Below are 57,324 nucleotides of genomic sequence, written 5' to 3'. Positions count from 1 at the left end.
TTACAACCTTGGCCGATCTTCGCAACATCGAGCTACGGCGAACTTCTAGGGGAGGGACTGAACAAAGTATTAATGTAAATCTATGGCAATTCTTGCAAGCAGGCACTTTCACTCAAGACTTAATTTTGCAAGATGGAGATACAATTTTTATCCCTACTGCTACCGATCTCAACCCGGCAGAAGTATCTCAATTAGCTGCATCTAGTTTTTCTCCCACTACTATTCAAGTTAGCGTAGTGGGAGAAGTTGTTAGACCTGGCAGAATAGAGGTGTCACCCGATACAACTTTGAATCAAGCTGTGCTGGTTGCTGGGGGATTTAACAGGAGTCGAGCTAAGAGGAATTCTGTGGAATTGATTCGCCTTAATCCAAACGGGACTGTTACTAAACGAACAGTGTCTATTAACTTCAATGAAGGAATTAACGAACAAACAAATCCTTTGTTGCGCGATAACGACATCATTGTTATAGGCCGTTCTGGACTTGCCAGAGTCACGGACACCTTAGACCTTCCATTAGGATCGGGATTGTCGTTGTTCAGAATTTTCGATTTTTTGCAAATTTTCAGATAATAAAGGAAGTAGAAGATTTTTTACGGTGTAAAATTACAGGTCAAAATATAAAGGTGCAAAATGGATACGAACCAATATTCCCAGTCGTCTTCGTCAAATCGTAATAGCAAGCATTTTCAATCATTGCCTCAAGTCTACGCAGGCCAGTCAGAATTAAGTGATGAAGATAAAGTTGTCAAAGAGTTAAATAGGCTTTTTGCAGCTGCACAGCGAAGAGCGATGTTAATTGTTGGAGTAACAATTGTAACGACTGTTGGAATAGGGTTTTTGCTCTGGAAGCGACCGCCAACTTATCAAGGAAAGTTTCATCTGTTAGTCGAACCCGTGACGATCGCTGAAAATAAATTGCTATCTGTAGTGACTAAAACTCTGGGGCAAACTAATTCAAGAACAGATTCGGGGTTAGATTACGAATCTCAGATACGGGTTTTGCAAAGTCCAAAAATAATGACGCCAATCGTAGAACAAATAAAAACCAAATATCCTGACGAGCTATCGAGCCAAATTGTGGGCGCATTAACTATCGAACGGATTATGAAAGAAGCGGAAGGTACTAGGATTTTAGAAATAAGTTACAAAGATAAAAATGCTGATAAAGTTCGGTTTATATTGGAACAAGTTGCTCAAGGCTATCTCAAGTACAGTCTGGAGGAGCGGCAAACAAATATTCGCAATGGCATAAATTTTATTGAGCAGCAGATTCCAGCGCTACAGCAACGAGTCGATACACTGCAAGGACAACTGCAAGATATGCGGAAGCAGTACAAATTGACAAATCCAGAAGTTGAGAGCAGGTCGTTATCTGAAGAGGCTCTGGATATTAAGACCAAGCGAGTAGAAATCCAAGAAAAGCTGGTTCAGAACAGAGTATTATACGCGACCTTACAAAAATTTTTCGATACAGGAAATCTCACTGCTGTTTTAAGTAATGAAGTTCAAACTTATGGAACTTTATTAAAACAAATCCATGAGTTAGAGAATCAAATCGCCCAAGCGTCAGCTCAATTTCAAGAAGACAGCGACAGTGTACAGGAACTTCGGGAGCAAGAAAATATTTTGCTGGCCCGATCGCGCAGAGAAGCTGTGAGTGTTCTGCAAAAGTTGAAGGGCAAAATCCAGGGACTAGAGGCGACACAGCTAATTATTAGCCAAGCTGAAAATCTTTTAGATCGACGAATTAACCAATATCCAGCAGCAGCTCGTCAGTACGCTGACCTGACGCGGGAGTTACAGGTTGCTACTGATTCTTTCACTCAGCTTGCATCCAAGCGAGACGCATTGAGAATAGATGCGGCTCAACAGGAAGTACCTTGGCAATTAATTACGCCTCCCCAACAACCTAAAAGAGAGCCCCTCAGTCGGAAAAATATAATTTTAATCGCGATTATGGGCTTAGCTTTGGGCATAGGGGCTGCTGTTTTAGTGGAAATTCTCAACAATGTCTTCTATACCCCCGATGATGTTGAAGAGGAAACTAAACTGCCTCTGCTAGCGGTGATTCCTTTCGCCAGGGAAGTGCGGAAATTGGCAAATAAACCTAAGCAACTGGCTGTTGTAGCAGCTGTAGCCAGTTTGACTCAACGTGCAAGCCGCTATCTTGCCATTGGTAATGGCGATCGCGAAGGGCGGTATATTGATTCTCCGATCGTAGAAGCATTCCGCTCTCTGTATACCAATATCCGCTTGCTGAGCCCTGATAAACCGATCCAATCTTTGGTGATAGGCTCCGCTACACCAGGAGATGGTAAATCTACAATTGCGGTATACCTGGCGCAGACAGCAGCTGCGATCGGTCAGCGGGTATTGTTGGTAGACGCCGATCTGCGCCGCCCCAAGATTCATCAAAAGTTGGGCTTACCGAACGTGCGGGGACTCAGCGAAGTTATTTCCACAGACATAGGATTGAATGAGGTGATTCAGCGATCGCCCGACCATGAAAATCTCTTCGTCCTCACCGCTGGTTCAATACCGCCAGACCCAATCAAGCAGCTTTCCTCTGAAAAGATGCGACATCTGATGGAGCAATTTCAAGCCTTTTTCGACATAGTTATTTATGACGCGCCGCCACTGGTGGGTCTGGCGGACGCCAACCTTTTAGCTGCCTATACAGATGGGCTTGTAATGGTTGTGGGACTGGAGAAGACCGATCGTTTCATGGCAATCAAGGCATTAGATGGATTAAATATTGCTGGCGCTGCTGTCTTGGGTGTGGTTGCTAATGGCGTTAAAGGTTACAAGACTAAAGTTTATAAGGCTTATCAGCGACATTAAGCATTCTAGAATACAAAGAAAGGAACAAAATAAAACAGCATGAAACGCGATATGGTCGAGCTTTTATCGGGCCGGGAGTTGGACAAAATGCGTCAAGCTGGGCGCTTGGCTGCCGAACTTCTCCTCCATCTGGAACCGATGATCGAACCGGGGGTAAGCACCCTGGAAATCAACGACGAGGCGGAACGCTGGACTAAGGCTCGTGGGGCCAAGAGCGCTCCGCTTGGCTATAAAGGATTTCCCAAATCTATCTGCACCAGCATCAACGAAGTGGTGTGCCACGGCATTCCTAATGCTAAGCAGATTCTTAAAGAGGGGGACATCATTAATATTGATGTGACGCCTCTTGTTGATGGTTATCACGGCGATACTTCTAAGACTTTTCTCGTCGGTACGCCTTCACCCAAGGCGAAAAAGCTGGTCGAGGTGACCTTAGAGTGCCTGATGCGGGGTATTGCAGAGGTCAAGCCGGGGGCACGGATCGGCGACATTGGTGCTGCTATTCAGGAATACGCTGAGTCGGAAGGCTTTTCAGTAGTGCGGAATTTTGCGGGACATGGTGTCCACCGCGTTTTTCACACTGCCCCTGAAGTCCTTCACTACGGTAAGCGAGGCACGGGGATGCGTCTAAAGCCGTGGATGGTTTTTACTATTGAACCGATGATTAATGAGGGCACATGGGAGGTGGAAATCCTGAAAGATGGGTGGACTGCTGTCACTAAGGATAGAAAGCTCTCTGCCCAGTTTGAGCATACTGTGGCTGTGACTGAGGCGGGGGTGGAGATCCTCACCCAACCCTGAGAAGATCTCAAAAGAGTTGCAGTAGTAGCAAGTCTGCAACTCTACGGGGAATGCGATCGCTTTATATGGGTGTATGTAATAGAAAATCCGGTTATGACAGACCCATACAGATTTACCAAATCCTCTTTGAGTAAAGGTTTCGGCGTTGATAGCAAGAGCTTTATTAAAGCATATTTGGTGTAAATTAATCTCAGCAACGTCACAAACTATCAATGTTTTTAATCAAAGATTAACTAAATGATAACCAATAATTGTAAATATTGATATTATGCATGATGTTATTGCAGTTAGTGCATAAAATGTCAATATTACGCCTTAAGATATATGACAAGTAATCTAAAATTAACAGAAGCTACATATATATAGTTAAAGGAAAAACTGAAATGAATACCGCAGTCCAAAAGTCCGTTAAGCCATCAGCTAGTGACAATAACGACAGTTTTAACTTTGACAGATGGGCTAGAGAAGTTAAACCCCAGCTGCTTGCAGCACTAAAAAAAAGAGCAGAAAAATCATCGAATTTTTGTACATAATTACTAAGCATATATACTTAGGGCACGAAAAATGACGTATACAGTTGGCTGTGTTGAAAGAGTTTTGAAAGCTGCTATTGATATAAGATGGTGGTAGGCAAAAACTTGACTTTAGCACTAACATAGCCTAATCGTTCTGTCAGCGTCGCTAGCAGCAACCAACATATTTCCCGATCGCGGCAATTAATCCCACGAATTTTCTTCGGTGGGATTAATTAGTTTTATTTTAGGTTATTTCTGGTTCTTACAGAGATGGGATGCTAATGTATTGTAAGATACCAAACTCCAATTATGAACCCAGAAAACCGAAACCTAATCTATAGCCCCCAACCCGTCAACGGGTTGGGGGGTGGGGTTCAAGCCTCCTTCAATCGTCGATAGCGTTTTCGTTTATCTTTGTCCAAGGGGGCAGCCATGAGCAAAACTCTATCGATTAGCCAAGGTGCAATCCGCTGACCCCACACGGCTAAATGACTTTGCCATCCGACTAAAATTTCCTGCGATTCGTTTTGCAACCCGTCGATCAGTGCCTTAGCCACTTTCTGGGGAGTTACAGGCACCACCCATCGAAACCACTGCAATTCTCGCACCATGTCAGTATCCGTTAAAGATGGCAGCAAAGCTATCACTTTGATATTGTGTTCAGCTAGTTCGCCGCGCAAAGCTTGGGTGAATCCCACTATGGCAAACTTGGTAGCTGAATAAGTCGCCATTGTCGGTGCGGCAATCTTACCCATCAAGCTAGAAACGTTAACAATTGTGCCTTCTCTTTGTGTTGCCATACGTCGCGCCACTAGACGAGTCATGGTGTACATTCCCATTAAATTAATGGTTATTTCTTGTTGTACATTTGGCAATGGAGACTTCAAGAAAGGCGATTGATGTGCAACTCCTGCACAATTAACAAGCAGATGAATTGGCCCGTAATCGCGCCAAGCTTGGGCGATCGCAATATTCACCTCTACCATTTGAGATAAATCTAACGCCAAAATCACGGTTTCTGTGCCATAAGCCTCGATTTCGGCAGCAACTTCCGCTAACCGCTGCCGATCGCGTGCTACCAATAACAAGCGTTTCGCTCCTTGTTGCGCTAATTCTACTGCGATCGCTCGTCCAATTCCACGCGAGGCTCCAGTAATTAGAGCCGTTTTTCCTTCTACGTTCATAAAAAACCTCCTAATTTGAGGTGTCACACCACTTTCAACCACCGAGTTTTAAAATTTTGCAGCAATATACTCGGCAGTTAATCAGACGAACTGTGACTCCTAATAGTTGCTTGAAATTTCAGACATTTCTCAGACATATTGCAGGGAAACAACACTTTGGTAGACGCATCTAAGAAATGTTTGCCGTGAGAATTTGGTAAAAAATTGATGGCACCGAGCCTACTGAAGGTAACGAAATCAAGTAGTCCTCAGCGCCGTCAAACCAGCAGCAAAGATATTTCTCAGTCGTCTTCCAGTCAGGTGAATGTAGAGCCGTCAGAGAGATATCTTTCTGGCAATTCTGGAATCAGAAAATCTGCCAAAAACCAACATTGATGCAGAGCATGGATGGCACGTCTCCTAGATACGAGCGTTTACCAGAAGCATAGCTATATGCACACCTTAACAACTAAATCAACGATCTGCAACATTCTTTAATAAACTTTGTGTAACATTTATTTACAAATATGAAAGCCGCTCTTCTTGACCCACAGCTATACTCACTTAGGATCTGGGGATAAGGCGGATAGCCTAACTTGTTTCACCCGCTACCTTTGAGCGGATGCAATTTTCCTAACTCGCTTAAAATAGTCTGGAAATTCGTTGATATTTTTAGGAACGCTACAAAGCTCATATACTCATAATCAGGTTAAATAAAAATATTCAAACGAAGGAAAAACAATGCAGCAAGATAAACGTCAGGCTTACTGGCGTGCGAACACAGCTTTAATCCGAAATCTCCTGATTGTCTGGGCGCTAGTTTCGATCGTCTTCAGCATCCTGCTAGTTGAACCATTAAACGCGATTCGTCTGGGTAGCGTTCCCCTGGGCTTTTGGATGGCCCAACAGGGTTCCATCTTCGTCTTCGTGGCGCTGATTTTCATCTACGCCGTGCAGATGGACAAGCTAGACCGCAAATACGATATCGATGAGTGAGAGGAATCATGTCTGTTGAAATTTGGACTATTTTATTTGTCAGTCTCTCTTTCATTGTGTATGCGTACATCGGTTGGCAGTCTCGCGTCAAAGGCAGTGCCGACTTTTTTGTAGCGGGAAGGGGGGTTCCCTCGATCGCCAACGGTGCTGCTACCGCCGCAGATTGGATGTCGGCAGCTTCGTTTATCTCAATGGCGGGGTTAATCTCGTTTCTGGGTTACGACGGATCGGTTTACCTGATGGGTTGGACTGGCGGCTACGTGCTGCTAGCGTTGCTGTTGGCACCGTATTTGCGGAAATTCGGCAAATACACCGTGCCTGACTTTGTAGGCGATCGCTATTATTCCAACATTGCTCGTTTGGTAGCAGTCGTCGCCGCCATTTTCGTCTCCATGACTTACGTCGCCGGACAGATGCGCGGTGTGGGAATTGTCTTCAGCCGCTTCCTACAAGTAGATGTCAACACTGGCGTGATTATCGGTATGGCGATCGTCGCCTTTTTCGCAGTCCTGGGAGGAATGAAAGGCATCACTTGGACGCAGGTAGCACAGTACGGTGTATTGATTGTTGCTTACTTGATTCCCGCGATCGCTATTTCAATCCTGCTCACCGGCAACCCAATCCCCCAGTTAGCCTTCACCTTCAGCGATATCATTCCTAAACTCAACCAAATTCAGGTCGATCTGGGTTTTCAGGAGTATACCAAACCCTTTGCCAACCAGTCGCAATTGGATGTTTTGTTTAGCACGATCGCACTCATGGTGGGAACTGCCGGACTGCCTCACATTATCGTGCGTTTTTATACTGTTCCTGACGTGCGTTCTGCAAGATACTCAGCTGGCTGGGCGTTGCTGTTCATCGCCATACTGTATACTACTGCGCCAGCCTTATCCAGTTTTGCCCGGTATAACCTGATCGACAGCTTACATAATAAAACGATCGAGGAGATCCAGCAACTTGACTGGGCGAAAAAGTGGGAAAAAACAAAGCTATTGACATTTGAAGATAAAAATGGCGATGGACGTATCCAGCTGACACCTGATAAGGCGAAGAGCGAAATTGTTATCGATCGCGATATCATCGTACTTTCGACACCAGAAGTAGCAAAACTCGCTCCTTGGGTAATCGCTTTGGTAGCTACGGGAGGACTGGCGGCGGCTTTGTCAACCGCATCGGGGTTGCTGTTGGTGATTTCCAGTTCGATCGCCCACGATATCTACTATCGCATTATCGATCCGGGAGCTTCAGAAACGAAACGGGTGATGGCGGGTCGGATTACGATCGGATTTGCGATCGCCATTGCAGGATACTTCGGCGTTAATCCCCCAGGTTTTGTAGCTCAAGTAGTCGCTTTTGCCTTTGGTTTAGCAGCAGCAAGCTTCTTTCCCATCATTATTCTGGGAATATTTGACAAACGCACAAACCGAGAAGGTGCGATCGCCGGAATGTTGGTAGGTCTAATTTTCACCATCTACTATATTGTAGGAGTCAAATTCTATGGGATGCAGCCCTGGTTTTTTGGCGTTTCCCCAGAGGGAATAGGCACTTTGGGTATGGCGATCAACTTCCTTGTCACTTTGGTTGTTTCTCGGCTAACTCCACCACCCCCACCGGAAATTCAGGAAATGGTCGAGATGCTACGCACGCCGGGAGAAAAAACACCGCCACAGACAATTCATTAATAACGCAACTTGCTAGTTAGAAAACTTTGAGAGCTAAAAACCCGGTTTATTGTGTTTGCCAGTCGCAGTTAATGATAAAATCACCCACACAGACCGGGATTTTACAATAACTAGCAACTTGCGTTATATCAGGTAAAAGTTCTAGGTTCGTTCCAACACTGAGAGGTAACATGAGTATGGGAAGACTACCTTGGTTTAAAGCTGTTTTCCAGTTACAAGGTTCAGTAGTTCCAGCAGTTTTACCACGCGTAATTGTGTGTGGAGTTTTTGGTTTGGTCATATCGATACTTCACTTGTCTGTATTTCATCTATATATGCCGACATTGGCTAGTGTCATTCCCAGTATCGTCTTAGGTTTATTATTGGTTTTTCGGACAAATACAGCTTACGAACGATTTTGGGACGGGCGCAAATTTTGGGGAAATATAGTCAATGCAGTGCGTAACTTAGCTCGTCAAATTTGGGTATCGGTTGAAGAACGAGAACCAAAGGATAAAAATGCCAAAATTTCAGTCCTGCGCTTACTGGTTGCTTTTGCAGTTGCTACAAAGCTGCATCTAAGGTCAGAGCCTATCAACAGCGATTTAGAAGGATTAATATCCCAGTCACGTTATCAAAAGCTCAAGAGTATGAACAATCCTCCTCTGGAAATAGCTTTCTGGATTGAAGATTACTTACAGGAGCAGTACGAACGAAACTGCGTTGATAGTTATCAACTGAATTCTCTGAAAGAGTTGCTAAATATTTTAGTAGATTGTTTAGGTGGCTGCGAACGGATTATCAAAACTCCAATTCCTCTAGCATATGCCATTCACCTCAAACAGCTATTATTACTTTATTGCTTTTCATTGCCATTTCAACTGGTAGATGATTTCGGTCTTTTTACTGGATTAATAGTATCTTTGGTAAGTTTCACTTTGTTAGGCGTTGAAGAAATTGCCCTGGAAATTGAAAATCCCTTTGGGCACGATCCCAACGACCTCCCCTTAGATGCAATTTGCGCCACTATGCAGCGCAATATTGAAGATTTAATCACCCTGGCTCCCAGTGTCAGAGATTGGAAGACGATCAAAATTGAGGATCTATCTGTCAAACCGGAAACATCAGAATTATGAACTCTAAATTAGCACGATGGACTGGACTACTCCCCTGAAATACCAACAAACTGACTTTGTTAAACGACTCAGCAAGCAAAAAGCTTTAGAGCCAAGTATGCTGAATTGTGAAATTAGAGGTTGCCACAGTGAAATGATGGTAATCTGGGGCGAACAGTTACAAAAAATTCTGGAAGTATGCCAGGAAGAAGCTGACCAACTCGTCGAAAATCTGCCACCTCAACCAGAGTTTAACCGCTTGATAGACTTTCAGGAACAATACCAGGATGAGGCATACGAATATCTAATCCGAGAGCAACAGGTTGAAGCGATTATGTCCGCTCGCCTGGAAAAACTGGTTAAAAAAGTTAAAATTGACTCGCATTCAAATATAGATCTGGATGATGAGGGAAACCTGCGTAATGAAAGTAAATTTACTTATACCCTGGCAGACTATCCCATAGTAAGCATTCAGGTTCACCTTTGTGACAACGAAAGTTTTAACAGCCTTAAAAAAGATAAAGTCCGGTGGTCAGTTAATCAGTCAGATCTGAATAATCATAAAGTTTTAATCTTTATGTGTTCTTTTGGGCTAGCTTTTTTTACCTCGCGGGGTACGAAAATCGAAACTATTTTGGCTGGGTTTTTGCCCACGGAACAGATTCAATTCAGCGGCCCTAAAACCTACCTAAAGCCAGGCGATTTGCTCTACGCAGGAGGTCTGCGCTGCTATTTAGAATCTTTAAATCCTGCCAATACCGCCCCAAAGGATCGGATCGTTATTCCCGAAACCATTCAAAATCTATCTTTGAATAATCCTCTCACTACAGTTGTTGGTGATTGGAGATGCTTTCATACCCTTACTGGTCATACAGCCCCAATTAATTCACTCGCCATCAACTTATCTGGGCAAATCCTCGCTAGTGGGAGTCGTGGGGAAATTCGGCTTTGGGATATGACGAGTGGTAAATCGATCGCAACTCTCTCAGAATATCCCTGGATTGACTCTTGGCAAGTCAATGAAGTGAACTCTCTCGCTTTTAGCGCGGATGGAACTCTGATTAGCGGCGGTGTGGACTCGACCATCAAGATTTGGCACATCGGTGCTAAAGACTTGATCGATATTTTGGATGACCATCAGGGTGCGGTGCGGTGCGTCGCTTTCAGTCCTAGCGGGCAAACCTTCGCCAGCGGTGGGGATGACCGGAAGATTCACTTGTGGAACCGCCTCAAGCGAGAGGCGTTTACCGCCCTTTCTTGGGGTGACAGCGTTCCCCATTCTCTGGCTTTTAGTCCCAACGGACAGCTACTAGCTAGTGGCAGTTACCGGAAAATCAAAGTGTGGCGTTTGGACGATGAGAATGTTTTGCCCTCTGGCAAGGCTAAATTGCTGTATACGATCGCAGCACATTCCCACATCGTTAGTGCTGTCGCTTTTAGTCCCATCATCCCCCCCACGCCCCTGAATCGGGAGGGCTTGGGGGGCGCAGGAGGCGTCTTAGTGAGTGCAAGTCGCGATCGCACCATTAAGCTATGGAACCTAGAAACCGGGGAAACAATTCGCACACTCAAAGGACATACTGGCCCTGTGTTTTCCGTCGCTATCAGTTCAAACGGTCAAACTCTAGCCAGCGCCAGTGAAGACAAAACTGTCAGACTTTGGCATTTGGAGACGGGAGAACTCCTCAGCACTTTTACTGGTCACGCCGAGCAAGTTAATGCCGTTGTTTTCAGCCCAGATGGACAGATTCTAGTAAGTGCCAGTCACGACAAAACTATCAAAATTTGGCAGCGCGGTTGAACTTGGTAAAAATTTTTCCACTTGATAAAATGGAATGTGGGAATACAAAGGAGAAAACAACTCCACGAGGAACGAATGGGAAATAAAGCCGAAAAAGATATCCGAGCCGCTGCTACTTCAAAAATATGGGGCATGGCTACAGGAATGCTAGCGATTTGTATTCCACTCTCAGCTATTACTAGAAGCGGTGCTATTTTGCCTTTAGCTGTAATCTCAGGAGCCACGATTGGCACTGTTGTTGTTTGGCGAGATTCCGAGCGTGGTAATAAAAGGAATGCAGAGTTAATAAATAACGCCAAAAAACTAGAGGAAAGAGTTGCTAATTTGGAGATAATTTGTAGTAACGAAGAATTAGATTTACGGAAGCGGCTTAAACAGCTTGAATCGAAAGGTTAGCTTAGAACAAGTTGACATATACCTGTCATAATGCCTATTGTCTTCTATCTTTATATCTGCAATGGCAAGTCAGGCCCAATTCATTTTGAAAGTGCTGATCTTCTCAGCTGCACTGTCAGTTTTAATCAAGTACGGTGGCCCGATCCTCAATATTACCCCAACCCCTAGCCTTGTGGTGGCGATCGTCTGTCTGCCGAGTGCGATCGTAGCTTTGGTACTCAGGGGAAGATCGTGGCAGCAGAAGCAGCAAAATTAAGCCTTGAGAGATTGTGGGAACAGTGCCGCTCATGTATGCTTGGTAAACCGAAATCAGCTAATCTAGCTGCATATAATTTTTTTTTTACCGAACGATCGGCATTTCCTCTCTAAATAGCCAGAACAACTGGGAGTCAGCACTGTGAATTTGGGTCAAACGCTCGGCCTATTAGTCTTAGCCATCTGTTTATATATTCTGTGGCAAATTCGGCAAGTCATCTTACTGGTGTTTGCCGCTGTTGTGTTAGCGACTGCCTTGAATCGACTGGCGCGGCGGCTGCAACAGTCAGGATTGAAGCGATTGTGGGCCGTACTGCTATCGATCGCCATCCTGCTAGCAGTTCTGTTTGGCTTTTTCTTGCTGATTGTGCCGCCGTTCGTCAATGAAGTTCAACAATTGATAGATTTGTTCCCCCAAGGGGTAAATCGCATCAATCAGTTGCTGAATCTCTTCAGAACTAACATCCCAAGCCAATTCAATCAGTATTTGCCCGATATTAACAACCTGATCCAACAGCTGCAACCCGTAGTCAATCAGCTTTTGGGTGGCTCAGTCGCTTTTTTCTCGAATACTCTGGGAGCTATCCTTAGCTTTTTACTGGTGCTGGTTTTGACACTGATGATGTTAGCCCAGCCCCAATCTTACCGCAAGACGTTTGTGCGGTTGTTTCCCTCCTTTTATCGGCGGCGGGTAGAAGGCATTTTAGATCAATGCGAAGTAGCGCTAGGTAGATGGATTATTGGCGCTCTGATTAGCATGAGCGTAGTTGCCTTTTTAAGCGTAATTGGCTTATCCGCTTTGGGGGTAAGGCTGGCGCTAGCCCAAGGGGTTTTGGCAGGATTATTAAACTTTATTCCCAATCTTGGCCCAACGTTGAGTGTGGTGTTACCGATGACGATCGCACTCTTGGATGCCCCCTGGAAATCTCTTGCCGTATTGATTCTTTACTTTATCATCCAGCAGTTTGAGAGTAGCCTCCTCACTCCCTACGTCATGGCTCAACAGGTGGCGCTGCTACCAGCGATCACGTTAATGTCCCAAGTTTTCTTCGCTACCTTCTTTGGCTTTTTAGGGCTGATTTTGGCTCTCCCCTTGACTGTAGTGGGCCAAGTATGGGTAAGAGAAGTGCTAATCGTAGATATTTTAGATCCGTGGCACAGCCGACGCGAAGCAGCCTTTGATGTAGCTGGCATTGATGAATCCCAAGAAGCAGCCGCAGCCGATCGAAAGGCTCCTATCTTGCCAGATGACGCTCCAAAAACTCAAGTACAATCCAGCGTTGAAGATGAAGATCCCAATTAGATTGCAATCCCTCTTTTTGCAGACAATTCACAACGCTATCCAAGATTTTTAATTTGGAATTTTTATGCGGACAATTGCCGAAATTAACGACAAAATCAGCCGTGAATCAGCGGTAGTCTGTACTGTCGAAGAATTAAAAGCACGAGTGGCACAAGTTGGCATCAGCCAAACCGCTAAAGAAGTCGATGTCATCACCACAGGCTGTTTTGAGCCGATGGAATCTTCGGGAGCAATAATTAACTTAGGACATACCGATCCGCCGATTAAAATTCGCTCCTGCTGGTTAGATGGAGTCTTAGCTTATTCTGGATTTGGGGCAGTAGATTTGTATTTGGGAGCGACTCAAAGCGTCGATTACCCCACCACCCTAGAAGCAGTCGATGATTCAGAATCCAAAGAACGGGGAGGCGGTCATGTAATTGAAGACTTAATTGCCGGAAAACCAGTGCAATTGCGAGCGACCGGACAGGCAACAGATTGCTATCCTCGTGCATCTTTTGAGACAACCATAACCCGCGATACAATCAACCAATTTTATCTCTACAATCCCCGCAATTTATATCAAAATTTTATCGTGGGAGTGAATGGAGGCGATCGGCCCTTATATACCCACCTCGGCCCTTTACAACCGCAACTTGCCAACGCCGTTTACTCCAACCCCGGTGCCATTTCTCCCCTCTTCAACGACCCTAACCTAGAACTAATCGGCATTGGCACTCGCATTTTCTTAGGCGGTGGCATCGGTTACGTAGCTTGGGAAGGCACCCAACACTTTCCATTACAAAAACGCCTGCCAAATCAGACACCAATAGGCCCCGCTGCCACCCTCGCCTTAATTGGAGATGCCAAACAGATGAACCGTCGTTGGGTACGCGGTTGTTACTTCAAAAATTACGGCCCTTCCTTAATGCTTGGTGTCGGTGTGCCGCTACCTGTTTTACATGAGGAAGTAGTAGAAAAATGTGCTGTAGCAGACAAAGATTTAGTAGCGCCAGTGGTGGATTTTTCCATTCCCCGGCGCGTGCGCCCCACCTTTGGTTTGGTAAGCTACGCTCAGCTAAAATCCGGTCGCATTACTATTGAAGGAAAACAAGTTAGAGTTGCCCCTCTTGCCAGTATATATCTGTCACGGCAAGTAGCCTTAGAGTTGAAACAGTGGATTGAAGAAGGGAAATTTACCCTTACCGAAAGAGTTGCCCCCATTCCAATGGATCGATCTTTTTTACCACAAGACCGATGGGGCGCGACTATTGCTTTAGAGTGAAAAGGGCTAGAAAAGTCAAAAGTTAAAAGTCAAAAGAAAAAAAGAGGCTAGGGGTAGAGGGCCGATCGCAAGTTTATGATAAGATCGGAATAATGATGGCGTAAAAATCATGGTTAATACTTCTAATCAACACCGATTACTAACCGCCGAAGAACTCCCCCACTCTGACGATACTCCTGTGGATAACGAGCTTCAAAACTTTATTCCCAATCTACTTTTAAACATCCTACTTGATATCTGGAGTGCCCGTCCTGATTGGTTCTTTGGTGTAGATATGGCGGTTTACCACGACCAGAAAAAACCAGCGATTGTCCCCGATGGATTCCTAGCAGTAGGAGTACCAAGATACACAGGTGATGGTGGTCGCCTCAGTTATTTGTTCTGGCAAGAAAACAATGTTGTACCGCTCCTAGTAATAGAAGTAGTTTCTCATAAATACAACGGTGAGTATGAGGATAAATTAGAAAGCTATCAACAGTTAGGCGTTCTCTACTACGTGGTTTACAATTTGTTCGCAGGTCGAAGAGGAAGGCATAAAAATAGGCAACCGCTCGAAGTCTATAAGTTAGTGAATAATAAATACGAGTTACTGACCGGAAATCCGGTCTGGATGCCCGAAATTGAATTAGGAATTGGGTGTGAATCCCACAACTATGCTGACTGGGAGAGAGAATGGGTATTCTGGTATGACGAGAATGGTCACAGGTTCTTGACTGAAAGAGAGAAAATTGCTACCGCCGAAGCAGCAATGCTGCAAATGTCGCAGGAAAAGGAACAGGAACGTCAAGCTAAAGAGCAAGAACGTCAAGCTAAAGAGCAGGAACGTCAAGCTAAAGAGCAAGAACGTCAAGCTAAAGAGCAGGAACGTCAAGCTAAAGAGCAGGAACGTCAAGCTAAAGAAAAACTGGCTGCATACCTTAGAGCGATCGGTATTAATCCTGACGATATCACTTAAACTCAAAAATTAGGGAAGGTTTCCCTAGAAGCGATCGCATCTTAAATCCCAAAGTAAAAAGACAAAACTCAAAAGGCAAAAGAAAGAAAATTATTTTTACTTTTGCCTTTTGATTTTTGTTTTTATTCCCCATTACTCGGTTGCGGGCGCTTAGTAGGTCGGGGAATTGGCTTCTCAGGCGGTTTACCCCCCGTAACTGCTGGACGGTTACCAGTGTGGGGGGGTTGCCACGGCTTTTTACCACCCGGTCGTCCGCCTCCTTTAAACGGCTTTCTCGGCTTTTTCGGGCTCAAGACTGCGATCTCTTTTGCCTCCTTAATCAGGAGATTGTTAGCCTGTCGCTGGATATGAAATTCCCAGAAGTAGCCCACAGCTTTTTTTTGTAAAACACCGTTAAGTGTCAGCTTGAAAAATTTAGGCTTTTCCTCGTCCTTGCGTGCTGCTTGCCTAATCTTGACGACGATCTTTTCCTCGTCTAGAGATTGATAAACTACTTCGCCGCGAATGGAAAAATAACCATCTTCAACAGCTAGACTTTGAGGTTCTATATCCTTGGGACTCGATGTCTCAGTTGGTTCAGTTGCCTCTTCATCGGTGGAAGACAAAGTTTTGTCAAGTTTTTCTGGCTCCCAAACGCCAACAATTTGGACGTGGAGGGCATCGTCGTTTAGTCGCGTCCGTGGATAGACAACCCACAGGTGTTCGCTTTCTAAATCCAGGTGATTTTTGACCAGACTCATAATGCGACCTAATAACACGGCATCGATCGCATGATCGTCGCTCGCCAGCAAGGCCCCCCGCGTGAATTGATCTGCACTGGGGAAGTATTTCCCCCGCACCAAGCCAATGGCCCGGTACTGCATCGGTTCGCTAGGTGGCGGAATGGGTTCTTGCCGTCGATCGCTATCCCTTGCGGGCGACTCTGCCACACCAGCAGTGTGGGCATCGCTACCCCCTGGTGTGGGGGCATTAGCCGCAGGGGCAGGGGCAGGAGAAGTAGCTGCAGGGGCAGGGGTAGGAGGGGTAGTTACAGCGGGCCTGGGCGGATTGGGCCGACGAATGACCGGCTCGCCGGTCTGAACTTGGTCAGAACCGCTAGAAGACTGGGGGAACTGATTCGGAGAGGGACTCATAAGAACTCCTTGCAGCGGAGACGCACTTTTTCTGGCTTCTCGTAAGAGATAGGTACAAACTAGACTTGGGCGAAAAATGCCCGGTTTGGAACTAAGACTATTTGCCAATAGCTTGTATCAGCCATAAGCCAAAACCTCTATCTTCTACTCTATTCGCTCTCGCGTTCCTTGGGAGTTCACAGGTTGCGAACATCGCCGACATAGACTGTCGTTACAGGTGTACTGCCGTTGGCGATCGCGGAGTGATGATTAAATCAGCCAGCCTATTGTACTGAATGCAATCGATTTAAGCTGCAATCCGCAAAGTTTCTGTAAATTTAGGCTCTAGAACATGGAAAATTGGGCAAAAAGGCATGGAGAATTGTCTTTTTTTCCTATTCCCTATTCCCCAGATGGTTGATAATACGATCAGAGTTCAAAAAATTAGTGTGTCTCAAAAGCGCGGTCGCTGGATAATTAATGGGCTGTTGATCCTGGCAGTCTTTGCCTTTGTGGGATTTTCGTTCCTTCCCATTTTGGGTGAAGTTTTTAAGGAAGACCAACCGTCTGTTAGCCAAACAGCGCCATCGGTTCAAGCTCAAGCCACGGCTATACAACAGGATCTGCAAGCTAGGGCTAAGGGTTACGAGTTGGTTTTGCAGCGGGAGCCAGATAATCAGACGGCTCTCAGGGGATTGCTGTCTGCTCGCCAACAGCTAGCTCAGCTGGGATTGGGTGACATCAAGGATACGATTCCACCCCTGGAAAAACTGGCGAAGCTCAATCCTGATGATTTTGCGGCGCAGTTGGATTTGGGAAGCGTTTATGCTCAGCAGCAGCGCTACGATGATGCGATCGCCGTTTTCGATCGGGCCATTAAAACCAACAAAGAAGACTATCGACTATTGCTAGCCAAGGGTATTGTGCTGCAAGAACAAGGCAAAACCGCAGAAGCCAAGTCTCTGTTTGCCTCAGCAGCAGACCTAGCTCCACCTGAGTTAAAAGAGCAAGTCAAGGCTCAAATTAAGCAGCTAGAAACTCGAACGCCAGCCCAAACGAGTCCCTCAACTAACTCTCCACCGACAAATAGCCCAGCTGCACCAGCTGCACCCGCGATCGAATCTGACCCCAATAAAAATTAGGAACGCTTGGCAATAGGGAATAAGGGTTGATAATGTCATTAGTTAGAGTTCAAAGCAGTCCTGTGTCCCAAAAGCGAGTTCGCAAATCGTCTGGCGAAGCCAAGCAGCGCTGGTTAATTAGTGCCGTGGTGCTACTGGTATTCATTGCCATTGGAGGATTTTTGCTTGGGAGGTCTTCGCTTTTTCCCTTCTTGAGTAAAACTTTCCAGCAAGAACAACCCTCTGGTGGAACAACAGCAGCACCTGCTGTTGAGTCAAACAAAGCAAAGCAAGCAGAACTGGAAACCCAGGCTAAGGGTTACGAACTGGTTTTGCAGCGCAAACCAGAGGATCGAACGGCACTGCAAGGACTGATCGATACGAGACTAGAATTGGTTAGGCTGGGAGTGGGCAGTCTCAAGGATACGATCGAACCCTTAGAAAAACTGGCTAAACTGAATCCAGAACAAACGGAATATGCCGTTCTCTTAGCCCAAACTAAGCAGCAAATGGGCGATCTTGAGGGTGCAGCCACAGTTTATCGCTCGATTTTGGAGTCTAAACCAGCCGACCTCAATGCTTTGGACGGACTCGTGAACTTGCTTTTAGATCAACAACGCCCGGAAGCGGCCATTGGATTATTGCAAGATACGCTGGATAATGCGTCTAAGCTCAATCAAATTAAACCGGGCACTATAGATGAAGTTTCTGTACGGTTGATGTCGGGACGAGTTTACGCCGAACAGCAACGCTACGACGAAGCGATCGCAGCCTACGATAAAGCTATCAAAGGCGACAAAGACGATTTTCGCCCAGTCTTAGCCAAGGCTATTGTGCTGCGACAACAAGGTAAAAATGACGAAGCTCAACCCCTGTTCTCTTCAGCTGCGTTATTAGCCCCAGCCAAGTATAAAGACCAAATCAATCAGATCGCATCTGCATCCCCAGCAGCCGAAGAGTCCCCCGATAGCAACCCAGACACCAACAGCGCCGAACCCGAAGAGTCACCTAATAGTAGCCCCGACGCCAATAACGGCGACCAGCAGAATTAGTTAAAAAGGCAAAAGTCAATAGATTTTGGATTTTGGATTTTGGATGAGAGGATTTCGACTTGTGATCTCATGTCCTTACGCATCGTTTATCTAAAAAATGCGTGTGATTATTCTTATCTGTGTTCATCTGTGTTCATCTGTCTTCATCTGTGGTTAAAATTTAACCCTCGATTCCAACAGACAATTTGACGATCTCACTCATGTACTAATGATGCAACCCGACACGATATGACTTGTGACTTGTGACTTTTGACCAATAAATTATTGGTTACAAGCCCAAAATTAATCCGTGGGTTCAATCTAAAATCTAAAATCTAATGACCTTCTACCCATGCTAATACTCCAAAGATCAGAAATAACAATCCTCCCAGCGCAGTCATGGTACGCTCAGAAATTCGTTTTGCTATCAAGCGTCCCCCAATAACTGCGATCGCAGCACAAATCCCATGACCTAAAATGGCACCTGCGGTCACTCCCGCCGGATTGTAGGATGCAGCTAAGGTGATGGTGGCAAATTGGGTCCGATCGCCCCACTCCGCCACAAACGTCATCATAAAAGCTTTTAGTACGATCCCAAAATTGCTTCTGTAACACGGCATTTTTAACTCAGCTTCCTTAACTGCCGCTAGCGCTTCTTCTGCTTCCTCGCATTCAGCCTTAGCTGACATTTTACTGGCGTCATACAATAACTTCAGCCCAAAGCCAACAAACAAAGCAATTTCGGCGTAAGAAACATACTGCTTGGGTAGAAGAGATGCCGCTTGTCCCACTAAAACAGACAATACCGTCATTGCTGCTAAAGCTGCGATCGCACCCACAAATACCAGCCTTCTGGAATGCCGCATCGCCAATATCGCGGCAATAAAAAAGGTTTTATCCCCTAATTCCGAAACTGTTATTAGTAATAAACCGGCTGTAAAAGCTGTCAGCATCCTCTCAAGCTCCTCTGGTATTTTCTCTTCCTGAGTGAGCTTGATGAGGGTAAAGACACTTCACCAAGCTTCACATCAGATGTGAAGTTAGTGAAAGTCTCGCTTGCAAGTTTTTTATACTTTTACCTAACCTTTAGGCAGAAGTTTTGATAAACTTGTCACCTGAACCAGGCTCATCGCCAGTATGTTGATTCAGATGGGCTAGCTAAATGGTTGGCTAGCAGCTACTCCCTTTCGTACAAGAGTAATTATACCTCTATCTTATGGGAGAAGACAAGGGGCTATTTTATCATTATTTATTCATTTTTTGGCTCTACTGGAGATTTAATCAGACAATTTACAGAGGTGTGAAGAAAGAGCGATCGCACTCCCAATCCTCTCCAAGCCAGTAAAATTCACCCTTTTCCCTTACTTCCGACTCCTGGGGACTGGGTGCGATCGGCTGACGGGGTTGTGAAAAAATGCTAAAAAGGTATGCAGTGATGCAGTGGATAGGCGGATAATTGCTTATCAGTCATAAATGCGATCTGGCTATGGCGAACAGTTTATCACTTCCAGAAGACTATAATGATTTTCTGCGGGAATTGAAAGAACGTATCCGCAATGCTCAAGTACGGGCAGCACTTTCTATTAACCACGAATTAGTATTACTTTATTGGCAAATTGGACAAGATATTTTAAATCGGCAACAGCAACAAGGATGGGGTGGTAAAGTTATAGAGCATTTGGCGACTGACTTGCGAAAAGCTTTTCCTGGAATGAAGGGTTTCTCATCTCGCAATCTCAAGTATATGAGGAGTTTTGCCGAAACTTACCCCGATTTTGAATTTGTGCAACAGGTTGTTGCACAAATTCCTTGGGGGCATAATGTCCGCATTTTGGATACTGTGAAAGATCCGGTTGAGCGCGAGTGGTATATTCGTCAAACTATCGAGCAAGGATGGAGTCGAAATGTATTAGTCCATCAAATCGAAAGTGGGCTATATCGGCGGCAAGGAAAAGCGGATACTAACTTCTCTCGTACTCTTCCAAACCCACAATCTGAAATCGCTCAACAGTTATTGAAAGACCCTTATAACTTTGATTTTATCAGTTTAGGAAAAGAAGCGCAAGAGCGAGAATTAGAGAAGGCTTTAATCGAACGCATCCGCGATTTTTTGCTGGAATTGGGGGTAGGATTTGCTTTTGTAGGCAGTCAGTATCATCTGGAGGTTGAAGGGGAAGATTTTTATATTGATTTATTGTTTTATCATTTACGTTTGCGTTGTTTTGTGGTAATTGATTTGAAGGTAGAAGCGTTTAAACCAGAGTTTTCGGGGAAAATGAGTTTCTATGTTTCTGCTGTAGATGATTTACTGAGACACCGGGATGATATGCCCACTATTGGGATGATTTTATGTAAGAATAAAAAGCAGAAAATTGTCGAATATGCTTTGCGGGATATGAATAAGCCGATCGGGGTTTCTACTTATCAATTGCGAGAGGCTTTACCGGAGCAGTTACAGGGCAGTTTGCCGACTATTGAGCAGTTAAAAGCTGAGTTAGAAGCAGTGGATGTAGAAATTGAGGAGGAGTTATGACGCAGACAATAGAACAGTTTAGTAAGTCGGGAAAGTTGGAGGAACAGATTAGAGATAATTTAAAAGAGTTTGGGGTAATTAATGTATAATTTAATATAATTCTATCTAAAGTTGAGGTAGCTACTCTTAAGCTGCTAAAAATTGTTCACTTTTGTGTGAAAAGGTTAAGCAAATGCAAACACTAATTAGACTCAAGGTTGAAAAGTTGATTGAAGATGGACAAGAATATTTTGTAGCTACCAGTGATGATTTAGAGGGTTTAGTTGCCGAAGGGAAAACAGTACAAGAAGCTATAGAAATTGCTGAGGATGTCGCTAAAGTTCTGTTAGATTTAAAAAAAAGAACTCCACCTACAACCAGGAACCTGATTTAATGCCATCTATCTCTTTTGATACTTATCTCAAATCGATTCAAAAAAATCTGCAAAAAGGCAGTGAGAGAAGTCATTATCCAGCCTTGAAAGATTTACTTGACGATCCAGTTAAAGGGATTGATGCAGTTATTGAAGAAAAAGGCAATAAGGCAGGGATTCCAGATTTTACGGTAAAGCGCCGCGAATTACTGGTAGGTTATGTCGAAGCCAAAGATGTTGGGCTAGATTTGGATCAAATTGAGAAAACGGAGCAGCTAAAACGCTATTTAGAGGCGTTCCCTAATCTGATATTAACTAATTATATAGAGTTTCGTTGGTATGTAAATGGAAAGCGCAGACAGAAAGAGATTTTAGCAGACCTGAATGGGGATAAACTTCAGGCAAAAAATACCGATAAGATTACCGCGCTGCTGGATCAGTTTCTCAACTATACAGGCGAAATTATCAGCAGTCCTGAAGACTTGGCTCGACAGATGGCGAGATTGACAAAGGCGATTTTGTTAGCAACAGAAACAGCCCTAGATTTGGAAGCAACTGAGGGTGAATTGCATCAACTGAAACAGGGATTTAGTGAGGTATTGCTACCGGATATTAGTGATTCTGATTTTGCTGATATGTATGCTCAGACTATATCTTATGGGTTGTTTACCGCGAGGGTTGGTCATGCCCAAAATCCGGCTGGAGAACAGTTTACTCGCCGCACGGCTGGCACTTATATTCCAGCAACAAATCCATTTTTGAAGCGTTTATTTAACACGATTGTCGAAACTGATGCAATCAGCCAGATTGATTGGGCGATCGATGATTTGGTGCAATTATTGTCTCAGGTAGACATGGGTAATATTCTCGAAAACTTTGGGCGGCGTACCCGTCAAGAAGACCCGGTTGTACATTTTTATGAGACGTTTTTGGCGGCGTACAATTCAGCATTGCGGAAGAGTCGGGGGGTTTATTACACGCCGGAACCTGTGGTATCATTTATTGTGCGATCGATCGACGCAATTCTCAAAGATCGCTTTGATTTACCCTTGGGATTGGCAGATAATTCTAAAGATCCGGTGACGCAAAAGCCGCGAGTCCAAATTCTCGATCCAGCAACAGGAACGGGGACGTTTCTCTATGAAGTTGTGAAGCAGATTTATCGCAATCTAGAAGAAATCGGCATGGCGAATCAGTGGGATAGTTATGTGCGAGAAAATTTGCTAAATAGGTTATTTGGTTTTGAGTTATTGATGGCTCCTTATGCGATCGCTCACCTTAAATTGGGTCTACAACTTCAAGAACTTGGCTATCAGTTTAAGGGTAAACAGCGGTTGGGAATTTACCTCACGAATACGCTAGATGAAGCGCTGAAAAAATCAGAGATTTTGTTTGGTCAGTATGTAGCACAGGAGGCAAACGAAGCCTCGACAATTAAACGCGATACCCCCGTCATGGTAGTATTAGGCAATCCGCCCTATTCCTATGAATCATCAAACAAAGGACAGTGGATAAGCTCTCTAGTGCGGGATTATTATCAAGTCAATGGTCAACCGCTCAATGAAAAAAATCCTAAAGGTTTGCAAGATGACTATGTAAAATTTATCCGCTTTGGACAGTGGCGAATCGACAGAACAGGCTCAGGCATTCTTGCATTTATTACCAATCATGGCTATCTGGATAATCCAACTTTTAGAGGTATGCGTCAGAGTCTTGAAAAGACTTTTGATGAAATTTATGTAATGGATTTACATGGAAATAGCAAGAAAAAAGAAGTTGCTCCCGATGGCTTACCAGATCAAAATGTGTTTGATATTCAGCAAGGTGTGGCAGTTGCTATAATGGTTAAATATCCCAAAGAGAAAGCAGTATGAAATGGCGTGTTATTCTTGAAACAGATCTAGAAACGGGTGATTGGACAGTTTGGTGTCCAGAGTTACCGGGTTGTGTTTCAGCAGGAGAAACGGAAGAAGAAGCTTTAGAAAATATTCGTGAGGCGATCGCACTCTATCTTGAACCCGATCCGATTGTATTAAAAGCAGGAACAATTTTACGGGATGTCTCAGTTAAATGACTCGTACCCGACGCATGAATGCAGATGAAGTTGAGCGTATTTTGGAGCGTTATCGGTTTAAGTTAGTTTCACAAAAAGGGAGTCATCGTAAGTGGCGAAATCTCGATCTTCAGATTCAAACGATTGTTCCGTATCACAAGGGGCGCGATCTGCCGATGTGAACGCTACGTAATATAATGATAAGTGCCGACATTCCATAAACTGAATGGAAAACTGAATAAAGTATCCCAAGGATAAGTCAATAATGGTTAAATATCCCAAGGAAAAAGCAGTATGAGAAAATTAACGCGAATCACGATTAGTTCAGAGGTGATGGGCGGTAAACCCTGTATCCGAGGGATGCGAGTCACCGTAGGTATGATTCTAGGATTAATGGCTACCGGACGTTCTCAAGAAGAGATTTTACGAGCCTATCCTTACCTGGAATCCGAAGATTTAAAAGAATGTTTAGCTTATGCTGCATGGCGTGTTGAAGAAGTAGAAGTTTCTTTAAGTACAACATGAAAATTTTGATTGATATGAACCTTTCACCAGATTGGGTAAATGTGTTTTCAAGATATGATATTGAAGCTGCTCATTGGTCATCTGTTGGCGATCCGCTTGCAAGCGATCGCACTATTATGGAGTGGGCAAACGCTAATGGATACATCGTTTTCACTCACGATTTAGACTTTGGAGCGTTACTTGCAGCAACTCAGGCAAATGGCCCAAGCGTCATTCAAGTTCGCACCCAAGATGTGTTACCAGAGCGTTTAGAAACTATTGCGGTCAATGCCATCACTCAGTTTCGCTCATCTTTAGAATCAGGTGCTTTAATAACTGTTGATGAAACTCGATCGAGAGTTCGTATTCTTCCTTTTTTATGACAGATGCCATTCAGGAGCAGATTAAACACAAGATGACAGAAATTATCTTTTTGGTAGAAAATGATTCGGAAGGTGGTTATACTGCCAGAGCGATCGGTGAATCTATTTTTACTCAGGCTGACAGTATTGAAGAGTTACGAGAATTGACACGAGATGCCGTTCATTGTCATTATCCCGATCCACAAAATCGTCCTAAATTGATTCGTCTACACATTGTTTATGATGAGGTTATCGCTTCATGAAGTTGCCCAGAGACTTGTCAGGCGAAGCGTTAGTTAAAGCGTTGATAACATTGGGGTACATCGTAGATCATCAAACGGGAAGTCATATTCGTCTAACCACGCAGAAAAACGGTGAACATCACATTACCATCCCCAATCACAGCCCAATTAAAATCGGGACACTCAGTGCAATTCTGCGAGATATTGAGGATCACTTTGAATTAACTCGCGAGCAATTACTCACCGAATTATTTTTTTAGAATCTACTATGGCTAAAATCTATCACGCCGATCTTTGGGGTTCGCGGGAAGATAAATATCGCTATCTTCAAGAGCATGATGTCAATACGGTTGAATGGACAGAAATTTTTCCCAACTCGCCTTTTTATCTTTTCTTGCCACAGAATCAGGATTTACTACCTGAATATAATCATGGCTGGAAAATTACAGATATCATGCCTGTAAACTCGGTTGGAATTCTTACGGCAAGAGATAATTTGACAATCAAATGGTCATCTCAAGAACTTGAAGCTACTGTTAAAGATTTTGTTTCACTCCCAATCGGAGAAGCGCGAGAAAAATACGCTCTTGGTGAAGATGCAAGAGACTGGAAAGTTTCTCTTGCTCAGGAAGATTTACGTAAAAATGGTTTTCAACACTCTAATATAGAACCTATTCTTTATCGTCCGTTTGATAAACGCTATACATACTACACAGGACAAACAAGAGGTTTTATCTGTATGCCTCGATCTGAAGTAATGCGGCATCTGTTAAACAGAGACAATCTAGGATTCTATACTTGTCGTCAAACTATAAGTGAAGACTGGCAACATATCCTAGTTACTAATAGCATCACTGACGATTGTTATGTTTCTAACAAAAGTCGTGAACGAGGTTACTTATTTGCTCTTTACTTATATCCTGAAACAGATAAACCAAAAGAATTACAACAACCGAAACGCCCAAACTTTTCCCAAAATTTCCTCAAAACAATAGAAGATAAACTAGACTACACACCGCCCCCAGAAGCCATCTTTTACTACATCTACGCCATCTTCCACAGTCCCACCTATCGCCAACGCTACGCCGAATTTCTCAAAATAGATTTTCCTCGCGTACCTCTCACTAGCAACGATCGACTATTCAAAGACTTAGGCGAAAAAGGTCAGGAATTAGTAGATTTGCACCTGATGAAATCCAAAAAACTTAATCAGCTAATTACCAAAGTAGGCGGCGATGGCGATAATGCCGTTACCGAAGTCACCTATAAACTTACAGAACAGCGAGTTTATATCAATAAAACCAGTTATTTTGAAGGGATTGCACCCGATGTCTGGGAGTTCAAAATTGGCGGCTATCAGGTTTTAGATAAATGGCTAAAAGACCGCAAAAAAGCCAAACGTAGTTTATCATTTGATGATGTGCTGCACTATCAAAAGGTTGTTGTGGCACTTAAAGAAACCATGCAATTAATGGTAGAGATCGATCAAATCATTCCCGGTTTTCCAATTCAGTAGAGTATGGAGAGAAAAAGTAGAAATCCGAATAGTTAAATTAAATGGAAACAAGAATATTTCGGAGTTGCTATAATGGTAAAATATCCAAAAGAGGCAAAATTATGATGACTCACGAAACATCTACTCAATTGACAGTAAAAGAATTGTTGCTTAAGGAGATCGATCAAACCTCAGATGATGTTTTGGAGGATCTGCTAGATTTCGTGCTATTCATCAAAATGAGGCGTACACAAAAGAAATCTACGGCGGCATCAATCCTAAAAACGCTAGAAAGAATTGGGAAATGGGAAGGAGATGATTTAGAGGAATGTTTAGAGTTGGTGCATAGTTCCCGTAGTAGGATATATATCCCTGCTGATGATGAAAATCAAGATTCTGAAGAAGGTTGAATTGTGCCATGTACTTGTTAGATACCAATCACTGTAGTTTCGCAATTCAAAATCAACCAGATATCCTCTCTCGTTTAGCAGCAATTAGCCAATCTGAAATTACAACTTGTGTTATTGTGCAGGCTGAACTGATTTATATGGCAGAAAATTCCCAAAAACGAGAGAGCAATCTGAATCGAGTTAAGGAATTCTTAAAAGATATTCTCATCTACGAAATTGACTCAATAACTGCTGAAATTTATGGAAAGTTTCAAGCTGAACTTATGCAAAGGTTTGGGCCGAAGGAGAAAAGTAAACGCAGAAGAACTCGCATGATTGATATCGGTTTTAGTCAACATGATTTATGGATTGCATCAATTGCGATCCAACACAATCTTACCCTTGTTTCTGCCGATCGCGATTTTCAAAGAATCCAAGAAGTGCGATCGCTTTCTATTGAAACCTGGTATTCACCTAAAACCGAAGCTTAACAAATGGGTGAGTCAGGCCCAGAGAAACCCGGTTTCTTGAAGAAACCGGGTTTCTTGTCTATACTTCATGTAACGGAAACCCGCTATAAAGTAGCGATATCAACGAAAGCTTGGATAATCAATACTTCCGTTCTTTCGGCTCAAACATGGTAATTGCTACAGGCTTATACTGAAGGTCAATACCAGCGGTCGAGTAGTAAGCTAAGGTATGCTTGAGGAAATTTTCATCATCTCGTTCGGGATAATCTTCGCGGTAATGAGCGCCTCGACTTTCTTGTCGCTGGAGGGCGGATGTGAGAATTAGCTGACCGACAATCATCAAGCTACGCAGTTCGAGAGCTTCTATGATTTCAGTGTTCCAAAGTTTACCTTTGTCATCTAAGTAGATATCCTGATATTGCTGCTGTAGCTTTTGTAGCTGTGCCAATCCTTCCCTCATCAGCGATTCGGTGCGAAAAACGCCGCAGTACTGGGTCATACAATCTTGAAAAGATTGCCGCAGTTGGCCGATGCGGATTGTCCCTTTCTGGTCTATTAGCGATCGCACCTGTTTCTCAACCTCCGTAATATAACGTTGCTCATCTATCTCCGGGAACTTGCGATTTTGAACATATTGTGCTATTGCAGCGCCAGTTCTTCTGCCATAAACCACACATTCCAGCAGAGAATTGCTACCCAGCCGATTTGCGCCGTGAACGGAGACACAAGCAGCTTCCCCAGCGGCAAAGAAGCCTTCAATCAAACCATCTGGGCCGCTTCGCACTTGACCGTCTGTGTTGACGGGGATGCCACCCATTGAATAGTGAACCGTCGGTCGCACAGGCATCGGGTTGTCTACAGCGTCAATACCCAGCAGGCGGTGACATTCTTCCCAAGCAAAGGGAACGCGGCTCATAATTTTTTCGCGACCCATGTGGCGCAAGTCCAGGTAGACGAAGGGGCCACCAGCAGTGCGATCGGGATGAAGGCCGCGTCCGGCTTTAATTTCGCGATCGATCGACCTGGAAGTAATATCGCGGGGTGCCAATTCCATTCTGCTGGGCGCGTAGTTAGCCATAAAGCGATCGCCCTCGCTATTAATTAGATAAGCACCCTCACCCCGCACCGCCTCTGAAATCAGCACCCCCACCGGATACAAACCAGTCGGGTGAAACTGCACAAACTCCATATCCTCCAGCGGTACACCCGCAAGGGCCGACATTGCCAGACCGTCGCCAGTAGAGGCATAGTCATTTGAGGTAGTGTTGAAAGCGCGACCGTAACCACCAGTAGCAAACATCACCGCCTTAGCGCGAAGCACCTGAATTTCCCCATCCAAGATGCGATACATCACCACACCCTTTGCCTGGGCATCTTCTAAAATAAGTTCGATCGCATACCACTCATCGTAGATCTGGACACCGTAACGCCTGAGATTGTTAACCAGTTCGTGCAGAATAGCGTGACCAGTCTTATCAGCGGCGTAGCAAGTGCGGCGGTGCGAATGTCCGCCAAACGCACGCTGGGCAATCCGACCATCTGGCAACCGAGAGAACAAGACGCCCATGTGTTCCAGGTCAATCACCACATCAGCGGCTTCGCGAGTGAGAATTGCTACCGCATCCTGGTCTGCCAAATAGTCGGAACCCTTGACTGTATCAAAAGCATGGGCTTCCCAAGTGTCTTCTAAATCGACATTGTTCAGCGTTGCAGCCATCCCACCTTGGGCGGCGACGGAATGCGATCGAATCGGGTGAGTTTTAGCCACTACAGCTACACTCAGTTTTGGGTCGATGCGGGCAATCTCCACCGCAGCGCGACAACCAGCCAATCCACCGCCAACTATAATTACATCGTGTTCTAACATACTTGATTTGATATCCGTAATCCTAATCTATGGTGACTTAAACAAAAACTTCCCCAACAAAAAGCGGGGAAGTTCTTTTGACCAATGCAGCACGACACGGATATGCACGGATGCACTGATATACCACTTGACCAATGCCCAATACCCAATGCTCAATGCCCAATCACCGTTCAGCTGATTACTTGGGCAGTTTCCTGGGGGGGTAAATTTACTGGGCTTGTCCGAGTTGATTCCTCTAGGGTTAGGGGTGTAAACTCAATGTGATTCAGCAGCGTGGTCACGAAGGCAAACAGCAAGAAGGGCAGAGACAGCACCAAGATGAGTCCAACAGTCGCTAAAGCATAAATCTGGCGAGTGGTACTCCACAAGGCAAGTGCCGTGGCTAAGCTTAAGAAAATGACGATTAACCAAATGACGATTTGACCGTATATGTCGCCAAAGCTAAGAGTGCAGACCATACGATATCTCTGTAATTTATCCATGACGTTTTCCTCGCAACATTCCTATAAAGTTCTACGTTAAGGTTCCGCTCCCGTTTTGGCAGATTTCTCAATATTTTTTAAAAGGAACGCAATATAACTTTACGTAAAACAGTACGGGACTCTTTCATCCCGTACTGTAATAGGAAAATTAAAGCCTAGTTGTGACGACTTCCGTCTGGCATTGTCGCGCCTGTCAAAATTGCTTCCGGCCAGTAGGTTTCTGCTCCTTCTATATATGCTCCGCGCAAGCTAGCCCCGCTCAGATCGGCCCCTCGCAATGCTGCCACATTTAAGTTAGCTCCCCACAGATAAGCTCCCCGCAAACTTGCCTCACTCAGGTCAGCGTCGCTGAGGTCAGCCATATTCAGATTTGCCCCCGTCAAGTCTGCCTTATTCAGATCGGCGGATGACAGGTCTGCCTTACTCAAATTTGCCTCGCATAAGTCTGCTTTGGTGAGTGTTGCCCCACTCAGGTTGGCGGCATGAAGATTTGACCTTGCCAGTAGCGACACACGCAGCTGGGAATTACTCAGGTTGGCGGCTGAGAGGTTAGCTCCACTGAGGTTGGCTCCACTGAGTTTTGATTCGCTCAGGTTGACTCCATCCAAGTCTACGCTGTTGAGGTCTACCCCATTGAGGAAGGCTTTACTGAGTTTGATTCCATTGAGTAATGCTCCCCGCAGCTGGGCACCGCTCAATCTGGCTCCATTAAGGTTAGCCCAATTCAGATTGGCATTCGTTAGGTTAGCAGAACGTAAGTTAATCCCGCGCAAATCCGATCCACATAGATTAACAGCTTCTAAGTTGGCTAAGCGCAGGTTTACAGCCGTCATGATTGACCCACTCAGTTTGACTCCTTTTAGCACCGATTTAACTAGGCTCGCTCCTTGAAGGTTGGCTTTTGTCAAGTCTGCATCTGTTAAGATTGCTTCATTTACCTTAGCAAAACTTAGATCTGCTCGGTGCAAAAATGCGCCACTGAGATTGGCTCCGGTTAGGTGTGCGCGACTGAGGTTAGCTGCTGCTAAATATGCACCTGAAAAGTTAACTCCTACTAGGTGGGCTCTTTCCAGGTTAGCTCCGATTAAATTTGCTCCACTAAAATCTCTTTGTCCTGCGGCATAAAACTTGAGTAGTTCTTTAGCGTCCATATAATTTTCTTCCGATCGGCTGTATTTAGTACGTCTAATTATAGATTGCCCCAATATATACCCAAAAAATCATTAACTTTTTTGCTGTTTTATGCGCTATTTGTAACAGGATGAAAATTTATTAAATTTTCGTCGTTGGCGCTATATTATTTGCAACATCTATGGTGGGCGGTATGCTAACAACCAGTGATTATACGGAGTAGAGGTCAGCGGATTTTGGATGAAAAGATTTTGGATTGGCTCCACCGATGAGCTGACTGCTCCATAAATCAGTATTTTCCTATCTATTTCTCAGTAAAAATTCATTTTGTTGCGAGCAGAAACATTTAGATTGTTACTATAGATAATGCCCTTGGGTGTGTTATGGAACTCAAAGATTTTCTGGCTCTTATTCATCCGGCTTTAGCAGTCGTAGTAGTCTTCCCCTTAATTGGGATGGTGGTTAACTTTGCATGGCAGACGCGCCAGCGCAGATTGCAAACCGCTGGCAAAGACAAGAGCAAAATTCCGCCTAGTGTTGGCCCAGAACACGTTAAACTGGGTCGCTGGCTGACTGGCTCAGTCGTAGGGCTGACTTTGGTAGGACTGGCATATCCGATTTTTGAACATATTTTGAGCGATCGCATCTGGAGTAAAGCACCTTTGCAAGTCGCCTTCATCGCCCTGATGTTTTTGGATACGATCGCCTCCCTGGTATTGCTCAACATGGCCAAGAAGAAGCTGTGGCGCGGGGTTTTTGCTACTTTGACTGGCGCAGGTTTAGTCATTCTCGGTTGCCAAGATGGGGTTTTTAGGCGCACCCATGAATGGTATTGGTCTCATTACTACATCGGCATCACAGCCGCCCTGCTGATGATTTTCGCCTTAGCTATTCAGGAAGATATCTATAAAGATAAATCGAATCGCTGGCGAACTCTTCATATCATTTTGAACAGTTTTGCCGTCTTACTCTTTGTGGGACAGGGGTTAACGGGTACGAGGGATTTGCTGGATATCCCTGTAAGCTGGCAGAAACCCTATATTTACACCTGCGATTTTAATCACAAAACTTGTCCGACACCAGCAGAGCGCTAGGGCTAGGGGCTCGAAAAGTCAAAAGTCAAAAGTCAAAAGTCAAAAGTCAAAAGTCAAAAGTCAAAAGTCAAAAGTCAAAAGTCAAAAAATAATTAATTACCACTGACAACTGACAACTGACCACTGACAACTGACAACTGACCACTGACAACTGACCACTGACCACTGACAACTGACAACTGACAACTGACCACTGACAACTGACAACTGACCAATGACAACTGACCACTGACCACTGACCAATTTTCTTTTGACTTTTGACTTTTGACTTTTGACTTTTGACTTCCTTACTCATGTAGCGTACCATCTGGCATCGTCGCACCTTTGAGGATTGCCTCCTGCCAGTCTGCCCCTTCGATATATGCCCCGCGCAGGCTAGCTCCGCTCAAATCTGCACCCCGCAGCTGAGCCACATTCAGGTTGGCCCCCCACAGGTAAGCTCCCCGCAGACTCGCCTTAGTTAGGTCTGCTTCAGACAATCTTGCTACATTCAGCTTAGCCCCAGTCAAGTCTGCTTCGCTGAGATCGGCGTATGATAAATCTGCCTTACTTAGATTCGCCTCACATAAATCTGCCTTAGCGAGTGTTGCGCCAGTAAGGTTGGCTGCATGAAGATTCGATCGGGCCAGCAGCGACACCCGCAGCTGAGCGTTACTCAGGTTGGCGGCGGAAAGGTTGGCTCCACTCAGGTTGGCTCCACTCAGTTTTGACTCGCTCAAATTGACCCCATCTAGGTCTACACTATTGAGGTCTACCCCATTCAACAACGCCCTACTCAGGTTAACACCGTTAAGTAATGCTCCCCGCAGCAATGCACCGCTCAATCTGGCTTCACTCAGGTTTGCCCAATTTAGGTTGGCATTCACTAAGTTGGCCGATCGCAAATTAATCCCGCGCAAATCTGCCCCACACAGGTTGACGCCTTGCAAGTTCGCCAAACGCAGGTTTACGCCTGTGAGGATGGCTCCGCTGAGTCTTGTACCCACGAGCAACGACTTTACAAGGTATGCTCCTTTGAGATTGGCTTTTGTCAAATCTGCTTCTGTGAGGATGGCTTCGTTGATTTTGGCAAAACTTAGATCGGCCCGATGCAGGAAAGCCCGACCGAGATTTGCTCCCGTCAGGCAAGCTCGACTGAGGTTAGCCGTTGCTAGATATGCGCCTGAAAAGTTTGCCCCTACCAGGTTAGCTCTTTCCAGGTTAGCTCCGATTAAATTGGCTCCACTAAAATCTCTTTCTCCTGCTTCATAGCGTCTGAGTAGTTCATTGCCGTCCATAGGATTGGTTCCCGGTCTGCTGATTTAAGCCAGTTTAGTTATAGATTGCCTCAGTTAAATATTTTTTCCTAAAAAGGCAATAATTCTTTTATATAGCAACCGATGAGTCAGTTAGGACGTTTTTAATTCCTGAAACGTTGGCGGATTCTAGTCCCTAGTCCCTAGTCCCTAGTCCCTAGTCCCTAGCTATATCCTTGAAGATTTCGATTTTTGGATCGGAAACTCTGGCTGACTTAACTTAGGGGCCAAGCGGGGTGCGGAATTGGCAGTGCGATCGCTACCACCACTGGTTGAAGTAGCAGCGCAGGTAAAAACTACTGGTCAAGAGAAAAATGAAAACCAATTCGCGTTCAAATCAGGTATTTAGAATAACATTAATCCTCTGTGGGTTAAGTTTAATAGTTGTGCTTACAGAGATTTTCGGTTTCTGGAAAGAACAAAACCGAACAGAAGAAATAGCTAAAACAAATGCCAAGCAGGAAGTTGTGAGGGCAAGTAAGCAGCTAGAGGAAAAGCTTCGCAAACTGCAAGACACCGCCAATGCCATTGCCAGGGAGCTAACTGAAAGCAAATTAACGGATGAGCAGCTACCAGACAGGGCAAAAAAAGAATTGGAGCAAAACCCTGATTTTTTGGAAGTTGGCGCTGTCTATAAACCTTTTGCTTATAATCGCAATCGACGGCTGTACGGGCCGTACTACACCAGAAAGAGCGGCCAAATTGAACGGGTGCAACTTGAAAATTATTACGATTACACCCAGCCAGAGAACGATTGGTATTACAAGGTATTGGCGAAAGGAGCTTTTTGGTTGGAGCCAGAATTTGATCAAGCTTCCGAAACTATTGTAGCAGATTATTATGTTGCTTTCGATGGTATTGATCCCCAAACCAAACAAAAAACGCCAAGGGGTATAATCTTTGCCAATTTTTCTTTGGAAAAACTGAAAGATCTGATCGACTCGCTGGATGTGGGCAAATCAGGCTATGGATTTTTGATTTCCAAAAAAGGAGTATTGATCTCCCATCCAAAGCAGGAGTACGTCCTGGAGCGCAAAACCCTATTTGACCTAGCTAATGAGCAGAAAAACCAACAGTTTAGAATCATCGGCGAAAAGGCGATCCAGGGTAAGAGCGCTGTGATAGATTTGGTAGACAATATTACTGGTCAATCTGCTTGGGTCTTCGTCGAACCGATTCATCTAAATGGATGGTCGATGGCAGTAGTGATGATCAAGGACGATAGTGGTATTGACTTCCAAACCAAGCGGCGGCAATTAATCCGGATCGCATTAGAAACAATAGGGTTTTTATTTTTTCTGTCAATTATCGTCTTCGGTGCTTATAAAGGCAGAATCGGGAGTCTGTGGGCAATTTCCTCTACTGCTAGCGTCTTGAGCATTGCCGTAATAGGGTTTATATGGTATATCGCTTTTTCTGAGCAGACCTATAAAAATAACAGGAATTTGCTGCTCAGTAAGACAACGGTAGATAATTTATTAGAACCACAAGCTAAATTAGCAGAAAAACTCAAACAAAAGCCACCGCTTTATGTTACCACTGGCCTTTTTATTCAGTCTCTCAAATTTAACAGTGCCAACGATGTGTTTGTAACTGGCTACATCTGGCAGAAATTTAAGGATGGTGTCCATGATGGCTTGTCTCGTGGTTTTATCTTGCCAGAAGGGTCTGACGTAGAAATTAACGAGGCTTATCGTTATAAAGAAGATCAGACGGAAGTGATTGGTTGGTATTTTGAGGCTACCCTCCGGCAAAACTTTGATTTTTCTAATTATCCTTTTGACTATAATGATGTCTGGGTAAGGTTATGGCCTAAAGATTTCCAACGTAAGGATTTAAACAGAACTGTGATTCTAGTTCCCGACTTCAGGGCCTACGATGTGTTAAATCCTATTGTCAAACCGGGTTTGGAAGCGGATTTTGTTTCCGAGTCATGGGACATAGAGAGTAGTTTTTTTGAGTACAAATTGAACAATTACAATACAAATTTTGGAATCCCAGGGAGTTTTGTTAATAAAAATTATCCAGAACTGTATTTCACAATTATACTTAAGAGGGCTTTCTTGGGCATCTTGATTGCTAGAATTGTTCCCCTAAGTGTGGTATCTATTCTGCTATTTGCTATTATGCTGCTCAGTCGCAATCGCGGGATGGAAGTGGTGGGAGCTTGTGGTGGCTTTATCTTTATTGTCATTCTTGACCAGATATCGGTGAGAGGACAAATTGCCGCGAAGGGCATTATTTACATTGAGTATTTCTACTTTGCGATCTATCTCTTCATTTTACTGGTCGCAGTTAATGCCATACTGCTGAACTCTGACAGAAAAAACCGTTTCCTAGAGTATAAAGATAACCTGCTGCCGAAGTTGCTTTACTGGCCAACTATTCTGAATATATTGCTAATCGTAACTGCTTCTATATTTTATTGACGATCAGTTGCTAAATTAGTAGCAATAGTTCATTAGTAAAAGTCAGCGCTGCCGCTGTGCTTGCTAATAAGTATTACTAGGTAAGTAGGTCGGCAATCAAAAACCAAGGTATGCAATGAAACGTAAAATTTATGTATGTTATTGGGGCGTAGTTGCGATACCGTCCGGCATCGCAACTACGTCCCAATAATGATTTACAGCGGCTTGCGAATGGGTGAGGTACAGCTAAATTGTAGGGGCGGGTTTTGCCATAATTCTTGTCCGTTAGCCACAAATTATCTACCAAACCCGCCCCAAATGTCGCGTTATAAAGAAAATTATTTTAATGTACCTCACGCGACTGCAAGCCGCTGTATTTGCGCCGACAAAGGTATAATCTTTTACTTTATCCCTTTTTGCGGGCAGTAGCAGTATAAACTTGAAGGAGCGTTGTGAGGTAGCCTTGACTAAGCTGAAAAAAAGCGTTAAATATGAAAGGACTGCTTGAGGAGTCTCCTGGGATAGTCAGGAGCCCAGACAAAAAGTAAAAAAATTAAGAGTTGAAAACAAAAAAATGAAAACCAATGCGCGATCGGGCCTGGGATTTAAAATAACATTAATACTCTGCGGCTTAAGTTTAGTAGTCGTACTTACAGAGATTTCCACTTTCTGGAAAGAACAAAACAGAAGAGTAGAAGCATTTAAAAACAATGCTAAAAACGAAACTGTACGGGCTAGCAAAGAGGTGGAAGAAAGGCTTCGGAAACTTGAAGAATCAGCCACTTCGATTGCCAGGGATTTGACTGAAGGAAAAATAACAGATCAGCAGCTATTAGACAGGGCGAAACAGGAATTAGAGCAAAACCCTGATTTTTTGGAAGCAGGTGCTGCCTATACACCTTTCGCTTATAATCCCCGGCGGAAACTTTACGGGCCATACTATACAAGAAAAACAGGTAAACTTGAACGGGTACAAGTTGAAGATTATTACGACTACACCGAGAAGATACCAGACAATGAGTGGTATAACATCACTTTGGTGAAAGGAACTCATTGGAATGAGCCTTACTTTGACAAAGCTTCTGAAGATATCATCGCAGAAAATGATGCGGCTTTTTATCGGATCGATCCCCAAACTAAACAAAAAATGCCAGCTGGTGTAGTTTTTGTCAATACGTCTTTGGGAAAACTCAAAACTCTGATCGATTCGCTGGATGTCGGCAAATCAGGCTACGGATTTTTGCTTTCCAAAAAAGGCGTATTGCTCGTCCATCCCAAACAGCAATATGCTAGGAATCAAACCAGCATATTTGACATAGCAAAAGAGCGGAAAAACCCGCAGATGGAAGCCATAGGTAAGATGGCGATCGAGGGTAAGAGCGGCGTTGTAGATTTTGTAGACGATATCACTGGTGAATCTTGCTGGGTTTTCGTTCAACCCATTGCGCTGAATGGATGGTCTCTGGCAGTAGTTGTCATCAAGAACGATACTGCTGTAGACTCAGATACCAAGCGGCCTCAATTAATCCGCATCGCATTAGAAACCGTATTATTTTTACTTTTTCTGTTAATTATCGTTTGTCGCGGTCATCAACTCGGTATCAGGAATCTGTGGGGTATTTCTTGTGCATTTAGCTTTTTTTGCGTTACCGGAATAGGGTTTATATGGTATCTAGTTCTGTCTGAAAGCAACTATAATGATAACAGGAATGTGCTGCTTAGCAAGACAAACGTGGATAAATTTTTAAACCCCGAAATAAAAACAACGGAAAAATTAAAACAAAAGCCACCGCTGCAAATTCCTACGGGCGTTTTTATTCAAACTGTCAAATTTAACAGTTCTAGCGATGTGTTAGTAACTGGGTTTATATGGCAGAAATATTCCAATGGTGTCCATGATGGTTTAGAGCGTGGTTTTGTTCTGCCGGAAGGGTATGAATTAGATATTCAGGAGGTTTATCGCAATAAAGGAAAAAACTCAGAATTAATTGGTTGGTATTTTGAAGGAACCCTGCGTCAAAGCTTCGATTTTACTAAATATCCTTTTGACTATAACGATGTATTGTTACGGATATGGCCGAAAGAGTTCAACCGAAAAAATACAAACACATTGGTGTTCCTCACTCCCGATTTTAGCTCATACGAGGTGTTAAATCCTATTACAAAACCAGGTTTGATAGATAAATTCGTTTCGGAAACATGGATCGTTGAAAGTAGTTTTTTTGAGTACAAATTAACAAATTTCAATACAAATTTGGGAGTAGAAGAAACTGGATCTCTAAAAAATTATCCAGAATTGTATTTCACTATCATATATAAGAGAGGTTTTATTGGCATTTTGATCGCCAGGATTATTCCTCTAAGTGTGGTAGCCATACTGTTATTTATTACTATGCTGCTAAGTCGCCAGAGCGGCATGGAGGTGGTGGGGGCTTGTGCAGGCTTGATCTTTGTTCTCATCGTTGACCAGATAGGGCTAAGGGGACAAATTGCTGCTAATGGAATTATTTATTTGGAGTATTTCTACTTCGTGTTATATCTTTTAATTTTATTGGTGGCAGTGAATGCAATCCTGGTGAATAGGGACAGAAAGTTATCTTTGATCGAGTATAAAAATAATTTGCTTCCAAAGGTGCTTTACTGGCCGAGCCTTTTGACTATGTTGCTGATTATAACTGCTATTGTATTTTATTGATTAGTTGGTCAATGCTCATTAGTCATTTGTTTTGATAATAACTACTGATTCTTGACGAAAGACGAATTTAACTGACGGGGTGGGTAATAGGGCGGTCTGTGTCTCCAATTCCTCTAAAATATGAATTATGTCTTTTTTAGATGCCCAAGCTATTAACTCTATCGTGTTCCTGCAACGCCAAGCGGCGTCTCTGTTGCTGTACCGATCGGTTTTGAGCGGGCCACCGGGAGTTGCTTTCATCGATCTGCTGGAGGCTTTACGACGCTGGGATGCCGATGGATTGACTTACCTAGAAGCCTACGGACGCTGGTTCAAAGCTTTAGCTGCTACAAATCATAGCTGGCAGGACTACCTGATCGGTCAAATTCTCAGGGACGATAATCCGTTTACCCAGTCAGCGCAACGAGGCGAATTGGCGAGTTTGCCTCCGGCTTTGGTAGCTGCTGCTGGGCAGGATTTACAGGCTTTGCAAAGTATCTACGAGTGCAGTGGTGCTGAACTTAGCTGTTTGGTGCAAGAGGCAGCGGAACTGCTGCTGGCACCTGTGGCTTGGTATTGCGATCGCATTTCTGCCAGTTTTCTATCTGATGTAGAAGAAAAAGCGATCGCGTCTCTGCAAGATCTGGAAAATTGGGCAGATGCGCTGTCAGATTTAGTAGCTTACTACCGGGAATTTGGCACTGGTATATTTGCGGAATATCGAGCTTTGCGCTGGCAATCAGGACAGTTAGTGGGCATTCCCCATCCCGATTCTGTACGGCTGAATGAGTTAGTGGGCTATGAGTTTCAGCAAGATGCTTTGGTGAAAAATACTGAATTTTTACTAGCCGGTTATCCAGCCCTTCATGTGTTGCTTTATGGCAGTCGCGGTTCGGGAAAATCTTCTTTGGTGAAGGGTTTGTTAAATGAGTATGCTAATCGCCATCTGCGTTTGATTGAAGTTGCCAAATCTGACCTAAAAGATTTATCGATAATTGTAGAACAGTTGCGGGATGTTCCCCAGAAGTTTATCATTTTTGTGGACGACCTCTCATTTGAGGAAGATGATGATGCTTTTAAAGCTCTTAAAGTTGTGCTTGAAGGGAATGTAACTGCGCGACCAAAAAATGTGGTGGTTTATGCTACTACCAATCGGCGTCATTTGATTCGAGAGTTTTTTAAAGATAGACCGACTCCCAAGGATGGTGATGAAGTTCATGCGTGGGATACGGTTCAGGAAAAGCTTTCGTTTAGCGATCGCTTTGGTCTGACTTTAACTTTTGAACCAGCCGATCAGAAAACTTATTTAACAATTGTCGGGCATTTGGCAGCGCAAGCGGGAATTAATATCGATGGGAAAGATTTGGAATTTCGTGCATTGCAGTGGGCAACTCGCCATAATGGGCGATCGGGAAGAACGGCAAGACAATTTGTTGACTATTTGCAGGCTGATTTGGCAATTTATGGTGAATAGTTTGTATAATATAAAGTTGGTAGTTCAATGAACTTCGACGCATAACGTCTTATGCTGCCACAGCGTCCCTCGATTTCCCAAATAGAACCGCCCCTTCCTGCGAAGCGGACGCTGCCGACGATGTACGATCTACCAAGTGAAAATCGGGAGGAATCCGGTTTGGCTGACGAGTTTCATGGCTTGCAGTCCCAGTTGCTGGGTCGCACGCTGCGTTTGACAGATTACCGGCCCGCATCTTTGTCGGCAGCGATTTGCGGTGTTGGTGCCATTTTAGATAAAATTAATTTTTTTGGACAATATTGCCCCTATACAGTAATGTGCTAGTAATACTTAGGACAGTATTCCAGAAAGAGGAAAATACAATGGGCTTGTTCGATAAAATAGCTGGTGGTCGCAAGCAAACCCAAACAACGCTGGGGCCAGCGGAAGCATTTGCTGCGATCGCACTGATTGCCGTAGCCGCAGACGGTTACATGACTGATTCCGAAGCGCAAGCTATTAGCACTACTTTATCGCGGATGCAGCTGTTCAGGAGCTATCCCGCCGACGTGATGCGAAAAATGATCGATCGACTCCTGGGCATTCTCCAACGAGAAGGTATTGAGGTGCTGTTTAATGCCGCAATAACTACACTTCCAGACGAACTCAAAGAGACTTCTTTTGCTGTAGCAACTGATATCGTTTTGGCAGATGGCGAAGTCACCGAAGAGGAAGAAAAACTTTTGAACGATCTCTATCGCGCTTTAGAGATATCAGAAGCAAACGCTGTCAAGATTATAGATGTCATGTTGATAAAAAACAAAGGATAGAAGTTTATTTAGAAGATTCCTGTTCGCCGCATAAATTTGTGCGATCGAAACTACAAAATAGCCTTGGTATAAGCACCAGGGTTATTTTGTATGTGAATGCAGCAAATTGCAAATTTTTTTTATCTTTCTTCCTCCTGGTTTTAAAAAGAGGGTGATAGAAGCGGATTTAGTATTATACCTACTCAGCCTTAAAATTAGCAATTTGTTGAGCAAACCAAAGCGCAGCACTAATATTAGTTCCTTCACTCAGACGTTCCAAAGTTTCCTCTAGCAAAGTGATGGATAAACCTGCAAGCGCGACAGATTCACTACATTGTTGATATTTGCCATTTTCCTGTAACCGAAATATGATTACCTGTCTACCTCGAATATTAATCACCCAGTATTCTGGTATTCTCAAATCGGCATAAAGTTTTTTCTTTTCATCCAAATCAGTCACCAGAGTTGTATCGGAAATTTCGCCAACCAAATCGGGAACTCGCCACCTATCCAAATCAATCCGACGCCGTTCCCCTGATTGCCACTGTGGAACTCCTTCGCCGATGTACAATACTAAATCTGGTGCGGCAGCTTGTATCTTTACTTTCTCAAGCAAACAACGTCCGAAAGAAGCCGCCGTTTGTTCTCTAAAGAGACTAAACCAAAAGCCAAACAGCAAGGTAAACAAGTCACTAACGGTAGCGTGATTAATTCCTTCTGAACCCATATCAATTAAAAGACGATCCTGATAAAAAAACAGTCTGACTCTCTCTGCGGTTTCGGCGTCACGATAGGCTAAGTAATCTTCCCAGGTAGCGGGTTTCCACTGAGAAAAAGCTGTTGTGAGGACGCTTTGGATACCTGTAGTAGTTGAGGTAGTCATAGCAATGAAGCTGATTAAGGTTGTATAACAATTATATCAGCAATTTAGCGGGCGATTTCAGAGCCCGCCCGATTCATCCGTCGGGTCAATCCAAAATCCATTGACATATGCCTTTCTCTTACACTCGTACAATTCACTTTCAAGATACCGATGCAGCAGGCGTCGTCTACTTCGCTAACGTTTTAGCAATGTGTCATGAAGCATACGAAGAATCCCTGGTTAAATCTGGCATTACTCTTAAGTCATTTTTCAGTAGTTCAGCGGTTGCCATTCCCATAGTTCATGCCAGCGTAGATTTTCTTAGCCCTATGTTTTGCGGCGACAAGATAATTATCTTTTTATTGCCTCAATATTTGACCAGCAATAAATTTGAAATTGCCTATAAAGTTTTTTCTACGAATCAGCAGTTACTTGCGAAAGCACTTACCAGGCACGTCTGCATCGATCCAATTAATAGAAGCCGAAAAGAATTGCCAAAAGATATTATTGATTGGTTGCACGATTGGAGTGATGCTGATGCCACAACATAGCAATTTGTTGGATTTGTTCGCGGTTAACTTTATCTTGAGTGTTGCGGGGTAATTTTTCAACAGAAACCCAATATTTAGGACGCTTGAATTTACTTAATTTATCATCTAATGCGGTTTTTAGCGTATCGATATTAACTTCGGGATTGCTGGGAACATAAACAGCAGTCACCGCTTGACCCCAATGTCGATCTGGTAAACCAATCACGCAAACATCGCTAACCAAGTTAGTCGATCGAATCGCTGCTTCTACCTCAGATGGGAAGACATTTTCGCCGCCAGTGATGATTTTATGGCTGCTACGACCGACAATGTTTAAATAACCGCGATCGTCAAAAAATCCCAAGTCATCTGGTTGAAAGATTATCTTTTTTATCTTATCATTTTCCAATGACAAAGGACGGCTGACAAATAAAGAATCGGGATAATAACCAAGCGCTAAAGAATCAGCTTCGATAGTAATAATGCCTGTTTCGTTCGCACCTAATATCTCCCCATCTGGAGTGCAAATCATTACTTTTGCATGGGGTAAAACCTGTCCGCAACTATTATTTCCATTGAGAAAATCTGACGGTTTAAGGGTGACAATCTGCGAGGCAGTTTCTGTCATACCGTAGGTGAGTGCTAAGGGAATACGGTGGTGTTTTGCCTGTTCGAGAAGTTCGTGCCAAGCTGGCGCACCTCCTAAGAGAACTGTCTGAAAGCGGGACAACCATGTTGGGTAATGATGCAACAGACGTTCGAGTTGGGTTGGCACTATAGATATCAAAAAATCTGCTGTTTCGATATGGCATTTTTGAACATTTTCTAGTGGTTTAAATGGTAGAATTGCCAGTTTTCCTCCAGTGATAAACGATCGCATAAATTGCATCAAACCGCTGACATGATACAGGGGTAAGACGCAAAAAGAATTTACTCGATCTAGATGGAAATATTGGGTAAATCCTTGCACTGATGCTGTCAATGTTGACCAGGTATGAATGGTAAAGCGAATCTGACCCGATGAACCGCCAGTGGGAATCATGATTCCATTTTGGATTTTGGATTTTGGATTTTGGATTGGGCAATTTCCTTCTTGTTTATTGCTGATTGCCTCTTGTCCCCAAATAATGTCTGGTTTAACTAAATCGAAGACTTGTTGCCATTCGGCTTTTACCCAATCGGGATTGCAGAGAAATACTGGACAATGGGCGGAAGTTGCAGCGATGAAACCAGCTAAAAATCGTACAGGATTGCGATCGGATATGATAATTTTTGGTGGTGTTTGACGGTGAGATAGTTGGATTAATTCTAAATATAATTGTTGGGCAAGTTGGGTAAATTGACGGCTGTCGTAACCAATTAACCAATCACTGGGCAGGCGAGACGCCCGCCCCACAAGATCGAGATCTAGAAGATTAACTAAGGGTTGTTCCATATAGCGGTTTTCACTTGCAGTACAGATTAGAAACCCGGTTTCTTCAAGAAACCGGGTTTCTTTCGTCATCTTCATTAAACCAGTGGTTGACGCCAAAACCAACGGCACGATTATGGCGGGAAAGTTCAGCTGCGAGGTTGAGTGCAGCTTGTCTGCCAATGGTTGTTTCAAAAACAGATGAAAAGACGGCATCGATGTCATGCTGCTGGCAAAATTGACGCAGAAGTTTGGGGGAACCTACTATGCAAGGTTTGATGACAAAAATACTCCGCCAACCCAGTTGGTAACAGGTTTGCAGTTGCTTAATAGTAGCAACCGATTCATCTAATGCCAGGGGAGTAGAATATCGCTTACTTAAATCTAGCATGGCATCAAATCGATCGATCGGTAGGGGTTGTTCTAGAAATTCTATGTTCGCTATATCGCAAACTCCCAGCCATTTATTTGCTTCTTGCCAGTTTAACCCAGCATTAGCATCCAATCGCAGTTTTGTCTCAGTTGGTAGTGCCTCAATTAGCCGATCGAAAATGTTCATTTCCTCTTGAATTGGTGCTACTCCGATTTTCCATTTAAAAGTATAAGTGCCTTGCTGCCAAAGCACTTGCCATCGATCTAAGGCAGCTTTCCCAGCAGGTAATAAACCACTGTAGGCGATTTGGGATTTTAGATTTGGGATTTGGGATTTTAAATGGTCATCTAATGCTTCCCAAGCAGATTCAAAACCAAATTGACAGCAGGGCAAATTATCTGGAATAGAGAAAATTGTCTCGCTTTTAATGGCATTTGGCAGTTGGCGACAAAAATCTAACGCTGACTCGATAGTTTCCGAACCAAACCAGGTGAGAGGGGCAATTTCACCCCAGCCAATATGCCCGGTTTCATCGGTGAGGCGGATGATAATACCTTCGCGGATCTCCCAAACGCCGTGACTGGTTTGCAAAGGCTGTCTAAACCGACGCTGGTAGGAACGAAATTCAAATTTGTAGTGAATCATGCGATCGATCAGATGCCTGTATGTCATTAATTAAGCCTATTAACTAATTACAAAATTCTTTCAGATGTCTAACCCATAAATTCATGTCCTCAAAATGAATATTATGACCGCAATTTTTAATTATTTTCATGTTTGCTACTTGAGAAACTTTAAGCATTTTCTCATTTATAATTTTAAATTTATCGTCATATTCACCTACTAGCAAAAGCAAGGGGATTTTATTATACTCAAGCTTATATTGTAAATAAGTATGAGAACCTGTTCCCATGTGGCGGAGAGATTTAGCTAATTCTAAAGGACTATTATCTAATCGGCTCTCTAACAATTTATCAAATTTAGGATGTTTTTTTAACTTATGGAAAATTGGTTGATTATACCAGTTTAATAAAAAAGCCTTAAAATCCCCTGTTTCCAGTTCTTTAGCTAATTGTGAATCCCTTTGGATGCGGGATATTTTTTCTCCAGCAGTCTTTAAACCTGGAGAGGTAGATTCCAAAACTACTTTAGCAAAGCGATCGGGAAAATGAAGAGTAAGATATAACGCCAATCTACCTCCCATAGAATAGCCAACTAAGAAGCATTTTTCTGTTATATTTAACCGATCTAGTAAAGCGATCGCAGCTTGGGCTGTGTTTAGCATTGTATAGCGATCCTCGCCACCGAACACTTTTGTTTTTCCATGTCCGGGAAGATCGATAGCCAGACAATAAAATTGGTCAGCCAGTAATGCTATTGCATTATTAAAGTCATTGCTGCTGCCCATAAACCCATGCAAAAAGAGAAGAGGTTGGTTGTCTCTACTACCTGTCAAAGAATAGTTAAATTGATAATCATCAAATTTTAGCATCTACATTTACTTTAGTAATAAAACAATTTGATATAGATTTATTAGACTTCTTACCAAAGTTATCGAAACCCCACCCCCTAACCCCCCTCCCCGCAACGGAGAGGGAGAAATTTTTTTCTGATTCCTTTTCTGTTAAGGGGGAGGGTTAGGGTGGGGTTTTTAGACACTAAGTATGAACCCTAATCCTAATAGCAATCCGCTGCAAAAATGCAGGGCTACGGCGATGAATTTACAATTGCTGACTTTTTCCGGTTGGTCGTGATATTGGCGAACGTGCTGGAATAATTTGAGGGCAAAGGGTAAACTAGCAAAGGTTAGCAACGTCCAAAGTGGGAAAATGTGCAATACGACAAATAGCAGAGTGAGGGCGTAAATGCTGCTGCCAAACCAAAATAACACTTGGGAACCCTTAGCGGTGCCGAGTCGGACGATGGGCGATCGCTTTCCTGCCGCTAAATCATCCTCAACTTGATGAAAATGCGAGCAAAATAAAATTATACTGGTGGCGATTCCTACGATAATAGAGGCTGCAAGGTTCATCGTTGACCAGGTTTGGGTTTGGCTGTAGTAAGCCGCCGAGCCGCCCAATGGCCCAAAGGTAATCAAGCAAATAATTTCTCCCAAACCCTGGTAGCCTAAGCGAAAGGGTGGCCCCTGGTAAGTGTAGCCCATAGCACAGCAGAGGAGTACCAGCCCGATGACTGTGAGGTCTTGCTGAAGCCATGCTAGAGCCAATACCCCCAGAATACCTAGAGCTAAAAACAGATTCGCCAGCCAGAAAATTAAAGGTTTATTTCCTGTTAAATTAACAAGCGAATGCGCTTTGTTTTTATCAATTCCCGTTTCCGAGTCAAACACATCGTTGCTGAGATTCAGCCATGCAATAATCAAAATGGCTGAGATTAGAAATGTAGAAAATATTACTCCATTAATGGTTTTTGTTTCAGCGAAAGCCACCGCAGTTCCCACCCAAATTGGAATAATGGCAACACTGTACATAGGTGGTTTAAGTGCTGCTAGCCACAACTTACTGTTTGAAGGAGCAATAGATTGTGTAGTCATCAGAGAGTATCAATTTAATTTTGGGAATTTAATAATTTTATGATGCTCTGGTAGCGATGGTAAACTCAATCTGGACGACGCGACGCCAAATCTTTGCCCTGGAGGTTACCACGCAGGCATGACAAACTCGACTTGACCCGTTGCCAGAACCTTTGCCGGTTCATTTGGGGCGGTTTTTGGCCTCCCATCTGTCTCCCATCCACGCCAGCACAAGGGGGCTGTTTGGGGGTCGGGGAGTCTAGCTTGATACAAGGCAACGCCAGAAGTGGTTAGATGGAGTGGGTGTGTCTTAACTTCAGACATATAGCAAAGTGCTGAGTGCTGAGTGCTGAGTGCTGAGTGTAAACACAGTCGCTTTCTTGCTTTGAGCGCTCAATACTATCCTAACCTATGTGACTATGGCTATACCATGCTCATAATTGAAAATTTGGCAAGCAAAAGTTAAAAAAATTTGCTATGTTCGCTTCCATGCCAGTGACATATCGTGCTAATCTGTTTCAGGATCGCAAGGAACTGCATCAGTTTCTTTTGGCTTGTAAACAAACGTTAATCGAAGAAGGACAGAAAAAAGTTGTCAGTATTTCTATAGAAAGTAAACCCCTCGATCCGCTAGCTGTACTGGATAAGATTGCCGAACCAGAACAGCTGCATTTTTACGTGGAAAAAACCAACCAAGGGGAAGCGATCGCAGCGATCGATACAGCAGCTAAATTCAAATTGGAAGGAGTGCAGCGCTTTGACCAAGCACAAAAATTTATTGATTCATGCCTTGCTAACACAATTGCGACTGGCGCATTAGACTTACCATTTTCTGGGCCTCACTTTTTCTGTACCTTCACATTTTTTGATGAAAATTTGAATGAAGACTCTCCTTTTCCGGCAGCAACGGTTTTCTTACCTAGCTGGCAGGTGTCATGTAAAAAAGATTGCTGTGTTATAGTAGTTAATATTGCGATCGATTGGCATATAAATATATCAGATGTAGTTGATAATATTTTGCATAAACTAGATAAAATTAGATCTTCAGCAAATCCGAATTTTAAATATAATGTTATCGAGCGCCAACATAAATTTAAACCCCAAGATGTTACCGATAAAAAAGATTTTCAAGCTTCAGTATTATCTGCTCTGGAAACAATTCGCTCGAATCAAATTAGCAAGATTGTCCTAGCTCACGCAATTGAAGTGAATTCGCCACAACCTTTTCATCGAGTTGATTCGTTGAAGAATTTGCGAAGAATGTATCCTGATTGCTACGTTTTTTCCACCAGTAATGGCAAAGGTCAAAATTTTATTGGTGCCAGCCCAGAGCGCTTAATTCGGATTCGCGATCGCGAGTTAGAAACCGATGCTTTGGCAGGGTCAGCACCGCGAGGCAAAACACCAGCCCAAGATGCCTATTTTGCCGAACGGTTACTGAGGAGCGAAAAGGAGCGGCGGGAGCATCGGGTTGTAATTGATTTCATTGTCCAGCGCTTAGCCAGCCTCGATTTGACACCCCAGCGACTGCCTGAGCCCAGTCTTTTACAACTGTCAAATATTCAGCATTTATGGACACCAATTCGCGGTAAGATTCCTGTTGGCGTGCATCCATTAGAGATTTTGGCAGAACTCCATCCCACCCCGGCTGTTGCAGGCGATCCCAGAGATGTTGCGCTGAGGCAAATTCGCCGCTATGAAGCCTTCGATCGCTCTGTTTATGCTGCCCCGTTGGGTTGGATAGACCATCGGGGTAACAGCGAGTTTGTCGTGGGCATCCGATCGGCATTGATAGATAGCGATCGCGCTAGACTATACGCCGGTGCTGGTATCGTTGCTGGGTCCGATCCAGACAAAGAGTTCGCAGAAATTCAACTGAAACTTCAAGCCCTGCTAAAAGCATTAGTTTGATAGTCATTAGTCATTAGTGACACAATTCCCAATTCTCAATTCCCAATGCCCATTGACTTTCGTAACACTAATTCTGTTTGGGCTTCCATTCTGACGGAAACCTTAAAACGACTCGGATTAACCACAGCAGTAATCTGTCCTGGTTCGCGTTCTACTTCTCTTGCAGTTGCTTTTGCCCAACAAGATGGAGTAGAAGCAATACCAGTTTTGGATGAGCGATCGGCTGCTTTTTTTGCGTTGGGAATTGCCAAAAAATCAGGGTTGCCCGTAGCGCTGGTTTGTACTTCTGGAACCGCTGGGGCTAACTTTTATCCAGCTGTAATTGAAGCCAGAGAAAGTCGAGTACCGCTTTTAGTTTTTACAGCCGATCGGCCCCCAGAATTACGAGATTGTCATTCTGGACAGACGATCGATCAGGTGAAATTATATGGCAATTATCCCAACTGGCAAACAGAATTAGCCGTGCCATCTTTGGAAATGGGAATGTTGAATTATCTGCGGCAGACGGTAATTCATGCCTGGGAACGCTCCCTCTTTCCCGTTCCTGGCCCAGTTCATCTTAACATCCCCTTTCGCGACCCCCTCGCCCCCATACCCGACGCTGCGACCGAGAAGTTGCGATCGCAATTCCAACCAGAAGACTTCTTTGCTTTCCTATCCAAAACCGAGAAAACCTCCCTCTTTTCCTTCCCCCCCTCTCCGCTGGCGGAGAGGGGGCTGGGGGGTGAGGTTTCCGATCGCGGAATTATCATTGCGGGAACTGCAAATCCGCAATTTCCCAAAGAATATTGTAGAGCGATATCGCAACTTGCCCAAACATTAAAATGGCCTGTATTAGCTGAGGGATTATCCCCATTAAGAAACCATGCAGAATTAAATCCTTACTTAATTTCTACCTACGATCTCATCTTACGAAACCAGCAACTAGCACAACAGCTTACACCCGAAATCGTCATTCAGATCGGAGACTTACCCACCAGCAAAGAACTGCGAAACTGGTTAGAACTCACCCAACCGAGCCGATGGGTAATTGACCCCAGCTATCACAATTTAGATTCACTACATGGCCAAACAACCCACCTGCGACTATCAGTAGAACAACTAGCACAAATATGTCAATTTGAACCAAACATTATCAGTAAATATCTTCAAATATGGTGTAATGCCGAAGTAACAGTTAGACAACGCATCGACGAAACAATGAGGACGACAGACACGATATTTGAAGGCAAAGCAGCTTGGTTACTCTCGCAGACTTTACCAACAGAAACGCCTATCTTTATTGGTAACAGTATGCCAGTGCGAGATGTAGAATTTTTCTGGACACCAAACAACTCTGGAATTCAACCTTTTTTCAACCGTGGTGCTAATGGCATTGATGGCACTTTATCAACCGCTTTAGGCATTGCCCATCGCAACCAAAGCAGCGTAATGTTGACGGGAGATTTAGCATTATTGCACGACACCAACGGCTTTTTATTGAGAAACAAATTTAGAGGACATCTGACAATTGTTTTAATTAATAACAATGGTGGCGGGATCTTTGAAATGTTGCCCATTGCCAAGTTTGAACCGCCCTTTGAGGAATTTTTTGCGACACCGCAGGATATTGATTTTTCTCATATCTGTGTTACTTACGGTGTGGAATATGAATTAATTACTTCTTGGGAACAATTTAAGCAACGATTGAATCCACTGCCTGAAAAAGGAATTCGGGTATTAGAATTGAGGACAAATCGGAAAGCAGATGCTAGGTGGCGGCTGGATAATTTAGGTAAATTTTCAGATGGGATCGAGTAGCTTTATTTGTGAAAACAGATAATATACAGCGGTTTCCGCTGTAATGAGGTACACTAAATATTCTGTAGCGGTTTGTAATAAATTGGTTTACTAATTGCTACTGTACCTCATAAGAGCGGGAACCGCTGTATATATTGTTTGACTCGACGAGTCTCTTTTGAGAAGGAAAGCCTTAACTAACAAACCAATTTTCAATCCTTAAACTATCAAAATCACGAAAATCAGATATATTATTAGTCACTAAAACTAAATTATTACAGTAAGCAATACTCGCAATCTGTCCATCTGCAAACGCAGGAGTTTTACCAATCTTAGATAACCTAGCCCTTTCCTGTGCGTGCCATTGGGCTGCCTTTAAATCATAATCAAGAATCGGTAAATTTAAAACTGATTCATGGATATAGTTCCAAAAAGTTTCTCGTCTTCTAGATTCTGGCAAACGCCAACAACCATATAAAAGCTCATGGACAACAACACTAGCAACAGAAATTTCTGATTTATGAACATTCAGCTTTTCCAGAACTCTAGCATTAGGAATAGGTCGCGTCGGCTCTGACAGTGTGTTTGTATCTAATAGGTATAGACTCATAGATTAACTTCCCGTCCTACACTCCGATCTCTTAAATCAGAGAAATCATCGTCATTAAAAATGATGCCTTCATCTTCAATGGTTTTTCTGAATTTTTGTAGCCCCTCCCAAAAAGCAGTCCCTCTAGCGTCTTCATGTTTTTTACGGAGAAACTCAAATAATTGTTCCCGATCTTCTACAGGCAAAACCTCGATATGATTCATAATTTCTTGTAAAGTCATCATACAACCTCCTATAGCTCTTCTTAGTGTGCTAAGTTAACTTAAATGTTTCTTATTTCCCCAACAGCATTACCAAACCCGTGCCACCGAAGTACAAAGCAACCACCGCTCCTCCCAAAAGAGTTTGTGTCAAAGGGTCAGTAGAAGGCGTGAGAACTGCTCCCAAAATTGCCGCACCCAGTAAAACGAAGCGCCAACCAGAAAGCATTTGTTTGGAAGATACAATTCCTAAAAAACCCAGGAGAACTTGAATTATGGGAATTTGAAATGCTAATCCGGTACTGAATAAAAGCAATAAAACAAATTCAAAATATCGATCGATCGACCACAACTGCTCTACAACACCTTCCCCATAACTAATGAAGAAATTGAGGGCGGCTGGAATCAAAGCTAAATAGGCAAAAACCAGTCCAGTCACAAATAGAAAACTAGATCCGAAAACCACTGGCCCCAACAAACGGCGTTCCCGGCGAGTTAATCCGGGTAAAACAAACATCATAATCTGGTAGAGAATAAATGGACTGGCTACCACCAAACCACTATATCCGGCGACTTTAATAGAAACAAAAAAGAACTCCCCAGGAGCCAGCTGGAGAAACTTGACTCCCTTGGCTGGGACTTCGAGCAATTGCACGATCGGCTTGACAAAAAAGAAGCAACCTGCTATGCCAAATGCCCCCGCAATCAAGGAGTAAAAAATTCGCCACCGCAACTCCTCTAAGTGGTCGAACAGGGACATCTCGACTTCACCAGGCAGGTCATCGAGAAATTCGTCTTCTGTATTGCCGTTCCTGTTTCCGGCATCTGCTAAGGATGGCTCGGTAGTGTTTTCTAGTTCCGAGGGAGGCGTCATGGGTCAACTTCAGTCCAATTTGTTAACTATTGTATCGGCCTTTGGGAGCCAATTATTTCCGCCCGTACCGGCTTAATATTTCATATCATGTCCGGTGGCATCGGTTGTCTAAAAAAAATAACTCTCTTATCTGTGTTCATCTGTGTTCATCTGTCTACCCTACGGGAAGGCGAAGCGCCTACATCTGTGGTAAAAATTTAACTCTCGATTCCCACAGACAATTTCTCGCATCACGCTTACGCTACCGATGCAACCGGACATGATAAGCTAACACGCATCTAATTCGGATATTTCTAATCCGGCAATCAAACCTTCAATTCCTCTCCCACTCCCCCACTCCCCCACTCTCCCACTCCCGCTAAACATACAAATTAAATGCGTAGCAGCTTATCAGACATTTCTGTGTAGGTTGTGCCCGTGCGCGAGCGAAACCCAACGCATTTGCCCTAGTTTCGGGCCTCAACCCAACCTACAAAGCTCGTCTGGGGCTAAAAGAAAGCGGGTTTCTGGGCTGACAAATATTGGGATCTGGGATGTCTGCTGGTAGCCCAATTATTTCCGCCCGTACCGGCTTAATATTTCAGACATTTGGGGATTGTACAGCCGCAGGTAGTTCCAGTAGTTTTCAAAGACGTGCTTGATATAGCCTTGGGTTTCTGCAAAGGGAACGGCTTCAACGAATTCGTCGGGATCGCTTAAGCCAAAGTCTCTAATCCATTTCGACACATTTCCAGGCCCAGCATTGTAGCTGGCGACAGCAAACATAGAGTTATTGCTGTATGTCTCGTGGGTGTGATCCAGATACCAAGTGCCAAATTTGATGTTGTCGTTGGGATTATCCAGAGCATAACTTTTGATGTTGATTGCTTGAGCTATCCAGGCACCTGTACCGGGCATCACCTGCATCAAACCCATAGCACCGGCGACGGAACGGATAGCCGGTTCAAAGCGGGATTCTTGCCGCATCAGGGCAGTTACTAGCAAGGGATTAAGCTTGCGTTCTTGCGACCAATTTTCGATGTATTCCAGAAATGGAAATGGATAAAGGGCGTGCCAATAAGCCGATTCTTGCTTGAGAGCGGATATTTGCGATCGCTCTTCTGGTGTATCCCGCCACCAACCTAGACTCTCCACCTTAGTAATTCCCTTGATATTTTGCCCTACGCCCAGGCGCAGAACGCCATCGGTGAATTGTTGGGCTACCGTTGGCTGTATGCGATCGCGAAATTCCGCTTGCCAAAGCGTCCAAGCATCGTCGTTTTGACCGAGTTGATATAATTCCTTAACAGCTTCAGAACCAGCTGGCAAAAGCGATCGCTCAAAGGGACGCACCACTTGCGGTGTCATGTCGCGCACGGTGTTGAAAGTTCCCACATCCAAACCGAGTATCCCAGCCGATCGCCACGCATAGTACGATTCTTGATAGTTGCTCAGCACATACTCAAAAGAAGCTTTGCCATCCTTTTGATGCCCCAGCCGAGTAGCCCATTTCCCAACCCAAAAGGCAGCTTTGGGAGCCAACTCGCTATCGGGATTGTTTTTGGTAATCGGCTGAGCCCATTGCCAAGCTCCCAGAAAATCGCCTGCGTTGGCTCTACCTTTAGCTAGACTCCACCGATATTCTGCTACGGCTTCGGAATCTGCATATTTACTCAGGGCTAATTGACGCGCTTGGGAGGCTGACTTGGTACTGTTGGTGGCGTCGAGGATTTTGGCTTTGGCTAAAAGTGCCTCGCCTGCTTTTTCTGGAAATTTGTTAATTGCCATTTCCAGATAAGGTAGCGCCTGTTGTGACGGAACTAATTGAGCCAAGCGTACCAACGCCAAACCAGTGTCCTTGGCGTTGGGAAACTCGCGCAGCAATTGCTGATAAGCTGCGATCGCTTCTGGTCTTTTCCCTCTCAATTGCCGTCCCCTACCGGCGCGGTAGAGATTTAGGGGCGTGCGGGTCGCTTTGGCATAAGTTTCTCCCGCTTTGTCGTAATCAAATCTATCCCAATAAATGTAAGCAATTGCTTCCCAGTCTTCCGGTTTTAGTTGTGCTGCATACTTTTGTTGCAGGGCTTCTAACACCGTGTTAATTTGCTTGCTGTCGGTGTCGTGATTTAGTAATAGCAGCAGCAAAGACAGTTGATTGGGATTTTGCTTCAGACTCCTCCAGGCAATTTCAATAGTGCGGGGATGGCTGGGGAAAGAAGCGATCGCTTGATCGTAAAGTTTAGGATCGTTCCGTCCCAAGGCAAATAGCGCTTCAGCCGCCACGGAATTTTCCCCATAGCGTTCCAGCAATTCTTGCCAAGCTGCATTAGCTTTAGCTTTATCGCCGCTAACTTCGTAAGCTTGGGCGCGTTTGAGGGCGACTTGTGGCGCTAAGACTTGATAATCTTGTTCTAATCCTTCTAACCAAGTCAGCGCTTTTTTGCCCTGTTTTTGTTGAATTAGGTCATCAGCCAGCAGAAAACGGGCGCGATTGCGATCGAGGGATTTTGCGCCAGAGGCGATCGCTTCCAGCTGGCTGGCCCGCTGAGAAGCTGAAAGTGCCACCAGCGGCAGTACAGTGGACTTCGGCTGCCCTTTTGACTGGGAACCTATCTGCCCCCCCAACTGACCCGCTTCTGACCAACCCTGCCCCAGGGTGTTCGATCTCATTACTAACAGAGTAGTTCCAATCAACAGAGCCGATAGCCCCGCACCAACAGCCAGAGGAATTGGGTTTCTCAGTCGCTTTAGCATTACTTTTCACCGCCCAACGATTACAGCAGCTTGTTCTGATTTCGCAGACACATTGCTAGTTGCGCCTCCGAAAATACGACATCTTTAAGTTTGCCTTTTCCTTGCTCGTCGTCACAACTTTTAATCCGCAAATTTGAGTTTAAAATAATCTATCTAAGTGCATATCAGATAGACTCGATGTATCTGCCCCTGGAAGGATGTTAATAAATTACGCGGCTTGCTGAAAAGTTGTAACCACTGCCATTAAAAAAACACAAGATGGGAATTAGTTTACCTCATCTTGACTAAGAATTTTGGATGATAAGATTTTAGATTTTGGATTGTGCGGTGATATGTAGTTGGTTGGCAGAAAGAATCCTCCTTGTTCTCCTTTGGATTTTGGATTGACTAGGTGCGCCCCTTCTTCCCCTTTTTCCCCTAGCCCCTAACCCCTGACCCCATCTTACTTATCCCCGATCCTCATCAATTGATCGATACTAATTACAGGTACTCACAATTGGTAAAACCTGGAATGGACTTTCGCGCAACGGATACCCCACGCTTAGATTGGTCGGGGGATGGACTGGCAATTGGTTTTTTTGAAGATGCGGTGGAGTTAACTGGCGATCTGGCTCAGTTGGATGATAAGTTCGGCGGTATTTTGCAGGAATTGATTGCAGAAACCGAATTTAAGGGAAAAGAAGGCAGCAGTGTTTCTACTCGCGTTGGCAATAGCGGTAGCCCAGTCCGTAAAATTATACTGGTGGGACTGGGCAAGGCAGAAGCACTGAAGTTAAATAGTTTGCGGCGATCGGCAGCTGCGGCGGCGCGATCGGCTAAAAAGGAAAAATGCAAGACGCTGGGACTCAGTTTGCCAGTATGGAATAATGACTCAGGGTTGACGGTTGGGGCGATCGTCGAAGGGATAGAACTCGCGCTGCACCAAGATAACCGCTTTAAGTCAGAATCGGAAGATAAAGGGCTGCAACTGGAACAAGTCGATTTACTGGGACTGAGCGGTCAAGAAGAGGCAATTAACCGCGCCAAACAAATCTGTGCCGGTGTGATCCTAGCGCGGGAACTCGTCGCCGCACCAGCCAACGAGGTAACTCCGGTAACTATGGCAGAAACTGCGCTCAAGCTAGCTGAAGAATTTGGTTTGGTAGCAGAAATCTTGGAACAAGAAGACTGCGAAAAGCTAGGTATGGGAGCATTTCTGGGCGTAGCGAAAGCTTCTGAGTTACCGCCTAAGTTTATCCACCTGACTTATAAACCGGAAGGAACACCCAGACGCAAATTGGCGATCGTTGGTAAAGGTCTTACTTTTGACTCTGGCGGTCTTAACATCAAAGGTGTCGGTAGCGGGATCGAAATGATGAAAATAGACATGGGCGGTGCTGCTGCAACTCTGGGTGCAGCAAAAGCGATCGCGCAGTTAAAGCCAGATGTCGAAGTTCACTTTATCACCGCTACTACAGAAAATATGATTAGCGGTCGCGCCATGCGCCCAGGCGATATTCTTAAAGCTTCTAACGGCAAAACGATCGAAGTCAACAACACCGATGCGGAAGGACGCCTGACTTTGGCAGATGCCTTAGTGTTTGCCGAAAAGCTGGGTGTTGACGCCATCATCGATTTAGCCACTTTAACTGGTGCCTGCGTGATTGCTTTAGGCGATGATATTGCTGGGTTGTGGAGTCCGAACGATGCTGTTGCTAACGAGATAGTTCAAGCTGCCGAAGTTGCTGGCGAAAAGCTCTGGCGGATGCCTTTGGAAGAAAAATACTTTGACGGTCTAAAATCGCCGATCGCGGATATGAAGAATACTGGGCCGCGTCCCGGCGGTTCGATTACCGCCGCCTTGTTCCTCAAGCAATTTATTAAAGAAACGCCTTGGGCGCACTTGGACGTTGCTGGGCCAGTTTGGGCCGACAAGGAAAACGGCTACAACAATGTTGGTGCAACGGGTTACGGAGTCCGCACTCTCGTCAATTGGGTGCTGAGCGAAGAGAAGGGCTAGAAATTAGGGACTAAGGGAAAGAGAAAAAACTTTTCCCTTTCCCTTAGTCGTCAATAATATAGCAACCGCCAAGGCGGTTAGGGCAACTCCAACTCTTACTTCTTATCCAAATCCCTTACGCAGTAACCTTTTCCCTCTTCCCTCTTCCCTAGCCCCTAGCCCCTAGCCCCTAGCCCCTAGCTATACTTCATCCGATTCATCTGCGTTAATCTGCTTACATCTGCGGTTAAAAAACAAAGATTTCTATTTTTACAAGAAGTCTCTCAGCCTTAGACTAAAGTTCTTTCCAACGCGGCTTTGTCCCAATGGCCTAAATTGGCAGCAGCATCGTATGTGCTTTGCAGGAAGACAAGCGGCATTGCATCTGGATCTTCAGCTTGTCGCACTGCTTCATAAGGCAAGATGAACTGCTTGTACCAGAATCTGCCAAAGTCGCTGTGCGTATTCGCGATCGTAAGCAGCGTGTTTTCTATCCTGCTCAAATGGAATTGGTTCTGCAACTTCCTGTGGCATTGTCCAAATCCTCACTTCAATTCCCAACGCATTTAGCCCACTCATCACATCCTGGTAAAAATCTGCCACAGAACGAGGCACAAGTGGGATTGTTTCGGCAGTACCGTCGCTGGTCTCAATTTTTAACTGGTTTTAACTCTCAAACAACCAAAACTTGCTTAAACAAACCAACCTTGAGTTAAAGTCATCTTTGGCAACCCTGCATCGCATAAAGGAAACCCAAGATAGATGGCAAACGCAGAACATCTCGCTCTACTTAAAGAAGGAGCAGTTAAATGGATTAAGTGGAGAACTCTAAACGAAAATATACAACCTGACTTGAGCGAAGCCAACCTGCAAAGTGCTAACCTCAGAGGTGCCAACCTCATAGAAGTTAATCTGAGTAAAGCCGATCTCCGCAAGGCTTTACTCATTACCGCGAACCTTAGCCTTGCGAACCTCAGCCTTGCGAACCTCAGCCTTGCGAACCTCAGCCTTGCAATCCTCATCCAAGCTAACCTCAGCGGGACTAACCTCGTCAAAGCTGACCTCACAGAAGCCGATTTGAGTGCTGCCAACTTTATTGGGGCAGATCTCAGAGAAGCTAACCTGGAAAGGGTAGATCTGGCTGATGCTAACCTAGTTGGCACTAACCTTACCGGCGCTAACCTCAAAGCGGCTAATCTTAGCAATACCAACCTCAGCAACGCTAACCTGCACGAGGCTGAACTAATAGGAGCTTACCTTTACAAAGCTGAGCTTTACAAGGCTAACTTGCGGGAAACTCGCCTCAATGGAGTTTACCTTTTCAAGGCTAACCTGAGCGGTGCTGACTTAGAAGGAGCTAACTTGAGATGGGCTAACCTCTCAGGTGCTAACCTCAGAGGCGCGAACCTCAGAGGCGCGAACCTCAGAGGCGCGAACCTCAGAGGCGCGAACCTCAAAGAAGTTATCCTCCAGAAGACAATAATGCCTGACGGCACAATTCACGATTATTGACACTCCTCGGCGTGAACGCACGAGGATTCTTGGCTCTACGAACGACTTTAAAACCCACTATCCTTGCGGCAAT

At 44.3% G+C, this 57,324-nt stretch carries 57 protein-coding genes (1 of these 57 only partly in view); 38 read left to right on the top strand and 19 right to left on the bottom strand.

Annotated features, from left to right (window positions below; all coding sequences use genetic code 11):
- The 3 genes in view from LAY57_RS01450 to map are tightly spaced (at most 60 nt apart) and all read left to right on the top strand, a layout consistent with a single transcriptional unit that may run on beyond the window.
- On the top strand, positions 1-572 hold the end of the coding sequence (locus tag LAY57_RS01450; protein ID WP_249064511.1) for a polysaccharide biosynthesis/export family protein. The gene continues 1,945 nt to the left of window position 1, outside the view; the window shows 572 of its 2,517 coding nt (coding positions 1,946-2,517); its start codon lies off the left edge, out of view; it ends in the stop codon at positions 570-572.
- Positions 573-632: 60 nt separating this feature from the next.
- Positions 633-2,843 carry a GumC family protein gene (locus tag LAY57_RS01445; RefSeq protein ID WP_249064510.1) on the top strand — a complete coding sequence of 737 codons (2,211 nt, stop codon included), beginning with the start codon at positions 633-635 and terminating at the stop codon, positions 2,841-2,843.
- Positions 2,844-2,882: 39 nt separating this feature from the next.
- A complete protein-coding gene (map, locus tag LAY57_RS01440; protein WP_249064509.1) occupies positions 2,883-3,644 on the top strand; it encodes a type I methionyl aminopeptidase in 762 nt (253 codons plus the stop codon).
- A gap of 889 nt (positions 3,645-4,533) precedes the next feature.
- Here map and LAY57_RS01435 read toward each other — a convergent pair.
- Positions 4,534-5,343 (bottom strand): SDR family NAD(P)-dependent oxidoreductase, encoded by an 810-nt coding sequence (locus LAY57_RS01435; protein ID WP_249064508.1) that lies wholly within the window; start codon positions 5,341-5,343, stop codon positions 4,534-4,536.
- A gap of 207 nt (positions 5,344-5,550) precedes the next feature.
- Here LAY57_RS01435 and LAY57_RS01430 point away from each other — a divergent pair, with 207 nt between their 5' ends.
- The 10 genes from LAY57_RS01430 to LAY57_RS01385 all read left to right on the top strand — a co-directional run bounded on the left by LAY57_RS01430 (position 5,551) and on the right by LAY57_RS01385 (position 15,068).
- Entirely contained in the window at positions 5,551-5,718 is a 168-nt protein-coding gene (locus LAY57_RS01430) for a hypothetical protein (RefSeq protein WP_249064507.1), read from the top strand.
- A 345-nt stretch (positions 5,719-6,063) separates the two neighbouring features.
- Positions 6,064-6,318 carry a DUF4212 domain-containing protein gene (locus LAY57_RS01425; RefSeq protein ID WP_249064506.1) on the top strand — a complete coding sequence of 85 codons (255 nt, stop codon included), beginning with the start codon at positions 6,064-6,066 and terminating at the stop codon, positions 6,316-6,318.
- An 8-nt stretch (positions 6,319-6,326) separates the two neighbouring features.
- On the top strand, positions 6,327-8,000 hold the full coding sequence (locus LAY57_RS01420; RefSeq protein WP_249064505.1) for a sodium:solute symporter family protein: 1,674 nt from the start codon (positions 6,327-6,329) through the stop codon (positions 7,998-8,000).
- A 170-nt stretch (positions 8,001-8,170) separates the two neighbouring features.
- Positions 8,171-9,115, top strand: coding sequence for a bestrophin family protein (locus LAY57_RS01415; RefSeq protein ID WP_249064504.1), 945 nt, complete (start codon positions 8,171-8,173; stop codon positions 9,113-9,115).
- A 16-nt stretch (positions 9,116-9,131) separates the two neighbouring features.
- Positions 9,132-10,895 (top strand): WD40 repeat domain-containing protein, encoded by a 1,764-nt coding sequence (locus tag LAY57_RS01410; RefSeq protein ID WP_249064503.1) that lies wholly within the window; start codon positions 9,132-9,134, stop codon positions 10,893-10,895.
- Between the two features lie 75 nt (positions 10,896-10,970).
- Positions 10,971-11,291: a hypothetical protein gene (locus tag LAY57_RS01405; protein WP_249064502.1), complete on the top strand. Its 321-nt coding sequence runs from the start codon at positions 10,971-10,973 to the stop codon at positions 11,289-11,291.
- A gap of 61 nt (positions 11,292-11,352) precedes the next feature.
- On the top strand, positions 11,353-11,547 hold the full coding sequence (locus LAY57_RS01400; protein ID WP_249064501.1) for a hypothetical protein: 195 nt from the start codon (positions 11,353-11,355) through the stop codon (positions 11,545-11,547).
- Between the two features lie 141 nt (positions 11,548-11,688).
- On the top strand, positions 11,689-12,849 hold the full coding sequence (locus tag LAY57_RS01395) for an AI-2E family transporter (protein WP_249064500.1): 1,161 nt from the start codon (positions 11,689-11,691) through the stop codon (positions 12,847-12,849).
- 64 nt (positions 12,850-12,913) lie between these two features.
- Positions 12,914-14,113: a homocysteine biosynthesis protein gene (locus tag LAY57_RS01390; RefSeq protein ID WP_249064499.1), complete on the top strand. Its 1,200-nt coding sequence runs from the start codon at positions 12,914-12,916 to the stop codon at positions 14,111-14,113.
- A gap of 109 nt (positions 14,114-14,222) precedes the next feature.
- A complete protein-coding gene (locus LAY57_RS01385; RefSeq protein ID WP_249064498.1) occupies positions 14,223-15,068 on the top strand; it encodes a Uma2 family endonuclease in 846 nt (281 codons plus the stop codon).
- Positions 15,069-15,190: 122 nt separating this feature from the next.
- Here LAY57_RS01385 and patR read toward each other — a convergent pair whose 3' ends face one another.
- The gene (gene patR, locus LAY57_RS01380) at positions 15,191-16,201 is read right to left on the bottom strand and encodes a heterocyst master regulator PatR (RefSeq protein ID WP_249064497.1); all 1,011 of its coding nucleotides are present in this window, start codon (positions 16,199-16,201) and stop codon (positions 15,191-15,193) included.
- A gap of 428 nt (positions 16,202-16,629) precedes the next feature.
- Between patR and LAY57_RS01375 the strand changes: the two genes are divergently transcribed.
- Together LAY57_RS01375 and LAY57_RS01370 are read left to right on the top strand one after the other, a co-directional pair.
- Positions 16,630-17,322, top strand: a complete 693-nt coding sequence (locus tag LAY57_RS01375; protein ID WP_249064496.1) for a tetratricopeptide repeat protein — start codon at positions 16,630-16,632, stop codon at positions 17,320-17,322.
- Positions 17,323-17,354: 32 nt separating this feature from the next.
- A complete protein-coding gene (locus LAY57_RS01370) occupies positions 17,355-18,353 on the top strand; it encodes a tetratricopeptide repeat protein (protein ID WP_249064495.1) in 999 nt (332 codons plus the stop codon).
- 314 nt (positions 18,354-18,667) lie between these two features.
- On the opposite strand, the gene LAY57_RS01365 is transcribed toward LAY57_RS01370, so the two are convergent.
- Positions 18,668-19,285 carry a TMEM165/GDT1 family protein gene (locus tag LAY57_RS01365; RefSeq protein WP_249064494.1) on the bottom strand — a complete coding sequence of 206 codons (618 nt, stop codon included), beginning with the start codon at positions 19,283-19,285 and terminating at the stop codon, positions 18,668-18,670.
- 533 nt (positions 19,286-19,818) lie between these two features.
- Between LAY57_RS01365 and LAY57_RS01360 the strand changes: the two genes are divergently transcribed.
- The 12 genes from LAY57_RS01360 to LAY57_RS01305 all read left to right on the top strand — a co-directional run bounded on the left by LAY57_RS01360 (position 19,819) and on the right by LAY57_RS01305 (position 26,753).
- A complete protein-coding gene (locus LAY57_RS01360; protein WP_249064493.1) occupies positions 19,819-20,865 on the top strand; it encodes a PDDEXK nuclease domain-containing protein in 1,047 nt (348 codons plus the stop codon).
- A gap of 172 nt (positions 20,866-21,037) precedes the next feature.
- Entirely contained in the window at positions 21,038-21,238 is a 201-nt protein-coding gene (locus LAY57_RS01355; RefSeq protein ID WP_249064492.1) for a type II toxin-antitoxin system HicB family antitoxin, read from the top strand.
- Entirely contained in the window at positions 21,238-23,091 is a 1,854-nt protein-coding gene (locus tag LAY57_RS01350; protein WP_249064491.1) for an N-6 DNA methylase, read from the top strand. The genes LAY57_RS01355 and LAY57_RS01350 overlap by 1 nt, the downstream gene beginning before the upstream one ends.
- Positions 23,088-23,291: a type II toxin-antitoxin system HicB family antitoxin gene (locus LAY57_RS01345; RefSeq protein WP_249064490.1), complete on the top strand. Its 204-nt coding sequence runs from the start codon at positions 23,088-23,090 to the stop codon at positions 23,289-23,291. Before LAY57_RS01350 ends, LAY57_RS01345 begins: the two co-directional genes overlap by 4 nt.
- Positions 23,288-23,452 carry a type II toxin-antitoxin system HicA family toxin gene (locus LAY57_RS01340; RefSeq protein WP_249064489.1) on the top strand — a complete coding sequence of 55 codons (165 nt, stop codon included), beginning with the start codon at positions 23,288-23,290 and terminating at the stop codon, positions 23,450-23,452. The genes LAY57_RS01345 and LAY57_RS01340 overlap by 4 nt, the downstream gene beginning before the upstream one ends.
- A gap of 112 nt (positions 23,453-23,564) precedes the next feature.
- Positions 23,565-23,795, top strand: coding sequence for a DUF433 domain-containing protein (locus tag LAY57_RS01335; RefSeq protein ID WP_249064488.1), 231 nt, complete (start codon positions 23,565-23,567; stop codon positions 23,793-23,795).
- Entirely contained in the window at positions 23,792-24,157 is a 366-nt protein-coding gene (locus LAY57_RS01330) for a DUF5615 family PIN-like protein (RefSeq protein WP_249064487.1), read from the top strand. The genes LAY57_RS01335 and LAY57_RS01330 overlap by 4 nt, the downstream gene beginning before the upstream one ends.
- Positions 24,158-24,189: 32 nt before the next feature.
- Positions 24,190-24,399 carry a 2-oxoisovalerate dehydrogenase gene (locus LAY57_RS01325; RefSeq protein ID WP_249064486.1) on the top strand — a complete coding sequence of 70 codons (210 nt, stop codon included), beginning with the start codon at positions 24,190-24,192 and terminating at the stop codon, positions 24,397-24,399.
- Entirely contained in the window at positions 24,396-24,638 is a 243-nt protein-coding gene (locus LAY57_RS01320; protein ID WP_249064485.1) for a type II toxin-antitoxin system HicA family toxin, read from the top strand. The genes LAY57_RS01325 and LAY57_RS01320 overlap by 4 nt, the downstream gene beginning before the upstream one ends.
- Positions 24,639-24,646: 8 nt before the next feature.
- A complete protein-coding gene (locus tag LAY57_RS01315; protein WP_249064484.1) occupies positions 24,647-25,894 on the top strand; it encodes a type ISP restriction/modification enzyme in 1,248 nt (415 codons plus the stop codon).
- Positions 25,895-25,995: 101 nt separating this feature from the next.
- Entirely contained in the window at positions 25,996-26,283 is a 288-nt protein-coding gene (locus tag LAY57_RS01310) for a hypothetical protein (RefSeq protein WP_249064483.1), read from the top strand.
- A gap of 8 nt (positions 26,284-26,291) precedes the next feature.
- On the top strand, positions 26,292-26,753 hold the full coding sequence (locus tag LAY57_RS01305) for a type II toxin-antitoxin system VapC family toxin (RefSeq protein ID WP_249064482.1): 462 nt from the start codon (positions 26,292-26,294) through the stop codon (positions 26,751-26,753).
- A 118-nt stretch (positions 26,754-26,871) separates the two neighbouring features.
- Here the strand turns inward: LAY57_RS01305 and LAY57_RS01300 are convergent, their stop codons facing one another.
- The 3 genes from LAY57_RS01300 to LAY57_RS01290 form a co-directional block, all read right to left on the bottom strand.
- The gene (locus LAY57_RS01300; protein WP_249064480.1) at positions 26,872-28,599 is read right to left on the bottom strand and encodes a succinate dehydrogenase/fumarate reductase flavoprotein subunit; all 1,728 of its coding nucleotides are present in this window, start codon (positions 28,597-28,599) and stop codon (positions 26,872-26,874) included.
- Between the two features lie 170 nt (positions 28,600-28,769).
- Entirely contained in the window at positions 28,770-29,081 is a 312-nt protein-coding gene (locus tag LAY57_RS01295) for a hypothetical protein (RefSeq protein WP_249064479.1), read from the bottom strand.
- Positions 29,082-29,236: 155 nt separating this feature from the next.
- Complete coding sequence (locus tag LAY57_RS01290; protein ID WP_249064478.1) at positions 29,237-30,232, bottom strand: pentapeptide repeat-containing protein; 996 nt, start codon at positions 30,230-30,232, stop codon at positions 29,237-29,239.
- Positions 30,233-30,595: 363 nt separating this feature from the next.
- On the opposite strand from LAY57_RS01290, the gene LAY57_RS01285 reads away from it, so the two are divergent.
- Positions 30,596-31,306 (top strand): DUF4079 domain-containing protein, encoded by a 711-nt coding sequence (locus LAY57_RS01285; protein WP_249064477.1) that lies wholly within the window; start codon positions 30,596-30,598, stop codon positions 31,304-31,306.
- 67 nt (positions 31,307-31,373) lie between these two features.
- Here the strand turns inward: LAY57_RS01285 and LAY57_RS01280 are convergent, their stop codons facing one another.
- Complete coding sequence (locus LAY57_RS01280) at positions 31,374-31,613, bottom strand: hypothetical protein (RefSeq protein ID WP_249064476.1); 240 nt, start codon at positions 31,611-31,613, stop codon at positions 31,374-31,376.
- Complete coding sequence (locus tag LAY57_RS01275) at positions 31,594-32,583, bottom strand: pentapeptide repeat-containing protein (protein ID WP_249064475.1); 990 nt, start codon at positions 32,581-32,583, stop codon at positions 31,594-31,596. Before LAY57_RS01275 ends, LAY57_RS01280 begins: the two co-directional genes overlap by 20 nt.
- Positions 32,584-32,915: 332 nt before the next feature.
- On the opposite strand from LAY57_RS01275, the gene LAY57_RS01270 reads away from it, so the two are divergent.
- The 5 genes from LAY57_RS01270 to LAY57_RS01250 all read left to right on the top strand — a co-directional run bounded on the left by LAY57_RS01270 (position 32,916) and on the right by LAY57_RS01250 (position 39,966).
- The gene (locus LAY57_RS01270; RefSeq protein WP_249064474.1) at positions 32,916-35,030 is read left to right on the top strand and encodes a PDC sensor domain-containing protein; all 2,115 of its coding nucleotides are present in this window, start codon (positions 32,916-32,918) and stop codon (positions 35,028-35,030) included.
- A 553-nt stretch (positions 35,031-35,583) separates the two neighbouring features.
- Positions 35,584-37,704, top strand: coding sequence for a PDC sensor domain-containing protein (locus LAY57_RS01265; RefSeq protein ID WP_249064473.1), 2,121 nt, complete (start codon positions 35,584-35,586; stop codon positions 37,702-37,704).
- A 127-nt stretch (positions 37,705-37,831) separates the two neighbouring features.
- Positions 37,832-39,157 carry an ATP-binding protein gene (locus LAY57_RS01260; RefSeq protein ID WP_249064472.1) on the top strand — a complete coding sequence of 442 codons (1,326 nt, stop codon included), beginning with the start codon at positions 37,832-37,834 and terminating at the stop codon, positions 39,155-39,157.
- A 51-nt stretch (positions 39,158-39,208) separates the two neighbouring features.
- Entirely contained in the window at positions 39,209-39,481 is a 273-nt protein-coding gene (locus LAY57_RS01255) for a hypothetical protein (RefSeq protein WP_249064470.1), read from the top strand.
- 38 nt (positions 39,482-39,519) lie between these two features.
- A complete protein-coding gene (locus LAY57_RS01250) occupies positions 39,520-39,966 on the top strand; it encodes a tellurite resistance TerB family protein (RefSeq protein WP_249064469.1) in 447 nt (148 codons plus the stop codon).
- Between the two features lie 178 nt (positions 39,967-40,144).
- On the opposite strand, the gene LAY57_RS01245 is transcribed toward LAY57_RS01250, so the two are convergent.
- Entirely contained in the window at positions 40,145-40,828 is a 684-nt protein-coding gene (locus LAY57_RS01245; protein WP_249064468.1) for a Uma2 family endonuclease, read from the bottom strand.
- Between the two features lie 107 nt (positions 40,829-40,935).
- Between LAY57_RS01245 and LAY57_RS01240 the strand changes: the two genes are divergently transcribed.
- Positions 40,936-41,358, top strand: a complete 423-nt coding sequence (locus tag LAY57_RS01240; RefSeq protein ID WP_249064467.1) for an acyl-CoA thioesterase — start codon at positions 40,936-40,938, stop codon at positions 41,356-41,358.
- Here LAY57_RS01240 and LAY57_RS01235 read toward each other — a convergent pair.
- The 4 genes from LAY57_RS01235 to menA form a co-directional block, all read right to left on the bottom strand.
- Complete coding sequence (locus tag LAY57_RS01235) at positions 41,312-42,772, bottom strand: 2-succinylbenzoate--CoA ligase (protein ID WP_249064466.1); 1,461 nt, start codon at positions 42,770-42,772, stop codon at positions 41,312-41,314. The two genes, LAY57_RS01240 and LAY57_RS01235, sit on opposite strands and share 47 nt — an antisense overlap.
- Before the next feature lie 43 nt (positions 42,773-42,815).
- Positions 42,816-43,763: an o-succinylbenzoate synthase gene (locus LAY57_RS01230; protein WP_338022338.1), complete on the bottom strand. Its 948-nt coding sequence runs from the start codon at positions 43,761-43,763 to the stop codon at positions 42,816-42,818.
- 46 nt (positions 43,764-43,809) lie between these two features.
- Positions 43,810-44,613, bottom strand: coding sequence for a 2-succinyl-6-hydroxy-2,4-cyclohexadiene-1-carboxylate synthase (menH, locus tag LAY57_RS01225; RefSeq protein WP_249064464.1), 804 nt, complete (start codon positions 44,611-44,613; stop codon positions 43,810-43,812).
- A gap of 159 nt (positions 44,614-44,772) precedes the next feature.
- On the bottom strand, positions 44,773-45,675 hold the full coding sequence (gene menA, locus LAY57_RS01220; protein WP_249064463.1) for a 2-carboxy-1,4-naphthoquinone phytyltransferase: 903 nt from the start codon (positions 45,673-45,675) through the stop codon (positions 44,773-44,775).
- Positions 45,676-46,131: 456 nt separating this feature from the next.
- On the opposite strand from menA, the gene LAY57_RS01215 reads away from it, so the two are divergent.
- Positions 46,132-47,565 carry an isochorismate synthase gene (locus tag LAY57_RS01215; protein ID WP_249064462.1) on the top strand — a complete coding sequence of 478 codons (1,434 nt, stop codon included), beginning with the start codon at positions 46,132-46,134 and terminating at the stop codon, positions 47,563-47,565.
- A 45-nt stretch (positions 47,566-47,610) separates the two neighbouring features.
- Positions 47,611-49,365, top strand: coding sequence for a 2-succinyl-5-enolpyruvyl-6-hydroxy-3-cyclohexene-1-carboxylic-acid synthase (gene menD / locus LAY57_RS01210; RefSeq protein ID WP_249064461.1), 1,755 nt, complete (start codon positions 47,611-47,613; stop codon positions 49,363-49,365).
- Positions 49,366-49,537: 172 nt separating this feature from the next.
- Here menD and LAY57_RS01205 read toward each other — a convergent pair whose 3' ends face one another.
- The 4 genes from LAY57_RS01205 to LAY57_RS01190 form a co-directional block, all read right to left on the bottom strand.
- Positions 49,538-49,954, bottom strand: coding sequence for a type II toxin-antitoxin system VapC family toxin (locus tag LAY57_RS01205; RefSeq protein WP_249064460.1), 417 nt, complete (start codon positions 49,952-49,954; stop codon positions 49,538-49,540).
- Complete coding sequence (locus LAY57_RS01200) at positions 49,951-50,178, bottom strand: hypothetical protein (protein WP_249064458.1); 228 nt, start codon at positions 50,176-50,178, stop codon at positions 49,951-49,953. Before LAY57_RS01200 ends, LAY57_RS01205 begins: the two co-directional genes overlap by 4 nt.
- Positions 50,179-50,227: 49 nt before the next feature.
- Positions 50,228-51,028, bottom strand: coding sequence for a twin-arginine translocase subunit TatC (gene tatC / locus LAY57_RS01195; protein WP_249064457.1), 801 nt, complete (start codon positions 51,026-51,028; stop codon positions 50,228-50,230).
- Between the two features lie 552 nt (positions 51,029-51,580).
- Positions 51,581-53,761, bottom strand: coding sequence for a lytic transglycosylase domain-containing protein (locus tag LAY57_RS01190; RefSeq protein WP_249064455.1), 2,181 nt, complete (start codon positions 53,759-53,761; stop codon positions 51,581-51,583).
- A 511-nt stretch (positions 53,762-54,272) separates the two neighbouring features.
- Between LAY57_RS01190 and LAY57_RS01185 the strand changes: the two genes are divergently transcribed.
- A complete protein-coding gene (locus LAY57_RS01185) occupies positions 54,273-55,760 on the top strand; it encodes a leucyl aminopeptidase (RefSeq protein ID WP_249064453.1) in 1,488 nt (495 codons plus the stop codon).
- A 269-nt stretch (positions 55,761-56,029) separates the two neighbouring features.
- Here the strand turns inward: LAY57_RS01185 and LAY57_RS01180 are convergent, their stop codons facing one another.
- Both LAY57_RS01180 and LAY57_RS01175 read right to left on the bottom strand, forming a co-directional pair.
- Entirely contained in the window at positions 56,030-56,161 is a 132-nt protein-coding gene (locus tag LAY57_RS01180) for a DUF5996 family protein (protein WP_249064452.1), read from the bottom strand.
- Complete coding sequence (locus tag LAY57_RS01175) at positions 56,151-56,354, bottom strand: DUF5996 family protein (RefSeq protein WP_249064451.1); 204 nt, start codon at positions 56,352-56,354, stop codon at positions 56,151-56,153. The genes LAY57_RS01180 and LAY57_RS01175 overlap by 11 nt, the downstream gene beginning before the upstream one ends.
- Positions 56,355-56,501: 147 nt before the next feature.
- Here LAY57_RS01175 and LAY57_RS01170 point away from each other — a divergent pair, with 147 nt between their 5' ends.
- Positions 56,502-57,251 carry a pentapeptide repeat-containing protein gene (locus LAY57_RS01170; protein WP_249064450.1) on the top strand — a complete coding sequence of 250 codons (750 nt, stop codon included), beginning with the start codon at positions 56,502-56,504 and terminating at the stop codon, positions 57,249-57,251.
- Positions 57,252-57,324 lie beyond the last annotated feature (73 nt).

Origin of the sequence: Argonema antarcticum A004/B2 (assembly GCF_023333585.1) — a bacterium.
Taxonomy (GTDB): domain Bacteria; phylum Cyanobacteriota; class Cyanobacteriia; order Cyanobacteriales; family Aerosakkonemataceae; genus Argonema; species Argonema antarcticum.
Note: the sequence above shows the minus strand (reverse complement) of the source record. Positions and strands in the feature narration are given on the sequence as shown.

What these genes read in the sequence shown, in the direction of transcription:
- LAY57_RS01445 (WP_249064510.1), top strand. Translation starts at nt 633, where the DNA reads ATGGATACGAACCAATATTCCCAGTCGTCTTCGTCAAATCGTAATAGC.
- map (WP_249064509.1), top strand. Translation starts at nt 2,883, where the DNA reads ATGAAACGCGATATGGTCGAGCTTTTATCGGGCCGGGAGTTGGACAAA.
- LAY57_RS01435 (WP_249064508.1), bottom strand. Translation starts at nt 5,343, where the DNA reads ATGAACGTAGAAGGAAAAACGGCTCTAATTACTGGAGCCTCGCGTGGA.
- LAY57_RS01430 (WP_249064507.1), top strand. Translation starts at nt 5,551, where the DNA reads ATGGCACCGAGCCTACTGAAGGTAACGAAATCAAGTAGTCCTCAGCGC.
- LAY57_RS01425 (WP_249064506.1), top strand. Translation starts at nt 6,064, where the DNA reads ATGCAGCAAGATAAACGTCAGGCTTACTGGCGTGCGAACACAGCTTTA.
- LAY57_RS01420 (WP_249064505.1), top strand. Translation starts at nt 6,327, where the DNA reads ATGTCTGTTGAAATTTGGACTATTTTATTTGTCAGTCTCTCTTTCATT.
- LAY57_RS01415 (WP_249064504.1), top strand. Translation starts at nt 8,171, where the DNA reads ATGAGTATGGGAAGACTACCTTGGTTTAAAGCTGTTTTCCAGTTACAA.
- LAY57_RS01410 (WP_249064503.1), top strand. Translation starts at nt 9,132, where the DNA reads ATGGACTGGACTACTCCCCTGAAATACCAACAAACTGACTTTGTTAAA.
- LAY57_RS01405 (WP_249064502.1), top strand. Translation starts at nt 10,971, where the DNA reads ATGGGAAATAAAGCCGAAAAAGATATCCGAGCCGCTGCTACTTCAAAA.
- LAY57_RS01400 (WP_249064501.1), top strand. Translation starts at nt 11,353, where the DNA reads ATGGCAAGTCAGGCCCAATTCATTTTGAAAGTGCTGATCTTCTCAGCT.
- LAY57_RS01390 (WP_249064499.1), top strand. Translation starts at nt 12,914, where the DNA reads ATGCGGACAATTGCCGAAATTAACGACAAAATCAGCCGTGAATCAGCG.
- LAY57_RS01385 (WP_249064498.1), top strand. Translation starts at nt 14,223, where the DNA reads ATGGTTAATACTTCTAATCAACACCGATTACTAACCGCCGAAGAACTC.
- patR (WP_249064497.1), bottom strand. Translation starts at nt 16,201, where the DNA reads ATGAGTCCCTCTCCGAATCAGTTCCCCCAGTCTTCTAGCGGTTCTGAC.
- LAY57_RS01370 (WP_249064495.1), top strand. Translation starts at nt 17,355, where the DNA reads ATGTCATTAGTTAGAGTTCAAAGCAGTCCTGTGTCCCAAAAGCGAGTT.
- LAY57_RS01365 (WP_249064494.1), bottom strand. Translation starts at nt 19,285, where the DNA reads ATGCTGACAGCTTTTACAGCCGGTTTATTACTAATAACAGTTTCGGAA.
- LAY57_RS01360 (WP_249064493.1), top strand. Translation starts at nt 19,819, where the DNA reads ATGGCGAACAGTTTATCACTTCCAGAAGACTATAATGATTTTCTGCGG.
- LAY57_RS01355 (WP_249064492.1), top strand. Translation starts at nt 21,038, where the DNA reads ATGCAAACACTAATTAGACTCAAGGTTGAAAAGTTGATTGAAGATGGA.
- LAY57_RS01350 (WP_249064491.1), top strand. Translation starts at nt 21,238, where the DNA reads ATGCCATCTATCTCTTTTGATACTTATCTCAAATCGATTCAAAAAAAT.
- LAY57_RS01345 (WP_249064490.1), top strand. Translation starts at nt 23,088, where the DNA reads ATGAAATGGCGTGTTATTCTTGAAACAGATCTAGAAACGGGTGATTGG.
- LAY57_RS01340 (WP_249064489.1), top strand. Translation starts at nt 23,288, where the DNA reads ATGACTCGTACCCGACGCATGAATGCAGATGAAGTTGAGCGTATTTTG.
- LAY57_RS01335 (WP_249064488.1), top strand. Translation starts at nt 23,565, where the DNA reads ATGAGAAAATTAACGCGAATCACGATTAGTTCAGAGGTGATGGGCGGT.
- LAY57_RS01330 (WP_249064487.1), top strand. Translation starts at nt 23,792, where the DNA reads ATGAAAATTTTGATTGATATGAACCTTTCACCAGATTGGGTAAATGTG.
- LAY57_RS01325 (WP_249064486.1), top strand. Translation starts at nt 24,190, where the DNA reads ATGACAGAAATTATCTTTTTGGTAGAAAATGATTCGGAAGGTGGTTAT.
- LAY57_RS01320 (WP_249064485.1), top strand. Translation starts at nt 24,396, where the DNA reads ATGAAGTTGCCCAGAGACTTGTCAGGCGAAGCGTTAGTTAAAGCGTTG.
- LAY57_RS01315 (WP_249064484.1), top strand. Translation starts at nt 24,647, where the DNA reads ATGGCTAAAATCTATCACGCCGATCTTTGGGGTTCGCGGGAAGATAAA.
- LAY57_RS01310 (WP_249064483.1), top strand. Translation starts at nt 25,996, where the DNA reads ATGATGACTCACGAAACATCTACTCAATTGACAGTAAAAGAATTGTTG.
- LAY57_RS01305 (WP_249064482.1), top strand. Translation starts at nt 26,292, where the DNA reads ATGTACTTGTTAGATACCAATCACTGTAGTTTCGCAATTCAAAATCAA.
- LAY57_RS01300 (WP_249064480.1), bottom strand. Translation starts at nt 28,599, where the DNA reads ATGTTAGAACACGATGTAATTATAGTTGGCGGTGGATTGGCTGGTTGT.
- LAY57_RS01295 (WP_249064479.1), bottom strand. Translation starts at nt 29,081, where the DNA reads ATGGATAAATTACAGAGATATCGTATGGTCTGCACTCTTAGCTTTGGC.
- LAY57_RS01290 (WP_249064478.1), bottom strand. Translation starts at nt 30,232, where the DNA reads ATGGACGCTAAAGAACTACTCAAGTTTTATGCCGCAGGACAAAGAGAT.
- LAY57_RS01285 (WP_249064477.1), top strand. Translation starts at nt 30,596, where the DNA reads ATGGAACTCAAAGATTTTCTGGCTCTTATTCATCCGGCTTTAGCAGTC.
- LAY57_RS01280 (WP_249064476.1), bottom strand. Translation starts at nt 31,613, where the DNA reads ATGGTACGCTACATGAGTAAGGAAGTCAAAAGTCAAAAGTCAAAAGTC.
- LAY57_RS01275 (WP_249064475.1), bottom strand. Translation starts at nt 32,583, where the DNA reads ATGGACGGCAATGAACTACTCAGACGCTATGAAGCAGGAGAAAGAGAT.
- LAY57_RS01270 (WP_249064474.1), top strand. Translation starts at nt 32,916, where the DNA reads ATGAAAACCAATTCGCGTTCAAATCAGGTATTTAGAATAACATTAATC.
- LAY57_RS01265 (WP_249064473.1), top strand. Translation starts at nt 35,584, where the DNA reads ATGAAAACCAATGCGCGATCGGGCCTGGGATTTAAAATAACATTAATA.
- LAY57_RS01260 (WP_249064472.1), top strand. Translation starts at nt 37,832, where the DNA reads ATGTCTTTTTTAGATGCCCAAGCTATTAACTCTATCGTGTTCCTGCAA.
- LAY57_RS01255 (WP_249064470.1), top strand. Translation starts at nt 39,209, where the DNA reads ATGCTGCCACAGCGTCCCTCGATTTCCCAAATAGAACCGCCCCTTCCT.
- LAY57_RS01250 (WP_249064469.1), top strand. Translation starts at nt 39,520, where the DNA reads ATGGGCTTGTTCGATAAAATAGCTGGTGGTCGCAAGCAAACCCAAACA.
- LAY57_RS01245 (WP_249064468.1), bottom strand. Translation starts at nt 40,828, where the DNA reads ATGACTACCTCAACTACTACAGGTATCCAAAGCGTCCTCACAACAGCT.
- LAY57_RS01240 (WP_249064467.1), top strand. Translation starts at nt 40,936, where the DNA reads ATGCCTTTCTCTTACACTCGTACAATTCACTTTCAAGATACCGATGCA.
- LAY57_RS01235 (WP_249064466.1), bottom strand. Translation starts at nt 42,772, where the DNA reads ATGGAACAACCCTTAGTTAATCTTCTAGATCTCGATCTTGTGGGGCGG.
- menH (WP_249064464.1), bottom strand. Translation starts at nt 44,613, where the DNA reads ATGCTAAAATTTGATGATTATCAATTTAACTATTCTTTGACAGGTAGT.
- menA (WP_249064463.1), bottom strand. Translation starts at nt 45,675, where the DNA reads ATGACTACACAATCTATTGCTCCTTCAAACAGTAAGTTGTGGCTAGCA.
- LAY57_RS01215 (WP_249064462.1), top strand. Translation starts at nt 46,132, where the DNA reads ATGTTCGCTTCCATGCCAGTGACATATCGTGCTAATCTGTTTCAGGAT.
- menD (WP_249064461.1), top strand. Translation starts at nt 47,611, where the DNA reads ATGCCCATTGACTTTCGTAACACTAATTCTGTTTGGGCTTCCATTCTG.
- LAY57_RS01205 (WP_249064460.1), bottom strand. Translation starts at nt 49,954, where the DNA reads ATGAGTCTATACCTATTAGATACAAACACACTGTCAGAGCCGACGCGA.
- LAY57_RS01200 (WP_249064458.1), bottom strand. Translation starts at nt 50,178, where the DNA reads ATGATGACTTTACAAGAAATTATGAATCATATCGAGGTTTTGCCTGTA.
- tatC (WP_249064457.1), bottom strand. Translation starts at nt 51,028, where the DNA reads ATGACGCCTCCCTCGGAACTAGAAAACACTACCGAGCCATCCTTAGCA.
- LAY57_RS01190 (WP_249064455.1), bottom strand. Translation starts at nt 53,761, where the DNA reads ATGCTAAAGCGACTGAGAAACCCAATTCCTCTGGCTGTTGGTGCGGGG.
- LAY57_RS01185 (WP_249064453.1), top strand. Translation starts at nt 54,273, where the DNA reads ATGGACTTTCGCGCAACGGATACCCCACGCTTAGATTGGTCGGGGGAT.
- LAY57_RS01170 (WP_249064450.1), top strand. Translation starts at nt 56,502, where the DNA reads ATGGCAAACGCAGAACATCTCGCTCTACTTAAAGAAGGAGCAGTTAAA.